Annotated in this window: 48 protein-coding genes, 1 rRNA gene and 3 riboswitches; of the genes, 11 read left to right on the forward strand and 38 right to left on the reverse strand. The window is 38.8% G+C overall.

Annotated features, from left to right (window positions below):
• From ACE38V_RS20980 to ACE38V_RS21015, 8 genes are all read right to left on the reverse strand, one after another.
• Nucleotides 1-97 (reverse strand): 16S ribosomal RNA (locus ACE38V_RS20980); the annotation flags it as partial.
• Between the two features lie 368 nt (nt 98-465).
• The gene (locus tag ACE38V_RS20985) at nt 466-1,170 is read right to left on the reverse strand and encodes an SIS domain-containing protein (protein WP_375844407.1); all 705 of its coding nucleotides are present in this window, start codon (nt 1,168-1,170) and stop codon (nt 466-468) included.
• Nucleotides 1,171-1,223: 53 nt separating this feature from the next.
• Complete coding sequence (locus tag ACE38V_RS20990) at nt 1,224-2,057, reverse strand: PTS system mannose/fructose/sorbose family transporter subunit IID (RefSeq protein ID WP_375844410.1); 834 nt, start codon at nt 2,055-2,057, stop codon at nt 1,224-1,226.
• On the reverse strand, nt 2,032-2,838 hold the full coding sequence (locus ACE38V_RS20995; RefSeq protein ID WP_375844412.1) for a PTS mannose/fructose/sorbose/N-acetylgalactosamine transporter subunit IIC: 807 nt from the start codon (nt 2,836-2,838) through the stop codon (nt 2,032-2,034). Before ACE38V_RS20995 ends, ACE38V_RS20990 begins: the two co-directional genes overlap by 26 nt.
• A 32-nt stretch (nt 2,839-2,870) precedes the next feature.
• Entirely contained in the window at nt 2,871-3,353 is a 483-nt protein-coding gene (locus ACE38V_RS21000; protein WP_375844414.1) for a PTS sugar transporter subunit IIB, read from the reverse strand.
• The gene (locus ACE38V_RS21005; RefSeq protein ID WP_375844416.1) at nt 3,353-3,757 is read right to left on the reverse strand and encodes a PTS sugar transporter subunit IIA; all 405 of its coding nucleotides are present in this window, start codon (nt 3,755-3,757) and stop codon (nt 3,353-3,355) included. Before ACE38V_RS21005 ends, ACE38V_RS21000 begins: the two co-directional genes overlap by 1 nt.
• Nucleotides 3,758-3,770: 13 nt before the next feature.
• The gene (locus tag ACE38V_RS21010; RefSeq protein ID WP_375844418.1) at nt 3,771-4,514 is read right to left on the reverse strand and encodes a GntR family transcriptional regulator; all 744 of its coding nucleotides are present in this window, start codon (nt 4,512-4,514) and stop codon (nt 3,771-3,773) included.
• A 272-nt stretch (nt 4,515-4,786) separates the two neighbouring features.
• Complete coding sequence (locus tag ACE38V_RS21015) at nt 4,787-5,362, reverse strand: DNA-binding protein (protein ID WP_375844421.1); 576 nt, start codon at nt 5,360-5,362, stop codon at nt 4,787-4,789.
• 121 nt (nt 5,363-5,483) lie between these two features.
• Nucleotides 5,484-5,575: riboswitch (cyclic di-GMP riboswitch) on the reverse strand.
• Nucleotides 5,576-5,782: 207 nt separating this feature from the next.
• On the opposite strand from ACE38V_RS21015, the gene ACE38V_RS21020 reads away from it, so the two are divergent.
• A complete protein-coding gene (locus ACE38V_RS21020) occupies nt 5,783-6,202 on the forward strand; it encodes an SRPBCC family protein (protein WP_375844422.1) in 420 nt (139 codons plus the stop codon).
• Nucleotides 6,203-6,526, forward strand: a complete 324-nt coding sequence (locus tag ACE38V_RS21025) for an ArsR/SmtB family transcription factor (protein ID WP_375844424.1) — start codon at nt 6,203-6,205, stop codon at nt 6,524-6,526.
• Nucleotides 6,527-7,194: 668 nt separating this feature from the next.
• Here ACE38V_RS21025 and ACE38V_RS21030 read toward each other — a convergent pair.
• Both ACE38V_RS21030 and ACE38V_RS21035 read right to left on the reverse strand, forming a co-directional pair.
• Complete coding sequence (locus tag ACE38V_RS21030) at nt 7,195-8,505, reverse strand: nucleobase:cation symporter-2 family protein (RefSeq protein WP_375844426.1); 1,311 nt, start codon at nt 8,503-8,505, stop codon at nt 7,195-7,197.
• Nucleotides 8,502-9,098 carry a xanthine phosphoribosyltransferase gene (locus tag ACE38V_RS21035; protein ID WP_375844428.1) on the reverse strand — a complete coding sequence of 199 codons (597 nt, stop codon included), beginning with the start codon at nt 9,096-9,098 and terminating at the stop codon, nt 8,502-8,504. The genes ACE38V_RS21030 and ACE38V_RS21035 overlap by 4 nt, the downstream gene beginning before the upstream one ends.
• 124 nt (nt 9,099-9,222) lie before the next feature.
• A riboswitch (purine riboswitch) is annotated at nt 9,223-9,324 on the reverse strand.
• 172 nt (nt 9,325-9,496) lie between these two features.
• Here ACE38V_RS21035 and ACE38V_RS21040 point away from each other — a divergent pair.
• The gene (locus tag ACE38V_RS21040; protein WP_375844430.1) at nt 9,497-10,339 is read left to right on the forward strand and encodes an aldo/keto reductase; all 843 of its coding nucleotides are present in this window, start codon (nt 9,497-9,499) and stop codon (nt 10,337-10,339) included.
• A gap of 606 nt (nt 10,340-10,945) precedes the next feature.
• Here ACE38V_RS21040 and ACE38V_RS21045 read toward each other — a convergent pair.
• Nucleotides 10,946-11,593, reverse strand: a complete 648-nt coding sequence (locus tag ACE38V_RS21045) for a bifunctional 4-hydroxy-2-oxoglutarate aldolase/2-dehydro-3-deoxy-phosphogluconate aldolase (RefSeq protein ID WP_375844432.1) — start codon at nt 11,591-11,593, stop codon at nt 10,946-10,948.
• Nucleotides 11,594-11,790: 197 nt separating this feature from the next.
• On the opposite strand from ACE38V_RS21045, the gene ACE38V_RS21050 reads away from it, so the two are divergent.
• Nucleotides 11,791-12,555, forward strand: a complete 765-nt coding sequence (locus ACE38V_RS21050) for an IclR family transcriptional regulator (protein ID WP_375844434.1) — start codon at nt 11,791-11,793, stop codon at nt 12,553-12,555.
• Nucleotides 12,556-13,160: 605 nt separating this feature from the next.
• Here the strand turns inward: ACE38V_RS21050 and ACE38V_RS21055 are convergent.
• The 13 genes from ACE38V_RS21055 to phaQ all read right to left on the reverse strand — a co-directional run bounded on the left by ACE38V_RS21055 (nt 13,161) and on the right by phaQ (nt 26,079).
• Nucleotides 13,161-14,117, reverse strand: a complete 957-nt coding sequence (locus ACE38V_RS21055) for a sugar kinase (RefSeq protein ID WP_375844436.1) — start codon at nt 14,115-14,117, stop codon at nt 13,161-13,163.
• Between the two features lie 45 nt (nt 14,118-14,162).
• Nucleotides 14,163-15,158 (reverse strand): 2-keto-3-deoxygluconate transporter, encoded by a 996-nt coding sequence (kdgT, locus tag ACE38V_RS21060; RefSeq protein WP_375844438.1) that lies wholly within the window; start codon nt 15,156-15,158, stop codon nt 14,163-14,165.
• A 170-nt stretch (nt 15,159-15,328) separates the two neighbouring features.
• Nucleotides 15,329-15,793, reverse strand: a complete 465-nt coding sequence (locus tag ACE38V_RS21065) for a NanQ anomerase/TabA/YiaL family protein (RefSeq protein ID WP_375844440.1) — start codon at nt 15,791-15,793, stop codon at nt 15,329-15,331.
• A 45-nt stretch (nt 15,794-15,838) separates the two neighbouring features.
• Nucleotides 15,839-16,615, reverse strand: a complete 777-nt coding sequence (kduD, locus tag ACE38V_RS21070) for a 2-dehydro-3-deoxy-D-gluconate 5-dehydrogenase KduD (RefSeq protein WP_375844441.1) — start codon at nt 16,613-16,615, stop codon at nt 15,839-15,841.
• A 109-nt stretch (nt 16,616-16,724) separates the two neighbouring features.
• Nucleotides 16,725-17,555: a 5-dehydro-4-deoxy-D-glucuronate isomerase gene (kduI, locus tag ACE38V_RS21075; protein ID WP_375844444.1), complete on the reverse strand. Its 831-nt coding sequence runs from the start codon at nt 17,553-17,555 to the stop codon at nt 16,725-16,727.
• Between the two features lie 379 nt (nt 17,556-17,934).
• On the reverse strand, nt 17,935-18,057 hold the full coding sequence (locus tag ACE38V_RS21080; protein WP_375844447.1) for a hypothetical protein: 123 nt from the start codon (nt 18,055-18,057) through the stop codon (nt 17,935-17,937).
• Nucleotides 18,058-18,090: 33 nt separating this feature from the next.
• Complete coding sequence (locus ACE38V_RS21085) at nt 18,091-19,509, reverse strand: sigma-54 interaction domain-containing protein (RefSeq protein ID WP_375844449.1); 1,419 nt, start codon at nt 19,507-19,509, stop codon at nt 18,091-18,093.
• A 433-nt stretch (nt 19,510-19,942) separates the two neighbouring features.
• Entirely contained in the window at nt 19,943-20,728 is a 786-nt protein-coding gene (locus ACE38V_RS21090; RefSeq protein ID WP_375844450.1) for a 3-hydroxybutyrate dehydrogenase, read from the reverse strand.
• A gap of 487 nt (nt 20,729-21,215) precedes the next feature.
• Complete coding sequence (locus ACE38V_RS21095; RefSeq protein WP_375844452.1) at nt 21,216-22,655, reverse strand: GntP family permease; 1,440 nt, start codon at nt 22,653-22,655, stop codon at nt 21,216-21,218.
• 441 nt (nt 22,656-23,096) lie between these two features.
• Entirely contained in the window at nt 23,097-24,314 is a 1,218-nt protein-coding gene (locus ACE38V_RS21100) for a right-handed parallel beta-helix repeat-containing protein (protein ID WP_375844454.1), read from the reverse strand.
• A 78-nt stretch (nt 24,315-24,392) separates the two neighbouring features.
• Complete coding sequence (locus ACE38V_RS21105) at nt 24,393-24,806, reverse strand: MaoC family dehydratase (RefSeq protein ID WP_375844456.1); 414 nt, start codon at nt 24,804-24,806, stop codon at nt 24,393-24,395.
• A gap of 172 nt (nt 24,807-24,978) precedes the next feature.
• Nucleotides 24,979-25,524, reverse strand: a complete 546-nt coding sequence (locus tag ACE38V_RS21110) for a hypothetical protein (RefSeq protein WP_375844458.1) — start codon at nt 25,522-25,524, stop codon at nt 24,979-24,981.
• A gap of 111 nt (nt 25,525-25,635) precedes the next feature.
• Nucleotides 25,636-26,079 (reverse strand): poly-beta-hydroxybutyrate-responsive repressor, encoded by a 444-nt coding sequence (gene phaQ, locus ACE38V_RS21115; protein WP_375844459.1) that lies wholly within the window; start codon nt 26,077-26,079, stop codon nt 25,636-25,638.
• 258 nt (nt 26,080-26,337) lie between these two features.
• Between phaQ and ACE38V_RS21120 the strand changes: the two genes are divergently transcribed.
• The 3 genes from ACE38V_RS21120 (at nt 26,338) to phaC (ending at nt 29,360) form a co-directional block, all read left to right on the forward strand.
• On the forward strand, nt 26,338-26,793 hold the full coding sequence (locus tag ACE38V_RS21120; RefSeq protein ID WP_375844461.1) for a poly(R)-hydroxyalkanoic acid synthase subunit PhaE: 456 nt from the start codon (nt 26,338-26,340) through the stop codon (nt 26,791-26,793).
• An 85-nt stretch (nt 26,794-26,878) separates the two neighbouring features.
• Nucleotides 26,879-27,619 carry a 3-oxoacyl-[acyl-carrier-protein] reductase gene (gene fabG / locus ACE38V_RS21125; RefSeq protein ID WP_375844499.1) on the forward strand — a complete coding sequence of 247 codons (741 nt, stop codon included), beginning with the start codon at nt 26,879-26,881 and terminating at the stop codon, nt 27,617-27,619.
• Nucleotides 27,620-28,271: 652 nt separating this feature from the next.
• Nucleotides 28,272-29,360, forward strand: coding sequence for a class III poly(R)-hydroxyalkanoic acid synthase subunit PhaC (gene phaC, locus ACE38V_RS21130; RefSeq protein WP_375844463.1), 1,089 nt, complete (start codon nt 28,272-28,274; stop codon nt 29,358-29,360).
• A gap of 109 nt (nt 29,361-29,469) precedes the next feature.
• On the opposite strand, the gene ACE38V_RS21135 is transcribed toward phaC, so the two are convergent.
• The 9 genes from ACE38V_RS21135 to ACE38V_RS21175 all read right to left on the reverse strand — a co-directional run bounded on the left by ACE38V_RS21135 (nt 29,470) and on the right by ACE38V_RS21175 (nt 38,997).
• Nucleotides 29,470-30,198: a creatininase family protein gene (locus ACE38V_RS21135; RefSeq protein ID WP_375844464.1), complete on the reverse strand. Its 729-nt coding sequence runs from the start codon at nt 30,196-30,198 to the stop codon at nt 29,470-29,472.
• 6 nt (nt 30,199-30,204) lie between these two features.
• Nucleotides 30,205-30,825, reverse strand: a complete 621-nt coding sequence (locus tag ACE38V_RS21140; RefSeq protein WP_375844466.1) for a bifunctional 4-hydroxy-2-oxoglutarate aldolase/2-dehydro-3-deoxy-phosphogluconate aldolase — start codon at nt 30,823-30,825, stop codon at nt 30,205-30,207.
• 11 nt (nt 30,826-30,836) lie between these two features.
• Nucleotides 30,837-31,751: a phosphotriesterase family protein gene (locus ACE38V_RS21145; RefSeq protein ID WP_375844468.1), complete on the reverse strand. Its 915-nt coding sequence runs from the start codon at nt 31,749-31,751 to the stop codon at nt 30,837-30,839.
• An 81-nt stretch (nt 31,752-31,832) separates the two neighbouring features.
• Entirely contained in the window at nt 31,833-33,095 is a 1,263-nt protein-coding gene (locus ACE38V_RS21150; RefSeq protein ID WP_375844470.1) for a PTS ascorbate transporter subunit IIC, read from the reverse strand.
• Nucleotides 33,096-33,383: a PTS sugar transporter subunit IIB gene (locus ACE38V_RS21155; protein ID WP_375844472.1), complete on the reverse strand. Its 288-nt coding sequence runs from the start codon at nt 33,381-33,383 to the stop codon at nt 33,096-33,098.
• 15 nt (nt 33,384-33,398) lie between these two features.
• Complete coding sequence (locus ACE38V_RS21160; protein ID WP_375844474.1) at nt 33,399-33,827, reverse strand: PTS sugar transporter subunit IIA; 429 nt, start codon at nt 33,825-33,827, stop codon at nt 33,399-33,401.
• Between the two features lie 4 nt (nt 33,828-33,831).
• Complete coding sequence (locus ACE38V_RS21165; protein ID WP_375844475.1) at nt 33,832-34,605, reverse strand: GntR family transcriptional regulator; 774 nt, start codon at nt 34,603-34,605, stop codon at nt 33,832-33,834.
• Nucleotides 34,606-35,441: 836 nt separating this feature from the next.
• Nucleotides 35,442-36,236: an EAL domain-containing protein gene (locus ACE38V_RS21170; RefSeq protein WP_375844477.1), complete on the reverse strand. Its 795-nt coding sequence runs from the start codon at nt 36,234-36,236 to the stop codon at nt 35,442-35,444.
• Between the two features lie 445 nt (nt 36,237-36,681).
• On the reverse strand, nt 36,682-38,997 hold the full coding sequence (locus ACE38V_RS21175) for a bifunctional 2',3'-cyclic-nucleotide 2'-phosphodiesterase/3'-nucleotidase (protein WP_375844479.1): 2,316 nt from the start codon (nt 38,995-38,997) through the stop codon (nt 36,682-36,684).
• 228 nt (nt 38,998-39,225) lie between these two features.
• Between ACE38V_RS21175 and ACE38V_RS21180 the strand changes: the two genes are divergently transcribed.
• On the forward strand, nt 39,226-40,599 hold the full coding sequence (locus ACE38V_RS21180; RefSeq protein WP_375844481.1) for a L,D-transpeptidase family protein: 1,374 nt from the start codon (nt 39,226-39,228) through the stop codon (nt 40,597-40,599).
• 696 nt (nt 40,600-41,295) lie between these two features.
• On the opposite strand, the gene ACE38V_RS21185 is transcribed toward ACE38V_RS21180, so the two are convergent.
• The 5 genes from ACE38V_RS21185 to ACE38V_RS21205 form a co-directional block, all read right to left on the reverse strand.
• The gene (locus ACE38V_RS21185; RefSeq protein ID WP_375844484.1) at nt 41,296-42,702 is read right to left on the reverse strand and encodes an amino acid permease; all 1,407 of its coding nucleotides are present in this window, start codon (nt 42,700-42,702) and stop codon (nt 41,296-41,298) included.
• Between the two features lie 880 nt (nt 42,703-43,582).
• A complete protein-coding gene (locus ACE38V_RS21190; protein WP_375844487.1) occupies nt 43,583-44,542 on the reverse strand; it encodes a 2-hydroxyacid dehydrogenase in 960 nt (319 codons plus the stop codon).
• 253 nt (nt 44,543-44,795) lie between these two features.
• Nucleotides 44,796-48,968 carry a S8 family serine peptidase gene (locus ACE38V_RS21195; protein ID WP_375844489.1) on the reverse strand — a complete coding sequence of 1,391 codons (4,173 nt, stop codon included), beginning with the start codon at nt 48,966-48,968 and terminating at the stop codon, nt 44,796-44,798.
• A gap of 433 nt (nt 48,969-49,401) precedes the next feature.
• Nucleotides 49,402-52,320, reverse strand: a complete 2,919-nt coding sequence (locus tag ACE38V_RS21200; protein ID WP_375844492.1) for an EAL domain-containing protein — start codon at nt 52,318-52,320, stop codon at nt 49,402-49,404.
• A 200-nt stretch (nt 52,321-52,520) separates the two neighbouring features.
• Nucleotides 52,521-52,606, reverse strand: a riboswitch (cyclic di-GMP riboswitch).
• A 581-nt stretch (nt 52,607-53,187) separates the two neighbouring features.
• Nucleotides 53,188-53,535, reverse strand: a complete 348-nt coding sequence (locus tag ACE38V_RS21205; RefSeq protein WP_375844495.1) for a helix-turn-helix domain-containing protein — start codon at nt 53,533-53,535, stop codon at nt 53,188-53,190.
• 1,183 nt (nt 53,536-54,718) lie between these two features.
• Here ACE38V_RS21205 and sda point away from each other — a divergent pair.
• From sda to ACE38V_RS21220, 3 genes are read left to right on the forward strand one after another with little or no spacing between them, the layout of a single operon-like run.
• Nucleotides 54,719-54,856, forward strand: a complete 138-nt coding sequence (gene sda, locus ACE38V_RS21210; protein ID WP_375844501.1) for a sporulation histidine kinase inhibitor Sda — start codon at nt 54,719-54,721, stop codon at nt 54,854-54,856.
• A 48-nt stretch (nt 54,857-54,904) separates the two neighbouring features.
• Nucleotides 54,905-55,612, forward strand: a complete 708-nt coding sequence (locus tag ACE38V_RS21215) for an EAL domain-containing protein (protein WP_375844496.1) — start codon at nt 54,905-54,907, stop codon at nt 55,610-55,612.
• Between the two features lie 59 nt (nt 55,613-55,671).
• Nucleotides 55,672-57,645, forward strand: coding sequence for a methyl-accepting chemotaxis protein (locus ACE38V_RS21220; RefSeq protein ID WP_375844503.1), 1,974 nt, complete (start codon nt 55,672-55,674; stop codon nt 57,643-57,645).
• Nucleotides 57,646-57,671 lie beyond the last annotated feature (26 nt).

Raw genomic sequence — 57,671 nt, forward strand, 5'->3', positions numbered from 1 at the left:
TAACTTTTGGGAGCAAGCTCCCGCAAGTTCGCTCGACTTGCATGTATTAGGCACGCCGCCAGCGTTCGTCCTGAGCCAGGATCAAACTCTCCAAAAAAGAGTAAGATTAGCTCTTAATTTTAAAAATTGAATTAACGTTGACGTTTCTGCATTTGTTTAGTTTTCAAAGAACTATTTTTGAGACGTTTATTATCTTAACATCTCGCTCTGATGCTTGTCAATATTATTTTTTAGAAATAATATTTTTAATCAGCGACAGAATTTAATTCTAACAAGAAAATTCATACTTGTCAATGATCTTTTTTATTTTATCGTTGATTTATCTTTACCCTTCATCAGCGACGTTTATTATCTTACTATCATTTTTAATAAAAGTCAACACATTTTATTATAGTTAATAACAAATAAACCAACCAAAACATAAGAACCCTCCAATTGCTTGGAAGGTCCCTACTAGTTTCTACATTAAATATGGAAAATTCGATCCGCATATAACTCTTCTAGTTTAAAATTGTACTCCGTTCCTCCATCAATATTAGCACTTTGATATACAGGTGGTTTATAACCGTTCTTTATCATTATTTCGATTGCTTCATAAATAGTTTGTTGAAGTAGTAATGTTGCTGAGAATGAAGATGTTCCACATACTTTTGTTTCTAATCCATCTATGTTTAATGCCGCATCTCCAAATTCTGAACAATTATCAAGGATGACGTCCGCAAATTCATATAGTAATTTTCCACTTGAATGACGGGATGTTGATTTTTTTGAAGCTTCCAGTGCAGTTACAACAATTAATTTATTCCCATGGTCTTTTATCCATTTCGCTAATTCAATTCCCATCGGATTACGACCGGAGTTTGAAATTAGAAAGAAAACATCATTAGGTTTAATTTGAAGACGATGAGTTAAAAGTGTTCCAACTCCTTCTACAGATTCATACATACCACCTGCAGGATCCATAATTACCTTTGATGAAATTAACCCTCCCGCTCTTCCACTTACTTCAATTGCTGCTGCATAGGAATGTCCGCTGCCAAAAGCTTGCGTGATTCCTCCATTCATAATTCCCTCTGCAACAATCTGTGCCGCCTTATGAATATTTTCTGCTTGAGTTCTCTCTAATTTATCTGTTAATTCTCGTGCTTTGTCGAAAAATTCTAGTCCCATGATTTTGCCCTCCATACATTTTGTAGTTTCTTACTAGATGATTGACTAACCTTTTATCCTAAAATCTTTAGATTATATAAAACGATACCTAATACCATTACAAATAGGATTGCCTTTGTTGAATTCATCTTTTTCCTACCAAGCAACATATAAATCAAGCCGACTAACAAAATCGGTACAAGTGATGGCATGATTTGATCCAACATGTCTTGAATTTTCAAAGAGACTTCCCCAGATTTATAGACTAAAGGTACCTTTGCGTTAACCACTGTTGGGATCAGAGCACCTACGACTGTAATTCCGAGCAACACAGCTGCTTCTGTTAATGCATTTAACCGATTGGCAAATTCATTAACTAATTTAGCGCCTTGTTTATATCCAATAGGAAGCAGCGTAAAGCGAAGACCTACAATCAAGATATTAACAAGGACCCAAATTAATACTCCTGTCCCATTTCCTTTTAGAGCCATATAAGAAGCAATAGAACCAAAAATGGTTGGAATAATTACTCCGAAAATAGTATCTCCTACTCCTGCAAATGGTCCCATTAATCCGGTTTTTAACCCCGCAACCACTTCTTTAGATGCTTTTTGTTCTCGTTCCTCAATCGCCATATCCATCCCAAGAATAAGTCCACCCACCATAGGGTTTGTATTAAAGAATTGATTGTGCATGTCCATCATTTCTTTAAGATCCTCATCTTTTTTGTATAGCTTCTTCAAGGTTGGCAAAATACTATAAAGATAACCAGTAGACATCATACGTTCATAATTCCAACAGATTTGACTGCATAAGAGCCAGCGAATATTTGCTGCAAGTAAATCTCGTTTACTTAGGATGCCGGGATTCATGTTTTCAGTTTCAGTCTTCATATTCTCCATCCTCATTTTCCACTCCCATCATATTTGTAGTAGAGTTTCCAGCTAATACCACTTGTTTGTTGAAGTTTTGTTTAAAGAAAATAATGGCAAGAGCTAAACCGATTAATGCAACACCAAGCATCGGAACTTTCAAATAAGCTGCTGCTACAAAACCAATAATGAGATACGCAACAAATTTGTTGGTTGGTAAATATCTTAGTAAAATGGCAATCCCGACTACCGGTAAAATTCCGCCTGATACTTTTAAACCTCCCATAAGCCAATCAGGCATTTCGTTTACGATAAAATCCACAATTTTTTTACCAAAAACGAGCATAATGAAAACCGGAATCGCACGGGAAAGCCCCCAAGGCAGTGCACCTAACAGGACATTTCGTCTTACACCTGCGATATTATTCATAGCTATATTTTTATCGACACGATGGAGAAAGAATGTATTTGTAAAACGAGCCAAAACATCTAATTGAACCATAAGTAGTCCTACTGGAACAGCAATTCCGATGGCGAATTCTGCATTTTGATGTGACATTGCCGCAAATGCAGTACCCACGATGGCCCCGGTAGTGAAATCCGGTATGGAAGCGCCTCCATAAGTACCTACACCAAGAACCATCAATTGCAATGTCGCACCAATGGCTAATCCAAGAGTAATGTCGCCCATTATTAGACCAGTGAATGTGCCAATTATAACGGGATATTGACACCCAATATTTAGTGTTAGAGAATCAAGGATGGAGAAAAAAGCTAAAATCACTAATATTATAATTTGCCAAACTGCTAAATCCATTATTATTCCCCCAGTCTAGGTTTCTTTCCATCTTAGATAAGCTTCATAAAATCCATTGAGTCTTCGGATGGGACCATTTGTGCGGTGATTTTAATACCCTTCTCTGCCAAAAATTTAAAGTCTTCAATATCTTTATCCGTTACACTTACTGACTTTTTGACTTTCTTTGATCCTGATTTTGTAGACATATTTCCAACATTAATTTGAGGTAATTCAACTCCGCCTTCCACTAATGCGCGTAAAGCTGCAGGGGATTTAACGATCAAAAATACTCTTTGATCTGTGTATTTCTCCGCTAAAATATTTCTAATAGCTCCTGCTGCAGTTAAGATACTTAACTTTACACCTGAGGGAACAGCAGTCTTTAGAGCCATTTTCTCCATATCATTTTTGACTACTGCATCATCAACGATCATAATGCGTGTTGCCTTTATTGAATTAGTCCACATCGTAGCAACCTGCCCATGAATCATTCTTTCATCAACCCTAACGTGAACGATTCCGCTCTTCGCCATCAATCCTCTTCCTCTCCATCTTCATTTTGTAAAAGACTTTTTTCAGTGGTTACTATTTTCGTATTTTCTTTCATACTCAAAATCGTCTCTTCAAGACTTTCGCCTAGACTAAGAGGTATTAGTATAGCTAATGATAATCCTGCTACAATCGTGATGTTTTCATATTTGTTTGCAACAATAATTGCAGCATTACATGGGGTGCCGCCTAAAATGTCAACAATTATGGTTATGCTGTCATCGGTGTACTTTTTAATAAGTTCTTCATATTGACATACAACATCCTCCAAGCCCATGCTCTCAGTAAAAGCAATAGGATGGATTTTTTCCGTTAGACCAGTAATCATTTGACAGCTATTTCTTGCTTCAATCGCATACCGGCCATGGGAGGCTATAATAAACTGCATATTTTTGCTCCTTTTATTGCTTTTTCTTTTCGATTTCAATGAAGTAGTAATTATGACGAACATAACTATCAACATATTCAAAAGGGGTATGATCAGCAACAAACGTGATGCGTTCAATTCGGTAGACTGGACTATTTTCAAGTTGTAATTTTCCACTGATATTCTCTGACACAGGGAATTTGACCTTAATTGTCTCTTTCATAGCTTCATTTAGAATATTGACCCCACAAATTTCATTGATTCTTTCTGATAGCGATGAAAATTTTTCATAATTTGAAAGGTCTACATTCATTAACCAATCCTTTGAAATGTAGTTATTTTGGATTGCCCAAGGTATGTCATCAACATAACGAATCCTTTCAAAGTGAATAATTTCCTGATCCGATGAAATTTGGAGCTTTTTAGCAATTCGCTCATCTCTTATTTCATTAATAGAAATAACCTCGGTCCTCTCATCACATAGCTTATCCTTAGAATTAAAACTCCTCGATTCATTATTAGGGAAATGGGAATACTCGTTAAAAATCACTTCTTTATTCAGGATTGATTTACTAACATAGGTGCCCTTCCCTTGAATCCGGTTTACCATACCATCTCTCACTAATTCCTGTAATGCACGGACAACTGTCGTATTACTGACATTGTACTTTTGCTTCAACTCCCCTTCCGAATAAATTTTTTCTCCTGGTTTAAAAACACCTTTGTTGATTTGTTCCTTTATATCGTTGATGATTATGAGGTATTTGGGAACACTCATTTTTTCACTCCTTAACGAATTTATTAGCCTTTTTATGTTATAACTATAACGTCATAACCGGTTAACACGTTAAGTTATAGCTTTAAGATAACTAATTTTTTTGACTATTGCAAGCGCTTTTTTTCTAAAAATATTGACATAAAAGTGACAGACACCATTCAATAAATTAGATCGGTGCCTGCCACTTTTTTTCATATGTTTTTTTTATTTCCGAAATATGTATCTTATTTATAAATCATAATTTTTATCTTCTCGTTCCCTAGTATTAAGAATTAATTTGAAATTCTTTTGATTCTACGCGCAATACTAATTGCGCTTCGATTCATTGCTTCTCCAATTTCAGCATAAGTTAAGCCCCTATTCCGCAAACATATAATCTGCTTTTCATCTTTAAGGGTCCAAGTCTTATAAGGCCGCTTTTTAACAATTTGATTCTGTATTTCTTTTTCCCTTTCAACTGCAACCCAATCAGGCTCAGGCAGTAAGGTGTATGATTCAATTTTCGAAAACTGGACTTTATCTTTATGCTGTTCAGCCCAATCCCAAAAATATGCTGTTTCGATAAAATAAAAACACTTTGACTTTCTAGTCACTTTTTTCACACATAGCAACCCATGCCGTTCAATCCATCCTTTGATAATCGTCCTATCTATATTCAAACAGGTAGCTAACTCTCCAATTGTTAGCAATCCTGTTTGTGCTTTCGTATTAGATATTCCTAAACGATTCATCTTAATCCTTACTGACTCATAGGAACGATTCATATTTTTAGCGATTGTTGTTAGTTTATGCATTCCTATGTATTCCTTTAAATAATCAATTTCCTCACTGTTCCACGCCTTTTTCAATCTAGCCAATCCTTTCGTTAATAAAATTCAAAAGAAATGATTTGTCACAACATGGGCACAATAAAAAAGGCCATTCTAATAGAATAGAATAGCCAAATTGAAGTATAATCGATTTACTCATCATGGTAACCTGGCGATCATAGTTTCAAGTAAATACCTTAGACCCACGAGCTTTGCGTCCTATCCTTTCGGAATAGTTTGCCTTTATCATTTATTCAATCTTTAAACATAAGTAATGTTAACCTTTTTTTTTACAAAATTCAACAAATTACAGCAAAATTAGGACATATCGACCATTTTTTTACAAAATAATGGTTCTATTTAACGGGATTTTATTTGACATATAAACAAATGGTGTTATATGATACCAAAAGTAACACCAAATAGTTTCATTTTACCTCACAATAAAGGAGATTATCTATGGAAACTGTACAAGATATTAAACAAACAATCGTCTTAGAAGCACCCATTCAAAAAGTATGGAACACGGTTTCCACTTCTAAGGCAATCGAGTCATGGTTCATGCCGAATGATTTTGTGGCAACGGAAGGATACGAATTTCATATTCAATCCCCTTTTGGTCCATCTCCATGTAAGGTATTAGAAATCGATGAACCAAACAAGCTTTCCTTTTCATGGGATACAGATGGCTGGGTTGTTTCATTCTTATTAAAAGATCTAGGAGATAAAACGGAATTTACCGTAATTCATGGTGGCTGGAAAGAACCAGATGCCATGATTCCAAAGGCTAACCTCAAAACGATTGATGTTCGCAATAATATGAATGGCGGTTGGGAGAAGATTGTTCATGTTGCACTGCGAAAGGTTGTGGAAGGATAAGTGTCAGCCATCAAGCATGATGTGTTTCAAGCGATTGCTGACCCCACTCGCAGGGAAGTTCTCCAGCTGCTTTCTCAAAAAGCATTACCGATATCCGAAATCACTTCTCATTTTTCTATGAGCCGTACCGCCATTGTCAAGCATCTGCAAATTCTTTCAGAGGCTGAATTGGTAAAAGGCCAAAAAGTAGGGCGGGAAAAGATTTATCTACTTCATCCCGAACCGTTAACGGAACTGAAGCAATGGCTTTCCTACTACGAGCAATTTTGGAATAATAAATTGTCCATGCTTAAACATATTGTGGAGAATGATGATGGAAAATGAGTGTAGTGAAATTGGATAGGTTAGAGGAGTGATGAATCATCACTCCTCTTTTTTTAAGCTCTTTTCGTATACTTTGTTGCTCTTGAATAAATTAGGTTAGAGTCTCCTTCAGACACCGCTGGATAAATTGACAGATTCGGGAGCCTATTCATCTGAGCATAGATATGGGAATTGTAAGCTAATTGAGCTTAGGATTGGTGACCTGAAAAATAATGTTGCCTCCTTTTCGCGAGTAAATTCGATTTTTCGCAAACAGCCTAAATTTTTCGCGAGCATTTCATGAATATCGCGAGCATTTTTTCGAAATCGCGAATAAACTTTGGATTTCGCGAATAAAATTCGATTTTCGCGAATAATCAGATCCACGCCTTCTATTTAGATAAATAGCAACACCATTGAATCCGAAAGTGCTGCCAAAGCAGTCCAGTCTAAGTTAGATGCTTCAAAAGAGTTTGAAATATTGTTTCAAAAAACAACAATCTTTAAGAAAACAGCGTTTTTTTAAATTGCATAATTGTGGAGAAAACGGTTTTATCAATCGTAACTTTTCCGCTCTCAACTTTTTCAAAAAACATACACATTTCCCCACTAAAACCTTTCCTAACAAAAAAAGAGACCCTCCTAGATTAGGAGAGTCCCCAACGTGCGCGTACCCTTTATTCAACTGATCAAGAAACCCGCTGTCCCTTTACCGCAACGGAATTTCCTTGTTTATTGGTTTTAAAAACATTGAAAATAACATTTAAAACGATAGCGGTTAGGCTGCCGGCAACGATTCCGTTATCTGTTAGGATGCGGATGCTTGCAGGCATTCCGTGGAATAAGTCAGGGACGACGGTGACGCCAAGGCCCATGCCGACGGAGCAAGCAATGATTAATAGATTTTCTTGTGATGAGAAATCAACTTGACTAAGCATTTTGATTCCGTAGGCGACAACCATGCCGAACATGGCGACCATCGCTCCACCCAGAACAGAGGATGGAATAACAGTTGTGAGAGCGCCAATTTTTGGAATAAATCCTAGTAAAATGAGGATTCCACCCATCGTGTAGATGACGCTCTTTGCTTTAACGCCCGTCAATTGCAGAAGTCCGACGTTTTGTGAATAGGTTGTGTACGGAAAGGAATTAAAGAGTGCTCCGAAAATGCTAGCAAGACCCTCTGCACGATAGCCGTTTGCTAAGTCCTTCTCATTGACTTCTTTTTCACAAATATCTCCTAAGGCAAAATACACACCGGTAGATTCTACTAAGCTAACTAATGCCACAAGAACCATTGTGATAATGGGGGTGATTTCGAATGTTGGTGTCCCGAAATAGAATGGTCTTACCATATGGAACCATGACGCATCGAGAACAGATGAAAAATCCACTTTCCCCATGAAAAAGGCGATGAGGGTTCCTGCTAAAAGTCCAAGCAAGATGGAAATGGAACGAATAAAACCATCAAAAAAGCGATAAAGCACAATAATAATAAATAAAGTTCCAAATGCTAAAGCAATATTGCTCATGGAGCCGAAATCCGGGGCTCCTTGACCGCCAGCCATATCATTCATAGCGACAGGGATTAAGGTAATTCCGATAATCGTTACCACGGATCCTGTTACGATTGGTGGGAAAAATTTTACGAGCTTAGAAAAGTATTTCGCAATTAAGACAACAAATATTCCTGAAATTAAAATCGAGCCGTAGATAGCAGAAAGACCGTATTTACCGCCAATGGCAATCATTGGACCAACAGCTGTGAAAGTACATCCTAAAACGACCGGAAGTCCAATGCCGAAAAATTTATTGCGCCATACTTGTAAAATCGTGGCGATTCCACACATTAAAATATCAATGGACACTAAATAAGTAAGCTGTTCACCCTTCATTCCGAGCGAGCCGCCAACAATAAGCGGAACAATGACTGCACCTGCATACATTGCCAGTACGTGTTGAATTCCCAGTGATGCGATTTTCCATGTATTTGGTTTCATATTGCCATACCCTCCGCTCTGTGATTCACAAATCTTACTTTCCCGTTTGCCAATGATGCGATTTCTGCAAGTGATTCAACCTTGAAGCCGAGTTTCCTTAGTTTCTCTCCGCCTTCTTGGAAAGACTTTTCAATCACGATCCCAATCCCAACCATTTGGGCTCCCGCTTTTTCCACAAGGTTCGCTAAGCCTAATGCAGCCTGTCCATTGGCTAAGAAGTCATCAATGACAAGGATACGATCACTTTTTTGCAAAAATTTATTGGATACAGAAATTTCATTGGATTCCTGTTTAGTAAATGAATAGACAGTGGTCGTCAGTAAATCGTCTGTTAAGGTTAACGACTTTCTTTTTCGAGCAAAAACAACAGGAACACCTAGTTCCAACGCTGTCATGACGGATGGGGCAATTCCGGATGATTCAAGTGTTAATACCTTGGTCACTCCGTCCATTTTGAAAAGCCGTGCAAATTCTTTTCCGATTTCCTGCATGAGCACCGGATCAATTTGGTGGTTTAAGAAGGAATCCACCTTTAACACCGCATCGGATAGAACCCGTCCTTCTGCTTCAATTTTTTTCTTCAATAACTCCATTTACTGTCTCCCTTTCTAGTTGTCTAGTAATAAAAAAAGCTTAAAATCATTGCATTCACATCATAAAAATGAGTGAAGCAATGACCTTAAGCTAGAAAGGTTAAAGGAATTAAATGCGACTAGCGCTTTCCCATTGCTCACTCATAGTCGAATTATTTACGGCAATTCGGTAGAAACTTGCGAGCCATATTCCCGCGATTATATGAGTGAATCATATGAATTCGATTTTTATTATAACATGATTTTGGACACAAAACACAATCCATTTTATTGTAAAACAGCAAGCGGCTTCCCATAATCTGAAACACTGTTCCATTTTTGTAAAACTATTTTCCAACGAAATATGCGATAATAAAAATAGGCTTTTCTAATCTTTTATTTTAAAGGAGGAATGGCGAATGCCAACTGGTTTAAAAGATACAACAACACTACATAATGGTGTGAAAATGCCATGGATGGGATTAGGTGTTTTTAAGGTGCAAGACGGAGAAGAAGTCATTCAATCCGTTAAAGCTGCTATTAAAAACGGCTACATCAGCATTGATACCGCTTCTTTTTATAAAAATGAAGAAGGCGTTGGTCAAGCGATAAGAGAATCTGGTGTGGCTCGAGAAGATTTATTCATCACCACCAAGCTTTGGAACTCTGATCAAGGCTATGAAAGCACATTGAAAGCATTCGAAACAAGTCTTAATAAGCTTGGATTAGATTACCTAGATTTATATTTAATCCACTGGCCAGGCAAGGATAAATACAAAGAAACTTGGAGAGCCTTCGAAAAGCTTTATAAAGAAGGGCGCGTTCGTGCAATCGGTGTGAGCAACTTCCAAATCCACCATTTAGAAGATTTAATGAGCACTGCTGAAATTAAACCGATGGTCAACCAAGTGGAATGCCATCCTCATCTTACTCAAAAAGAACTTCTTGCTTATTGTCAAAAACACGGCATTCAAATGGAAGCATGGTCTCCATTGAAACAAGGTCAGCTCTTAAATGAACCAACTCTCGTGGAAATCGCGCAAAAATATCAAAAGTCCGTAGCCCAAGTAATTTTACGCTGGGATTTACAAAACGGCGTGGTGATCATTCCAAAATCCATTAAAGAACATCGCATTATCGAAAATGCTGACATTTTTGACTTTGAATTATCCATAGAAGATATGGAAAGAATCGATAGCTTAAATCAAGATAGTCGTGCAGGATCTCATCCTGATACGATGAAATTTGGCTTTGAAGATTAATCTATGAAAAAAGTCTTCCAACTTTTGAACGTTGGAAGACTTTTTTGTGATTCGTTTTTTTGCTTAAGTTGTTGTAATAGGACTTCTGATTGGGGACTTTGGAATACTCTACGGATGAGCGAATGAGGCCTGTGTGATTTGGACTCAAATGCTCTGGAATTCTTCTAAACTGTCCGAATTTGGCTTAGTTTCGGACTCATACTCTCTAGATTAGAAATCTCCTTGTCTGTCCAATTAGGACCTGGTTTCGGACTCAATTGCTCTAGAATCCTTCGATCCTGTCCAATTCAACCCCGGTTTCGGACTCGATTACTCTAGAATCCTTCGATCCTGTCCAATTCAACCCCGGTTTCGGACTCGATTACTCTAGAATCCTTCGATCCTGTCCAATTCAACCCCGATTTCGGACTCAATTGCTCTAGAATCCTTCGATCCTGTCCAATTCAACCCCGGTTTCGGACTCGATTACTCTAGAATCCTTCGATCCTGTCCGAATCAACCTGTGCTCGGGCACTATTACCATTGTTTCCATCCAGAACGCTCCAAAGGATTCTCTAATAAATTGATAACCCAAAATAACAAAGTCTACAACAAGTGCCTAAAAGATTACAATCCTCTTGCTTCTTGAACATTTTGAACATATTGCTTGGCGTATTCCGTAATTAAATGGAAGTCTCCAGTTTTCGCAGGGGCAACAAGGTTTCCGCCAACGCCAACAGCGACACAGCCATTCTTAATCCATTGATCAACATTCTCTAGGCTTACTCCACCAGTTGGCATAATGTTGACTTGTGGAAGAGGTCCTTTGACTGCTTTTACAAAGTCCGGGCCAAAAGCACTGCCTGGGAATAATTTCACGATATCAACGCCTGCTTCTAAAGCGCGTTTCATTTCTGTAATGGTCATACATCCTGGCATATAAGGGATTTGGTAGAGATTACATAATTTTGCTGTTTCTTCATCGAATGCAGGGCTCACTACAAATTGAGCTCCTGCTAAAATTGCAATTCTTGCCGTTGTCGCATCTAAAACTGTTCCTGCCCCAATCACAACATCTGGGTTATTTTTATAAATTGATGTTAATTTTTGAATGACTTCATCGGCGCCTTCCACGGTAAAAGTAACTTCAATGCCATAAAGGCCACCCTTCACACAAGATTCGGAAATACGCACTGCTTCCTCCTTTGAATCTGCTCGAACAACAGCTACAACACCACAATCAGTCAATTTCTTTAAAACGTTTAACTTTTCCATTTTAATCCTCCATCAAAACTTATTTTTTCATAATCGGCTCTCTTTGATTAAATTTACAATGGGTCGAAAATACCTTATCATATAAGGAGAATCATGTTTTTCCACTCCTAATTAGGCTATCAATTTGTCACCAGCATTCATATTTACGAGTGCCGGAAATTCTTTTTTCATACTTTTAAAAAAAGAGGTAGAATCCCATGTCTAATGTTCAATCACTCGAACGAGCACTAAATATACTAAATAAACTTTCCGAGTTTCCAGATGGCTTGCAGATTGCGCGCTTATCTGAATATGTCGGTTTGACAAAAAGTACCGTCCATCGCTTGCTAGCAACGTTGGTCAATATGAACTACGTCGAAAAAAATCCTGAAACAGATAAATACAAGATTGGTTTACAGGTTCTTTTTCTTTCTAGGAATATATTAAATAACAATGATATCGTAAATACCGCAAAGCCATTCCTAGAAAAAATATCGAAGGATGTGAACGAAACCGTCCATCTCTGCATCCAAGATCACGAAGACATCGTCTACATCGATAAAATTGAATGCACGCAGGCGATTCGCATGTATTCCCGAATTGGCAGCCGCGCCCCGATGTACAGCACTGCCGTTGGCAAGGTGCTATTATCAGGGATGGATCAAGCAACGATTGAAGAAATGGTTGCTAACATTGAATTCATTCCGAAAACGCCAAATACCATTACTTCAAAAGTGGCCTTTCTCGAAGAAATCGAGCAGGTTCGAAACCAAGGTTATGCCCTAGATAACGCCGAAAACCAAGAAGGACTTCAATGCATCGCTGCTCCGATTTTCGACCACAAGGGAAAAATCATCGCGAGCTTCAGTATCTCAGGTCCAAGCAACCGGGTGACCATGGAACTTATCCAAGAATCCCTGATTGATAAGATGAGGGACTATAGCTTACAGATTTCCAGAAACCTTGGGTACACAGGAGCGTAGACTGCGAATTGTGCAAGTGTTTAGTCAAGCATTATAATGATATTCGATATCAAACCAGATTCCCTAGAGGTATTCCTTTAGGGGATTTTTTTGCGGTTTGCTCATTTGGAACGAGTCTTTCCTTCGATTTTATCCCCGTTATCGGGATTGTTTCTTTTGAGCAAGGTATCCCCCTTAGGTTTGATTCTCATTTTTCGAAGGTTGTTCCTTTGGTGCAGGCATTTCCCTTCTGCAATGATTCCCGTATATCGGATTTGTCTCCTAAAACGGGCTTTCCCCTCTAGTTTTGAGTTCCATTTTTCCATGGGTATCTCTTATAACAGGCTCTCCCTCTAATTTCTCATGACCATTTCCTAACTTTTCCCCGCACTTTCGGGCACTTTTCTTTCTCTTTGTGCCCGTTACTCGGCCTTTTTTCTCTTACTCGGGTACATTTCGTTACAAGTTTCAATCCATCCCTTTCCACACAGGCGTGTTTCCAACCCACACTGTCCACACCCAACATATTCATCCCCACCCACCACACCACATCAAAAACCAAAAAAACAAAAGTAAAGAATCCCCCAAAAAACTTGGTCTCTTTACTTTTGTCTAGACCCAACCCCTTAAACAGATAGAGGATCGAATTTATCGATAAACGCTTTCAATTCGTCACGATTAGGTAATCCGTCATTGTCTCCGGGGGACATGACTGCGAGTGCGCCAATCGCTGTTGCTCTTTGTACAGCTTCTTTTAAAGGCAGACCTTCAAGAATTCCGCTGACTACACCTACGGCAAATCCATCTCCGGCTCCAACTGTATCGACTACTTTTTTCACTGGGAAACCAGGTGTATAGAACTGTTTGCCATCCGCTGTGCTGGTGAAGGCTCCTTTTGAACCGAGCTTGATGACAACGGTTTGAACGCCAGCTTCATGATAGAATTCAGCGATTTCTTTTTCGCTCTCTTTGCCAATTAAGATTTTTCCTTCTGCAATCCCTGGAAGAACAATATCTGCACGAGTGGATAAATCATTAATGACTTGCACCATTTCTTCCTTATCTGGCCATAGACCAGGGCGAAGGTTTGGATCATAGGAAATTTGAATTCCACGTGTGCGTGCTTCTGCTAATAATTTATAGACCATTTCCCGGCAGCTCATAGATAAGGCAGGGAGGATGCCAGTTAAATGAATATGGTGGGCGCCATCCAGGTTAAGTGATTCGATAGTATCGAGACTCATATGGGATGCGGCTGAATTTTTTCGAGCTGAAAAAACCTCTGGGTCTCCGACTTCGACCTTTTGTTTCCACATCATTCCTGTGAGATAGTTTGCATCATATTTGACATATGAAGTATCAATTTTATTGTCCTGAAGGAACCTATCAATTCTTTTTCCAAATGGATCTGTTCCTAATTGGGTAATATAGGTCACCTCATGGCCTAAGCGGCTCATGCCAATGGAGAGATTCACCTCAGCGCCTGCAACAAATCGGCTAAAACTATCTACCTCTTCTAAAGAACCGGTTTGATCCGCTACAAAAAGAACCATTGGTTCACCTAAAGTTATAATTCTACTCATGCTCTCCTCCTATTATCTAAAGAGAAAGGTCTTAACGTTTTACAATTAGCCCGCGACCTTCTCTTCTTTTGGTTTCAGCCTTCCACCGTTCTCTTTCTTTTTCATATATTGAGACCAGTAGGCTGTTAAGATTGGCACTAAGATCGATGTTACAATGACGGATGCCGCTACTAGAGCTGTAGCAGATTGAGCCATTGAAAGAAATTCTGGTTTCATATCAGCAATGATCATAGGGTTTGCTACGGCTGCACCTGCTGTACTTGAAGCAGCAAGACCTGCCGTACCATTTCCTCCACCAATGAATTTATCAGCTAACATCAATGGAATACCTGTGATGATGATGACAAGGATGCCTATTATAATTCCGGCAAGACCTGTTTTTGCAATGACCGTTAAGTCAATAGAGTTTCCTAAAGCAAAACCAAAGAAAGGAATCATAGTATTTGTTGCTTTACTAAAGAAATCACGTAATTCTGGGTCAAGATTACCAAGAGCAAAACCGACTAAGAATGGTAATACAGCTCCAACAAATGTATGTGGTTCGAAAGCAGCAAGACCAGTACTGCCAAGAACAAGCATTGTTACAAGGGGACCTGATTCAAGTGACATTAGAACGAATGCGCCAGCTTCTTCTTTTGAACCATATTGTTGCATGATAGAGGCATAAAGACCTCCGTTAGTCATATCCATACATGAGATAAGTGCAAGAACAGAAAATCCGGCAAATAGTCCAGTTTGAACTCCGTTATGCGGTAAGAATAAAGATGCTACAATGACAACAATCCATGCAACCGCTATCTTTGTTAAAACAAGTGTGCCTGATTTACGTAAAACAGTACCTGTTGATTTAATGTTGATTCCTGCACCCATACAGAAGAACCAAACTGCTAAGATGGGAACCGTTCCTGTCATTAATCCGTTAGTAAATGAACCGAAATATTCTCCTGATTTTGGTGCAAGTGTATGAACGATCGCTCCTAAGAATAATGGAACTAGCATTAATCCGCCTGGAATCTTTTCAACCGACTTCATAATTTTCATATTGTCTACCTAACCTTTCAGTATTTTTATAGGGAACATTAGGTAAAAAAATTGAGATAGTTGATGATTTTTAAATGATTCGATATAATATATGAATTAAGTCTATAGGTAAGGTGTTAATGGCGGCTTTCAACCGTTCGCCAAAACGTAGCCACCACTAACGTCTTATCTCAATTTTTTTCGTTTATTTGTACTTTGAAAACTACTTTTCTAATCTCTTGTTTTTGTTCTGCGATGATTCCTGTCATATGGGAATCCTCAGGGAAGCAAATCATACAATCGCCCGGATTCATCATGATGATTGAATCGATATCTCCTTCAAAGAAGGTTGCATCACTATCTGTGTTATACGCTTCTTTCACCTGTTGATTTTCAATATGATCAACGGCAATTTTTTCATGACCTTCGAGAATATAGTGAATGTCCAGATATTTTTGGTGCGCTTCCCAAAAGCATTGTTCGGCATCCTTGGTTTCGTATTCATTAAGGAAAAAGAAGGTTTCTTCATCCACTTCATGACGTCCTGCCGCATACTTAGAGAAATCGAGCTCCTGTAATACTTGCAAATTTTTTCGTAATTCTTCCGTAAAATAATCACAGTTATCCACTAAATCTACTAATCTTCCATAAATCAATCACATCACTCCTTTCTATCATTCGATTCATATTTTATTTACCTATTAACGGGCTAACCAACCACCGTCAACAGCTAAAATATGTCCATTCATGTAATCAGAGGCCTTGCTTGCTAAGAAGACGACGATGCCCATGTAATCTTGTGGCGATGCCCAACGAGCTGCCGGAATACGACCTAAGATTTCATCGCTGCGCTCTTCATCGGCACGAATTGGTGCTGTGTTTGCTGTTTCTACATAGCCTGGGGCAATCGCATTAATTTGCACATTATATTGAGCTAATTCATTCGCAAAAGCTTTTGTCAATCCAGCCACCGCATGCTTACTTGCTGTATATGGGGGAACAAATTTACCACCTTGGAATGAAAGCATAGAGCAGATATTAATGATTTTTCCGCTTTTTTGTGCAACCATGATTCTAGCAACCTCTTGGCTTAGAAGATAGACGGAATTAAGATTTATTTCCATTACGGCATTCCAATCCTCGACTTTATAGTCTAGTAAAGGGGCACGGCGAATGGTTCCAGCATTATTGACAAGAACATCAATTCTTCCATAAACCTCCACGCATTTTTCTACCAATGGTTTAATCGCTGTGCGATCAGATAAATCGGCTTGATAGAAATACACTTTTCGTCCTGTTTCTTCAATTAGCTCTCTTGTTGAATCCCAATCGTTGTTATAAGTCACAATAAATAGATCTGCACCTGCTTTTGCTAAAGCGACGGCATATCCTTGACCAAGACCGGTATTCCCACCTGTCACAATTGCAACCTTATCAGTTAAATTAAAATAATCGAGTGAAAAATCTCGCAAACTCACTATATAGCTCCCCTTTTCTTTTTTTATTTTTTTATATCAATAAGACTTTCAAATATTTGGATAGACACCTATTCAGTTCATCTTGAAAGTCTTATCGAAAGCATTTTTCTTAACGTAATTCATCCATGGTTACTTGATCCATGTCATCATACGTTTTATTTTCACCGGCCATTGCCCAAATAAAGGTGTAGTTGCTTGTTGCTGTACCGCAGTGGATGGACCATGGTGGAGAAATAACAGCTTCTTCATTTTTCATGACGATGTGACGAGTTTCGTTTGGTTCCCCCATTAAGTGGAACATTCTTGCATTCTCATCTAAATCGATGTAAAGATACACTTCTGTACGGCGGTCATGGGTATGGGTTGGCATGGAGTTCCATACGCTACCTGTATTTAATTTTGTCATCCCCATAACAACCTGACAGCTTTGGATTCCGTTTTTGTGAATCATACGACGGATAACGCGGTCATTTGCATTTTCAAGGGATCCTAAGTGATCGCCTTCGATATCTTTAAATGCGACATGCTGCGTTGGATACTCTTTATGGGCTGGTGCAGAGAACAAATAGAATTTTGCTGGTGTTTCAGAAGATTCACTGCTGAAAAGCAATTCTTTCTTTCCTAGTCCAACATAAAGGCAATCTTTGTTTTCCATTGCATAGGTTTCCCCATCAACGGTAATGGAACCAGTACCACCAATATTGAAGATTCCCACTTCTCTGCGCTCTAAGAAATAATCGGCTTTGATCTCATCATAGCCGCCAAGAGAAATCGTTTCAGCTGCTGGAGTAATCCCGCCAACAATCGAACGATCTTCCATGGTGTAAACCAATTTAATTTCTCCTGGTACAAATAATTCTTGTACGAGATAATGTTTTCGAATTTCTTCGGTTGTAAATGTTTTGGCATGTTCCGGATGTGTTGAGTATCTTGTTTCCAAAATCTACATCTCCTTTTATTCCAAAAAATAATTTGATGCCATTTGAGAGTCTATCATGCTCAAACTTTCACATGATAGACTACTATTATGGAAAAACGTCCACCACTTGTATCTATGAAGGTTGGCCATTAACGTCAAACTTTCAAAAAGCATCACCACTCCTATTTATCTCAGGCTATCTTTTTGAAATTTTGACATTGATGATTTTAAGAACGTTCCACATCGTGGTACGACGTTTCATAATCATATTATAACGTTTTCAAATCGAATTGTGCGTATAAGATTTTGACAAATAGGTGACAGGCGTCAATTTGATAAATTAGGGGCTGCTTTGGGCTTTGTGATGCTGCCTTAGTCTATTAAGTTGAAGTTGCTTTCATTAAATGCTCTTGGTTGAAAAATGGGGTGCAATCACCTTTGAATGTTCCATCCCATTAAAATCAGGACCTGTCAGCTTAGCAATCTGCTCATAAAATTCTTGTCCCATTAGATTTGAATACAACAAAGGCACCTCCCTCAAAATGGGAGATACCTGCTACCGTATCTGATAGATTTTGCATTTTTCATAGAATGCCGTTTTTCCGATCTGTAGAAGCTTGGAGGCTTGTTGCTTGTTTCCATTAGTGGTTTTTAAGGCTTCAATGATCGCTTCCTTTTCAGTTTGCGCTAAAGCCTCTTTTAAGGGTCTGATTTGTGCAGGAATTGAATGGAGATTGCTTGGATTCACACTTCCTTCTGGCGTGTAGGTAGCATCTAATACTGGATCCCGAAGGTAAAGTGGAAGATGCATTTGATTGATAACATTTCCATCCAATACATTGATGGCTCTCTCTAAAACATTTTCTAACTCACGGATATTTCCTGGCCAGGAGTGGAGCTGCAATCTGTCGATCACTTCCTGTGATAATTGGATATTGGTGCGATGAAATTTTTTCTGAAGTTTTTTGAGCAATTGTGCTACTATTTCAGGAATATCTTCCTTTCTTTTTCTAAGTGGCGGAATATCTATTTTTATGACATTCAGGCGATAAAATAGATCCTGACGAAACCTGCCTTCTGCGACCATCTTCTCTAGATCGCGATGGGTAGCTGCAATCACTCGCACATCAACGGGAATGGAGGATTGCCCACCGATCTTTTGAATTTCTTTTTCCTGTAATACCCGTAAGAGCTTACTTTGCATCGATAGCGGCATATCACCGATTTCATCTAAAAATAAAGTCCCGAAATTCGCGGCTTGGAACTTTCCCTTCTTTCCACCCTTCGTTGCTCCGGTGAACGCTCCTGCTTCATACCCAAATAATTCCGATTCCAATAAGTTTTCTGGAATTGAAGCACAGTTAATAGGGACAAAGGGAAAAGATGCTCGGGTGCTGTTGCCATGGATGGCGTGGGCAAATAGCTCCTTTCCCGTCCCCGACTCCCCAGATAAAAGAACAGCTGACTGACTTCCTGAAATTCTCTCTGCTAATCTTTTTACAGCTTGAAAAGCAGGGGAGCTGCCGATCAAATCTTTAAAGCTGTATTTACTCTTTAATTCCTTCTCATATTTTGTTTTATAAAACTTGAGCTCTTCTAATAGGGACTGCATTTTCCGCTGGTAGTCGAGCCATTCCTCCGGGTTGCGAAACATAACCGTTCCGAGTGCCCCTACCAGCTTTCCTTCTATTATGAGTGGAAACCGATTGGCGATCATTTCACTTCCGTTGATGGATTGCACAGCTGCCAGCTCGGTTTGTCCTGTTTTTGCAACAATATGCATACGTGTGTTTTCAATGACTTCCTGAACTTTTTTACCAATCGCCTCTTCCGTTGTCGTCCCTAGAAACTCACAATAGGCGGCATTGATATACAAAACCCATCCATCCACATCCACGACAACGATTCGTTCTGCTGCTAGATTAATAATCTCCTCCAGCCAGGCATATGGGATATTTTTTATTCCATTCTTCATTAAAATCTCACCCTTATTTCAGCTTGCCATCATTATAACCTAGTTTTTCCCTATTTTTTGTAAAAAAGCAAAGAATCCTACCAAGGTCATAGGATTCTTTGCATCTCTCATTTATCCCACTCTTAACGGACATTTTGACTCCCACTTCAAGATTCTGAGAATACGAAGAAGATAAGTGGGAGATCAACTGTCCGTAAAGGTCCGACGAGGGATTAAGGTCCTAGTCAGGCGAAGCCACAGGATGTGGCGTTATGAGCGTGATAAGTGAAATAAGATTTTTCTTTGGGCTTCAGCCCTTAGAAAAATCAATCAGGCTCTGCGTGACTAACCATCAGTGGGGAATGAATGGCAGACTAAAAGCGCGACGTCAACACATAAGTCTGCACGCTTCACGTCCTGTGCGTCGAAAACCCCCACTGATGGAAGTTTCACTTTATTGAACGGTGTAGCCACCATCGAGAACAACCGCCTGCCCAGTGACACCGAGAGCCTTTTCACCTGCTAAAAAAAGTGCATAATGAGCGATTTCTGCCGTGGATAATAGACGTTTCTGCGGAACGAGAGGATAGATGACCTCTTCTAATACCTTTTCAAGCTCAACACTTCTTGTTTTCGCTAGATCCTTTAATTGATTTTTCACTAATGGTGTTTCCACGTAGCCAGGGCAGAGCGCATTAACAGTGATTCCATGCTCAGCTCCTTCGAGGGCGGCGACCTTTGTAAGACCGATAACTCCATGCTTCGCACTATTATAGGCAACCTTTCCGGCGAATCCGATTAAGCCGTTGATCGATGCCATATTGATGATGCGCCCATAGCCCTGCTGTCTCATCATGGGAAATACATGCTTGATTGCCATAAAGGGTGCCGTGAGCATCACCTTAATTAACTGCTCAAATTTCTCCGTCGGAAACTCTTCGATTGGCGATACATGCTGCAGCCCTGCGTTATTGACGAGAATATCTATTTTTCCATAATGATTAACTGCGAGATTGAGACTAAAATGAAGAGCCTCTTCATTCGTCACATCGCATGGTGCGGAAATCGCTTCAAAGCCTTGTGTACGCAAATTTTCTACAACCTGCTTACCTTTTTCAATATTTAGATCAGAAATGACAACCTTTGCGCCTTCATGTGCGAAGGTTTTTGCAATTTCAAGACCAATTCCGCTTGCTGATCCGGTAATATAGGCGACCTTTTCCTTTAGTTGTAGTTCCATTTTTTATCTCCTCCAAGGTGTTTTTTTGAAGATATGTGAACTATTTTGGCTTTTGGTTTTACATGATGAATGGATTGTGTTGAATGTGAGTTTCTCATTGCTGTCTGCTGAGGTTTTTAATAAAAGTACCCAAATGGAAAATACAGATTAAGCTGTAAATTCAGGCATATATTTGAAATTGACCAATAGATGAGTTTGGTAAGATTTGCGATTATGAGTTGGGTTTCTTAAGTATTTTTGGATTTTTGCGAATTAACGTTGGTTGTCGCAAGCATTTTTGGATTTTCGCGAATTAAGGCTGCTGTTCGCGAGTATTTTGTGATTTTCGCGAATAAAAGTTGCGTTTCGCGAGTAAATTTGGGATTCGCGAATAAACGTGCTCAAGTCCACTATTTTCATAGATTACCCTCCATATAAAGGTGGTTTAATGCCATTTTCCACAACTACAACCATTTTTTTCTCTTTCTTAACCTACCTACCAGATTCCTTAATAAATGCCAAAAATCGAATAAATCGCAATGACAAAGAATACAGCGAGTGTTTTGAGGATAGTTATGGCAAAAATGTCTTTATACGATTGCCTATGGGTAAGCCCTGTTACTGCTAGCAGAGTGATGACAGCTCCATTGTGCGGAAGAGTGTCCATTCCGCCTGATGCCATGGAAATAACGCGGTGCATGACCTCTGGTGAAATATTAGCGGCTGTAATGGCTTGATTATATTTTTCGGCCATAGCGCTTAAGGCGATTCCCATTCCGCCAGACGCTGAGCCGGTCACTCCTGCCAATGTGGTGGTAGTGATAGCACCATTCACTAATGGGTTTGTAAATGTACCAGAAATGCCATTACTAATGACCGTGAATCCAGGGAGGGCTGCGATTACTCCCCCAAAGCCATATTCTGCAGCCGTATTCATCGTCGCTAATAGCGAGCCGCCAATGCTAGTATTAAGCCCTTCCTTGAAGTTTGTCTTAACACGATTCCAGTCAAAGAGAAGGGTCGTGACAATCCCAACGATGAGTGCCATTTCAACCGCCCAGATAGCCGCAACGGCAGAAATATCAACAACTCCGAGGGCCTTCATTCCAATTTTTGAAAAATCAAAGCCTTCTGGATACCATTTTGGAATAAACGTGACGAAGACCTTGTTCATAACTCCGACTAGTACTAATGGAACAAAGGCAAAAATTTGTTTGAATAGCGGCTGACTCGTTGTTAAATCAGGGATTGATTCTCCTTTTTCTGTGTTCAATCCTTCAGCAGCCGCTGCGGTTTCGGTATCAAATCCTAAATAGCCCTCCCCTGCTTTAGCTGCCTTCTTGCGACGGGATTCCAAGTATAACAACCCGATAGCTAACACGAAAAGACCGCCTAGAATTCCTAAAATAGGAGCTGCATAAATATCGGTTTTAAAGAAGGACACGGGGATGACGTTTTGAATTTGTGGTGTCCCTGGCAAAGCGTCCATTGTAAAGGTGAAGGCACCGAGGGCAATTGTTCCAGGAATTAAGCGTTTCGGTATATTCGCTTCTCGGAATAGCTGAGCGGCGAATGGATAAATGGCAAAAACGGCGACAAAGAGACTGACACCACTATAGGTAAGGACTGCTCCTAACAGAACAATGGCCAAAATCGCGCGTTTTGCCCCAATCAGCTTCACGATTGTTATGGCAATGGATTCAGCAAGACCGGACATCTCCACAACCTTTCCAAAAATTGCTCCCAGGAGGAAAACGGCAAAATAGCTTTTAATAAAACCAACCATTTTATCCATAAAGATGCTTGAAAAGAATGGCAATACATAGCTTGGTTCAGTGAGTAAGACGGCAAAGAGCGCACATATTGGAGCAAATAAAATAACGGAAAATCCTCTGTAGGCAACAAACATGAGAAAGCTTAATGCTAATAAGATAATGATTAAGTCCATAAAAATCCCCCTTATCCAAAGTTGAAGCCTGTTCCTAAGCGAGCATTTTGATAGCGTTTACATTTTTCTTATAAAGAAAACTCGCCGATTGGCTAGCCCCTAAGGGCGAAGACAGAGGCGTAGTTGACCTTATACTAAATTCCTAAAATTGGCCACTACGTCGAGTTTCTTCTTTGTTGCCAATTTATGCTTTCTTTACGTATAAACTAAATCACTCCCCCTTTCTTTATGAGGAATCATGTTGCAAAAACCGTGCCAATAAATTGAATATTTGGATTATTTAACAAAACGTTCATAGATTAAGAGATTAGTTGTTCTTGATATCAAAATTATTTTTCCGTATTAACGGAAAATTCCGCAAAAGCGGAAGGAAGAGAAATTATTTTTCCGTATAAACGAAAAAAGGTGCCAGGCACCCTCCGTGAAGCTGGAGAGTATCTGTCACCCTAGTTTTATTTTTTCGGTGCTTTTCACAAATTCATTGTAAATGCTGCTGATTTTGATGAATGGATCTGCGACATTAATTTGTTTATTGGTTAGTAGCGCCGCCTTATTTCCGTCTGTTAACTGGTTATAGGTCACCGGATATTGTGAACCGGGGCCGCTGTTTTTCCAAGCAATGAATTGAAAGGTCTTGCCGGCGTTTTTAATAATATTGTGTTGAAAAGTTGGATGGATGGCGCCGCTGACAAGAGCCCCTCTTTTCCCATTTTCCACATTTTCAATCGTATTGTCCTCAATTACTGCATTGGACCAGTTCATTACACGAATGGCATCGGAGCGTGTATTGTTGATTTTGTTATTACTAATGACGACATTTTCATGATATTTGCCACCTGAATATTTGTGGGTGCCGACTGCACGATCCAGATTGCTAAAGGTATTATACTCAATGAATACATCTTGGTTCGGTGTTTTATCGAACTTGCTCCATTTTGAGCTCCAGCCGTTGGTTGTTTTATCGGGTGTATCGATATTGATGGCTTCTTTATTAACATTTGGTGACACCTTTGATTCGGCAAATGAGTTAGAGAAAACTTCGACGTTTTTGCAAGCATCCATTTCGATAAAGTGGCCGGAATTCATATGACGAAATTGGATGTTCTCCACGAGCACGTTTTGATTATGCCCCATGATAATCGCAATTCCATCTTGGACATATTTCATATCGATTGTGACGGTGCCATTTCCTTGAAAAGTAATATTCTTTTCACCATTATGTCCCCCATACACTCCAGATTTTGCTGATTTTGAGGGGCGAATCAATTGAAAAAGTGATTTCGATGCACTAAATGCTTTGGTTCCTGTTTTGGTTCCTTTAACGATCTTCACCCCATCTTGCATTTGAATCGTCACATTGGATGGGACATAGAGTACATTTGTGATGGTATAGGTTCCTTTTTTTAAAATTATCTTGCCTCCGCCAGTTTTTTCGAGTTTTTCCAAATAGGAGCGGATTAAGTAGTACTGCTTGGTGTTATTATTATATGTACTGTACTTCAGCATTCTCTTATCCAATGGTTTGGATGTTGGTGAGATGGTGTAGGTTGGTTTTTTGGCTGCCGCCGCGGGTTGTGCATGCCATTCTAGTGCGGTGAGGTTAAGGAGAAGAATGACAATAACTAGTAAGACTCCCCTGTTTTTCCCTCTTTTTTTCATTTTGTTTTCCTCCTTCCAAATAGAGAGGGTGACAATTTCTTACCAGAAATTGTCACCCCATCTAAAGGCGCGGAAATCCTATACCTTCATTACGGTTGCTTCACCATCAATGACCACTTCGCCGCGTTGATTTCTCACGACGGTTTCCATACGGATGATTTTGTGCTTGTCTTTTTTTTCAATAACAGTGACTTCTGCTTCAACCGTATCACCAATTTTGACTGGTGCTTTGAAGTTTAAGGTTTGACCTAGGTAAACGGTATTTGCTCCAGGTAGCTTCATTCCAATTACGGCAGAAATAAGACCTGAAGTTAATATGCCATGGACAACTCTTTCCTTGAAAAGAGATTTTTCCGCGAATTCCTTATTGATATGAATCGGATTGAAATCTCCGGTAATTCCTGCAAATTGGTAAACATCTGATTCAGAGATTGTTTTGGAGACACTGGCTTTATCTCCAATGGCAATTTCCTCATATGTAAGCTCGTGCATGTCAGCCTCCTCAAGATGGGCAACAATCATCTTTCAAAAGAATGATTGATTACATTATATCATAGATTCAAAGAATTGGGACAAGTTTCCACTTGTCCCAATCCCTAACTCTTCATTATCGGATTAATCAGTCGCCTTTTTCCATACAGAATGCGGCATCCTCACCGACCTATTATTGGAAAGTACCTGTTACTTTTGACAAAAAGCTGTTTTGGATTTGTTTGATTTGGTCAACGTAGCTATCTAAAGCAGTTAAAACTTCTACGCGATTTTTTTGTTGTTGCTCGATTGCATCTTTAATGGTCTTTTCAACTTGTGCATGAGTTTTTGAAAGCAAATCAAGTGAAGATTTACCTGGGCTGAAGAATAAAGCTTGTGCTTTATCGCCGATTTCTTCGACTTTTTCTGTCCATTCTGCGTAATCTGGAGTGCTAATTGGCTTTGGAGTTTTGCTTAATGCTTCTTTGAAGTTAGACTTCCATTCTGTTGCCCATTTCTTAGATTCATCTTGTGCTTTTTCAAATTGTTCACTAGTTGATTGAATCCATTCCTTTTGATTCGTAAAGGTTTGTAATGCTTTTTCTTCTACCCCATCTTGAATCGATTGGAAAAGCTTAAAGCTATTAAACCAACCATCCCAAAAAACATCTACTGCACTAACAGAACTTGAAGCTGCACTTGAAGTAGCGCCATTTGCTTCTTTTTTGTTTGCCACCATTAAAAAAACCTCCCATAATTAAAATTCTTTGATTGAACTATTTTATATAAAACCTACTCGATTTTAGAACTATGGCAATCGAATAAGTTTTTAAAAAAAGATGGACATGTGTTACTGATTGTCTGTTTTCTCTTCGCTATCATCCTGATCCTCATCCGCCTCATCCTCACTTCCTAAGGAAAATCCTGGCGGAACGAAGAATTGACTGTACATATTGAAAAATTGATTGAGCATCTTTTGATATTGCCCTAAGGAGTCTGCCCATACCTGCAAATAGTCAACCCCTGCATTCGTAATCGAATATATTCGTTTGGCTGGACCATCTGTTGATGTATTCCATTCGGATGTAACGAGCTGATCCTTTTCCAGCTGCCGTAAAATGCGGTATACATTTCCTTGATCAATGGAAGAAAATCCAAATTGGATAAGCTTTTGCATTAATTCATATCCATGTGCATTCCAATCTTTCAGCATGAGTAGAAGGACAGGAACGACAAAATTTTTCGGAGTACCCATGATGTTCTTTTTCTCGTCTTTTGTATTCTTTGATACCATCGTTATCACCTACAAGTGTTAAATTGACTATATGTGTAATTTACACCTATGTGTTTAAGATGTCAACATTTTGTTTTTTTAAATAATTCGACATTTCGAATAATTATTGTTTAAACCTGTCGAATTAAGGGTGATTAGGGGCCTTTTTGTAAAAAGTTTAGTCCTAATACTACTGTTCAAATGGGGGCACTTTGCCTTATGCTTGTAACTGAGGTTATTTTTTAAAAATTTTAATTATTATGTAAAGGAGGAAAAATTGTGGCAGATCAAAAAGTTTTAGACCCATTTAAGGTCTGGAAAGACATTTACCAACAAACAGAAGCTAAATGGAATGAGGCCATCCATGAAACAATGCAAAAGGAAGCTTTTGCTGAATGGATGGGACAGGTTCAAAGCGCCTATTTGCAGTACCAGGAATTGGTACAAAAAACGACAGAAAACTATTTGAAGCAAATCAGCGTGCCAACTCGTGATGAAATTTCCAGTGTGGCTTCACTGATTATCAATTTGGAGGAAAAGGTGGATAACTTGGACCAAAAAATTGATGATGAGCTAGATAGCCTATCTGCAAATGAAGAAATCACAAAGCTAAAATCCAGCATTTCAAAGTTAGATAAAAAACTTGATAACATCTTAAAAGTTGTGCAACAGTTGGAGACTGCACCATCAGCTCAACCTGTTGTTGAAGAAAGCAAAGGGGAAAATGTGAAATAATCTTTGGTACCATCTTCTATAATTACGCTAAGGGGTGAAAGTAATGGCTGTTATTGAAAAAGATACCGTATTGAATAATGGGAATATTTTGAGTTTAAAGGGTAAAGTAGTGATTGTAACAGGTGGCTCTCGGGGGATAGGCTCCACAATCGCGAAAGAAGTAGCGAAAAGGGGCGCTACTGTTGTGATCAATTATAATACAAGTCTTAATCTAGCAGAAAAGGTCGTCGAAGAAATCGAAGAATCTGGCGGAAAGGCTTTTGCTTATAAAGCCAATGTTGCCCTTTCTAATGATGCAAAAAATTTAATTGAAACAACGAAAAATAAATTTGGTCGCATTGATATCCTAATCAATAATGCTGGTATCACCAGAGACCGTACTTTCCGTAATTTAAGTGAAGAGGAATGGAATGAGGTCATTAACGTCAACCTCAATAGTGTATACAATACGACCTCCGCTGTTATTAATACGATGCTCGAACAAAAATATGGCCGCATCATTAATATTAGTTCCATTATTGGACAAGCTGGCGGCTTTGGGCAAACAAACTATTCTGCCTCAAAGGCTGGAATGATTGGCTTTACGAAATCATTAGCCCTTGAAACGGCAAAATATGGCGTTACCGTAAACTCGATTTGCCCTGGCTATATTGAAACAGAAATGACCGGACAAATTCCGGACAAAATTTTGGATCAAATTGTTGCTAAAATTCCGATGAAACGCTTAGGCAAAACTAACGAAGTGGCAGAAGCGGTACTATTCCTTGCCAATAGCGATTATATTACCGGGCAAACGCTCAATGTTAACGGCGGCGTGTACATGTAATTCATTTTTGCATTAAAGATGTTTTTATTTAATCCATGTATATTTTAGAATGGTGATTGATATATTCTACTTGAGGGTGTTTATGGATTGTTTTCTATAAAAGAATGATTGTTAAGGTGTTACTATTTTTGTTATGAACCGTAAAAGAGACACAGTCTGACACATAAGTTTTGTCGTTTTGCTCTATCGTGCTGCTTGAATACAGTTTGGGAGGACTGTAGATCGCGACCCCTTTGTTTTGTGTTATTTATTGTTTTCTTATGGGGATGGGAAGACGATTTCAAAGGGTCATTTGGATTCGGATAGTTTCATGTAATCTGGGATGGAAGAGGCTTTCTTTTTGGATAGGAATGGTGGAATTAGTTGGATTGGTTGTTAGCGTTTTTCAAGTTAGAAAGAATTGTGCGAGTAACTCCTGTATAAACTTGATGCCCTCATTTTTCCGTTGGAATTCTCCTTTAATCATCTGATCCAGTTTATCGAACTATTTTTCGAATTCTCGAAGAAAATGGCAAAAATTTTTAATGTGTCCTTACAAAAATTACCTTTATTACATTTGACCGCATATTGATGAACAGACCTTTTCATTATTTTTTCAAAAAATGGGAGTTTGTTTAAGCGAATTTTGTGTGTTTAAAAAGGGGGAGAAAAATTGGTTTATTCCACAACGAAGGAAATTGAATCTTGGGTAAACACCATGCCTGAAGAATTACAAAACAGCTATTATCGTTTTAAACGCGTATCTGAGGTTCTCACCAAAGACCCTGAGCCGCAAGTAGGCTTAACTCCAAAGGAAGTCATTTGGACAAAGAACAAGACCAAGCTTTATCGTTATCAGCCAGCGCTAAAGAAAACAAATAAAGTTCCGCTTTTAATGATTTACGCACTTATTAATAAACCTTATATTCTTGATTTAACTCCAGGGAACAGCCTGATCGAATACTTAACCAATCAAGGCCATGATGTCTATTTATTGGATTGGGGTACTCCAGGCTATGAAGACCGCAATATGAAGTTAGATGATTATATCTTAGATTACATTCCTCGTGCAGTTAAGAAGGTTCTTCGGACTTCAGGGGCAGATGAAATTAGTTTGCTCGGCTATTGCATGGGGGGAACGATGACTTCAATCTTTGCTGCCCTTCACCCTGATTTACCAATTCGCAATATTATCTTTTTAACCAGTCCGTTTGATTTTTCCGATACCGGCCTGTTTTCCAATTGGCTTGATGAACGGTACTTTAATTTAGATAAATTAGTCGATGTGTTTGGAAATATTCCACCAGAAACTATCGATCTTGGAAATAAATTATTAAAACCGCTTGTTAACTATATTGGCCCGTACATGACACTTGCCGAGCGCGTGGAAAATGAAGACTTTGTGAAAAACTGGACTCTTATGCAAAAATGGGTCAACGACGGCGTCCCATTCCCTGGTGAAGCTTACCGCCAGTGGATTGGCGAATTTTATCAAAAGAATAAGCTAGTGAAGGACGAATTAGTGATTCGCGGACATCAGGTTCACTTGAGCAATATTAAGGCGAATATCTTGAACATCGCCGCCCAGCGTGACCATATTGCTGCTCCTGAGCAAGTCCAACCATTAATGGATAAGGTTTCAAGCAAGGACAAAACTTTCCACGTTCTCCCTACCGGCCACGTTTCCGTAGTCGTAGGTGGAACCGCTTCCCGCAAAACCTATCCATTGATTGATAAATGGTTGATTGAGCATTCGAAGTAGGGTAACAGGCATTATCTGAGATTTGTCGAAAACATTTCGGATAGTGGCAAGCACCATCCGAAATGTATCACTAGGGTGGCAGGATCATTTCAAGAAGGTTCCTGCCGCCCTATTTATATGCTTCTAAAATAATTTGTTCCATTTCGTCGAGAAAACGATTGAGCATTTTCTCACCTTTTTCGGCTGTTGCTTTTGTTGCGTCACCGTAGACTCCACTTTTGCTTAAATCTCCTAGAGAAATAGAGGATTTCCCATATAGTTTTGGCCTTTCCGGATATTCCCTTGTTGCCTTTGATACATTGACAAGTTCTGGTTTCAGTGCGAGCATTAACGAAGTTTCAAATTCACAAGCATGAATCATTCCATGCCAAGTTTCCGACTCACAAAATTCAGCCATAATTTCCTCCATATTCGGATAGAAAAGGTAAATGACTGGCATATCCAATTCATCTGCAAGTTCTCTTGTAGCATATTTCATACTTGTATTATTAGCATCATGCCCATTAACCAAGACCAGCATTTTCACCCCATACCTTACAACACTATGTGCAACATCTTTAATGACTGCTTCAACATGATGCTGTTGCAATGATACTGTACCGGGAATATCCCTCCAAACCCAAGAGTAACCAAAAGGAAGGGTCGGCAGCAAAACAGCTCCTGTTCTTTCCGCTAATTTTCTCGCGATTCCTTCCGCCAAGAATATATCTACACCCAGCGGTAAATGATGTCCGTGCTGTTCCGTTGCCCCAATTGGCAAAATCGCTACAGGGAATTCAGCAACCGCCTGTGCTGCTTCATCTCTTGTCATATGGATAAATTCTTTGGCCTTCTGCATGTAACATCATCCCTTAGTCGTTAATATCGAAATATATTTCTTCGCATTCTCTCTAATTCGTTCTTTATCAGCTTTGGTTGCACCCCTTGGAACAAGCTCACTTCCAATTCCAAAAGACGTACATCCTGATTCATGATAGTTCTGAATATTTTCCAAAGAAATTCCTCCAACCCCCATGAAGTTCATTCTAGGAAAAGGCCCTTTTATATTATTAAGATAATTCGTCCCAAGATTATTTGCGGGGAAAAGCTTAACAGTTTCAATGTTTAAAGCAGCTGCTTGCATAATTTCTCCAGGAGAAAACACACCGGGAAGAACATCGACATTTAAATCTAAAATTTCTTCAGTCAATTCCTTATCCCAACCTGGAGTAATAATATATGTCGCCCCTGCTTCCAAAGCCTTTTTCGCCTGATCCAATGTGGTTACAGTTCCTACTCCTAGATGAATGGAATCCCCAAAGGTCTGGTGAAGAATTTGAATACATTTTAACCCTTTCTCTTCTTCGCTTAAAGAAACTTCAACCCAGTTGATTCCTCCTTCAAGCAGAGCTGATTGAATCTCCACGATTTCTTTCGGCTCGACTCCGCGAATAATAGCCACGATCGTTCCGTTATCGATTTTCATTTCAACACCTTCTAAAATTGAGCCAACCAGCGGCTTGGATTTTTGATAAAAATCGTATCGATATCTTGTTGACTAATTCCCTCATCTAACAACCTAGGAATATATTTTTTGATAATGTATTCAAATCCAGGGCCTCCGCCATATGCGTGTAGATAACATTGTCGACCCATATCGGCTGAGATTAATAATTGTTCTCCATACCCGTTTTCAATTAGATTTTTAATCAAATCAACCCTAACACTATCAGGATAATATTTAATTTTACTTGTCCCATCGAATTGGACATACACACCTCTTTTCGCTAGAGAAAGATGGTAATAGGGGTCAGCATTCCGATCACTATGCCCAACAGCCACCTTTGTTAGATCAACACCTTCTTCTTCAAGGATATCTAGCATTTCATTCCCCATTGTTCCAGCCTCAGTATGAAGCCAAATCGGTGCACCCGTTTCTAGTTGCGCTCTTGCAACTGCACGTGTGACTTTTTCTTCTAATGGGTGAATGAGCTGATTCCAGGAGCCGGATTTTAAGAATCCTGCTTTTGCTTTTGTACCGTCCATACCCAAGGTCACATCGCGCACCAATTTCTGTTTAATTTCATCAACTGTTAAGGAAGTTACCCATTTAGGAAAATAAATATATTTATTGAATCCAGAGGTCATGATAACATGAACCCCAGTTTCTTCTGCCATTCTCACCAGCTGTTTCGCATCTCTTCCATAGTCAAGTGTAGTAGCATCAACTAGAGCATTCCCACCTGCATGTTTAAAACGCCATAGTTCGCTAACACTTGCTTCATAATCCGTTAGTTCTAAATCGCGATCTTTTTGACTTATTGGGGGGTTCGTCCATAAATGTTCATGACTATATGTAAAACCAAGTTCATTGGATTCTATATCCCCTAAAACAGTACGTACTTTTGCCATTTTTATTCACTCCTATATATAATATTGAAATCGTGAAGATAGGAATTTATGTTTTTATCATTAACTTTTTTTAGTAAAAAATTAGATACCAAACAACATCCCGACCAAGCGAATAAGGATAACGACGATAATAGCATCTGGAGAAGCAAACCATAGCCCTTTCACTCCATATGAGGTAACATCAACAAGCGGATATGCTAATGCGACGAGCAGAGTCCACGTAAATCCCAAGAAGAATCCCGCAAAAATAGCCCCTCTTCTTCCTCCAGTTGCATTTCCAAATACTCCTGCTGCCCCACCCATAAAGAACAAGCCAATCACAGAAGGAAGAACAACTACAGGTAGAATACTAGAAATAAGCGTGACCAATAGTCCCCCAACTAGAGCTGCTAAAAATCCAATTGTAACAGCAATGGGAGCAAATGAATAAAAGATAGGAACATCTAATGCCGGTTTTGCTCCAGGAACAATTTTTTCTCCTATTCCTTTAAAAGCAGGTACGAGTTCCCCAAGAAACATCCGAACACCTTGAAGCAAGACGAGAATTCCAACTACAAAAGTTAAAGCAGTCATAATAGCAAATTGAATGGAATTTTGCCCACCGGAAATTTCTTTCATTTTTGATGGGTCAACAAAGAAGGAGGTAATCACATAGATAACAATCATAACAATTCCCATTAACACACTCATATCTTTCAAGAAATCTAAAGACTTTGGAACCTTTACATCCTCTGAAGATTTACTTTTGTTCCCTATTTTCCCACTAATCCAACCGGATAGGCTGATCCAGGAACTTCCGAAGAAACCAAAAGCGACGTTATCATTACCTGTGACTTTACGAACAAAGGGTTGTGAGATAGCTGGAAAAAATACCATTGAAATACCTTGAATAATCGAACCTAAAATCACAGTGGCAATGAAGGATAGGCCCATTTGGTCGAAAACAATGGCCATTGTTCCAGCAAAAGAGAACATCATATGACCAGTTAAAAAGATATATTTCCATTTTGTGAATCTAGCAATGAATAAGTTTATGAGGAAAGCAAAAACAAGAATAAGCGCTGTTTCTTTCCCTAATACTGCCTGGACGGCTGCTACAAGTGAATTATCCTCGGCAACAATTCCATTTAATCCGAATGCTTCGGTAAACATAGTACTGAATGGGACTAACGCATTTACGATGATGTTTGAACCTTGTTGAAGAATTAAAAATCCGAATATCGTTTTTAATGTTCCTTTGATCACATCTGAGGTGGTTTTTCTGAGAGAGATTAAACCTACTGCTGCAATGATAGCCAAAATAATTGCAGGGTTACTTAAAATAGATACAAGAAAATTCAGCATCTATTTCACCCCTTTTGCGAGTTTTTCCACTACAGGCATCACTTTACGTTCGATCTCTTCCTTATCTAGCAAATTATGAATAGCAATAACTTCTACGGTTTCATCATTTAATACTAAAGCGATTTCACTAGAAGCAACCATGAAATCACAAGTCTTTCCCTTAGCTGAACCGAGGTCTACTGCTTCCCCTTCAATGGTATAACCATACTTTTTCCCAATTGCTTGAATGTCCATTAATAGCATTAACGAGGTACCAAAGCCCATTCCACATACTGTTACAATCTTCATTTTTGCCACTCCTTATTATAAAATTGAAATAATTTCATCTTTTGCATTTGCATTTAAAATAATTTCTAATTTTTCTTTGCTGCCAAGAATGGCGGACAAAGATTGTAACATTCCGATATGACTGGTACTATCAGTACCACAAATGGCACAAACCAATTGAACAGGATCATTGGTAGGATGTCCAAAGACAACTGGTTCTTTTAAGCGAATGAGCGAAACACTTTGTTCAATAACCCCATGCTCTGGTCTTGCATGGGGTACAGCAATAAAGGGGGCAAGAACAATATAGGGGCCCACTTCCTTATATCCTTGGACCATGGCATCAATATACCGTTCTTCTACTTTTTTTTCTTTAACTAACAAGGAACCAGCTTTCCGAATCGCTTCTTCAGCATTATTTGCTTCAACTTCTAAACAAATTAAATTCTCATTGAGGGCAAGCATTTAATCACTCACTTTCAGCATTAAAGGATTTTAGTTTGTTTCGGCCAAGTAACTCAATATCATATTGATATCTATCAGAACGATTCGCCATTTCAACTAGTTCAAATGGTGTTCCATCTGCTAAATAGGAAACCCTGGTAATATGTAGAATGGCGGAGTCTGGGGATACCCCCAGTTCAAGAGCTTCGAGATCAGTTGCAATTCTTGCTTGAATTCTTTCATGAGCCTTTTCTAATTGAATTCCGTAATCCTCTTCTAAGAGGGCATACAAAGATTCCTTAGTCAGACCTTTTTCCATGAATCCAGGAACAAATTTTGATCGGAAGTAATTGATCAGAATGGCAATCGGCTCACCATCTGCGCACTGTAATCTTTTTAGGCAAATAATTTTCTCGCCTCTAGACAGATTTAGTTCACTTGTTAGTTTTCGAGATGGTTCTATTTCGTTAATGATCATATTCCTTGTTTCTGTTTTTTTGCCTTTTATACGCATTTCTTCTGACCAGCTTGTAATGGTTCCCGCCTTTTGAATAATTTTTCGAGATTGAACAAAAGTTCCGCGGCCTTGAGTCTTGGTCACAATTCCATCCTTGACAAGCTCGTCAATCGTTTTTCTTACCGTAATGCGGCTGACACTAAACTGCTTTTCAATCTCTGATTCGATTGGAAGGGCATCCCCTTCTTTTAGATGCTCCTCAATATACTCCAGTAAAGCGGCTTTTAATTGCATATATAGAGGAGTTTTGGAGTGTTTATCTAACTGAATAATTTTCTTCACCTTCTTTCAAAACATTATAATGTTTGTGCTATTATTTTGACATTTACATCATAACATCATAATGAATTTTATGTCAATGTGATTTTATTTATAAAAGGTTATGATGTTTTTCGTGTGACTTTCTCCTTTTTTGACTTGTCGAGAAGGATGAACGCATTTTACAATGACGGAGATTCATTTTTGGGGAGAAAGATAAAATAGCAGCCCAAATGAATGGACTGCTATTTTTACTAATGTTATCGAATGATTTTCTGTCCTAATTTCGAGTTTATTCAGTCAACTTGGAAGAGTTTTTTCTTTTTGAAAAAATCAGCCCCCTTTTCGCGAACATTTTCTGTTTTTCGCAAATTTTCGCGAACAAGCTAGACTTTTTGCGAGCATATAATAAATTTCGTGAGCATTTTTATCATGATTTAGAGGATTATTCGTTCGCTTTATATTTTCAAAGTAGTTTAATTGCATTGCACTTTGACAGGCTCTATAATCGTTGCAATCATGAAAGACGTTACAATGTTGCTATCATCCGGAGTAAGAATTTTAGATGCTTATTGAAGAGGAACAGCTCATGCCTACGTTAGAAATAGAAATCACTGAAGCATCGATTTCACCGCTAATGCCATAATAGATGGATTAACAATCAAAGAAATTGCATAAATGGAAAAAGCCACCCTTCCAACAGTGAAGGGGTGATGAAGGGGGGCTTTAAAGCGACCTCGGGTAAGTGCCTGGTAAGTGCCTGCTACCAACCTGAAGTCGCCCTCAAATAACAAATAAAGGATGATGCTGCCAACACTCCTCAGCTGGATCTCATGTGGAACATCTGCTATGAAGCGAGATCATTCGGGGAGTGAGAGGCATCTTCTCCAGGAATATAGGTTGGGAATTTTCTCGGGATGTCCTAATAAATATCCTTGGGCGGCTGGGACCCGTAGTAATTTGGCACTTGCTAAATCAATTGCTTCCTCGATTCCTTCAAGTATGAGGAGAATGCCTTGCTTTTCAAATTCGATTAAGTACGAAACCATATGCTGTTTCTCTCTTGAGGTCGATAGATCTCTCGCAAAATATCGGTCTAGCTTAATGATATCTGGTGAAAACTCATTGATTTTTTCGAAAGTAGCGGCCTCTTTTCCAATATCATTAAGAGCGATTTGAAACTGATTTTCTTTTAAAAAGGAGATTTTCTCCTTCAGTTCATGGAACCTCCAGATATGATGTTCATGTCTTGTTTCACTTAATTCAAAAACAATCTTGCCCTTTGCTTGCGGATAGCGTTGAAGTGTTTGATTAATGAACGATTCAAAGTTGTCATGTAACAAGGTGGATGGAAAAACATTAATAAACAAACGGACCGATTTTAATTGATGAAAAGGAAAACATTGAATTGCCCAAAAGATAGACATAGTGTCAAGCTCATATAACGAGTCATCTACTCGAGCTTGTTCTAAAACGGATTCGATATTGTGGTTCATAGCTGTGTCTGGTAGCCTTAGTAACGCTTCATACCCAAATACATCCCAAGTGTCTAATTTCCAAATTGGTTGATAGACGTGCTCGATACTCTGAATTTGCTGTCGATTCATTGGTTTAACCACCATGCTTAACACTCCACCTTTCGAGTCATTATTCAATGTCTTCCTCTTACCTCTATTATCCTGAATAGAACTGGAAAATGTTATCAGTCAGCATTCTTATTCTTACTCTTATCTTATATCTTTTACTAAAAACACGATTAGGACTGTGGCACTAATCTCTCCTATACAGAGGAGTTTGGTCCTAATTTAGGGACAAAGAAAAGTTATCTTCTTTCAATATCCCGGATCTTTCAGGTCTCCTTACCCAAAAGTCAAAGAAGATGAATTTCATATCTATCCAAAAAATTTTCCTGTCTACTTTTTATGGGCCTAAGCCAAAACAAAACCTATCGTTCTTTCAAAAAAGAATGATAGGTTTTGTTTGATCTTCTTATCTGTATAATTTAAGGAGTGACAGGCATTTAAAAAGCAGGATTCATTCGAATCCTGCTCGTTGTATTCATGCTGAGACATCTAGTAAAACGGTGATGACAAGCACTTCCTAAAATCCGAAGCGATAGATTCCGAAGCCTTTGTCATCTGTTTCTCCTGTGTAAGTGATGTTGCTGCTTGGTTGTAGGTAGTCAGCTCCTTTTGGTGAGGAGGTGAAGGTGACGTTGACGTTGCCGCTGATTGGTGCAATCGACCAGTTGTTGTCGGCTGTTGGATTGATTTCTTTTTGCTCTGAGATATAGTCCATGAGAATTTGACGATTTTCATCAGCGGAATCGACCACGTACTCGCTACCTTTTACTCCCGGAAAGTTTCCGCCACCGGATGCGCGATAGTTATTGGTTACCACTATGAAGTCTTGGTTCGGATCAACTGGCTTGCCATCATATTGCAGGTTCATCACTCTGCTAGAATCAGAGATTTTCATACCCGTTTCGTCATATCTTGCCGGCTTTGTGACATCAATTTGATAGGAAACTCCATCAATGACATCAAAGTTATATACTTGGAAATTTGGATTTAATAAAGCTTGCTCCTCTGTTTTGCTCGTGTCAATTTGATTAAATTTTCCGGCAGACATTTCAAGCCACTCCTTAATCACGGAGCCCTTTACTTTAATTGCCTTTAGCGTATTATCATATAAATATAGATCTCCAGCACTGCGGATTGTTAAATCCCCTTGCTTGATTTCGGTAAATTCCTCTACTCCATTGCGTCCTGCTTTAAATGGAGCCCCCACTGATACGATTGGCAAATCCTTATATTCCGGCTTATTATTTTTTATATAATTTTCCACATACCATGTTTGTGCTTTGGTGACAATTTGAACTGATGGGTCATCCTGGACAAGCGCGAAATAGCTATGAATCGGCGCAGTGGTTTTACCAATTGGTGTATTTACATATTTAATCGTAGCCTCATGATCCGCTTTTACCACATCTAAAATGGACTGATCTGCCGGCACCTTTGTTCCGGTAGCTTTATCATAAATAGCCCGGGTGCTTGATTGTGATTGATACACCTTCCATTTTCCATTCACCTTTTGAATCTCTAAATCTATGATTCCAAGATTGCTTCCGCCGTAGCCTGCTTGAACAGCAGGTACGCCATTGATTGTCCCTTTTGCATTGTTTACGCCGGGCAATACATGGCCGTTTGCATCTTTAAATAAGGAATCTAAAGATTTTTCGTCAACGGCCGGGAACACCTTATGCGTATGAGAGAAGGTTATCGCATCAATGCCAGATACCTTGCTTAGTGAATAAACAACATCTTCTGTATTTTTTGTATTTCCATTAAAACCAGAGTGGGTAAGTGCAATAACGATATCTGCACCTTTCTTCTTCATTTCCGGTATAAACTTTTTCGCCGTCGCCACGATATCCTTCGTGATGACCTTGCCTTCAAGATTTCCTTTATCCCAATCCATAATTTGCGGTGGAACAAAGCCAATAAAACCTATTTTTACGACCTTCTGCTTCCCATTTAAGTCGTAAACTTTCTTTTCCATGATTTTATAAGGGGTAAATTGATTTTTATCATTATTCGGATTTTCATCCCTATCCTTTTGATAGACATTCGCATTAACATATGGGAATTTAGCATCATTAACTGCTTCATTTAAAAAGTCTAAACCATAATTGAATTCGTGGTTCCCATAAGTGGCAATGTCATAGCCAAGCTTGTTCATAGCCTTGTAGACAGGATGAACCTCTCCCTTTTGCAGCGGATCGACCTTCGCCTTATAAGTACCGAGCGGTGTTCCTTGAAGGGTATCCCCATTATCTACGAGGAGATGATTCGAGACTTCCTTTTTTGCCTGCTTGATTAATGTTGATGTCTTGGCAAGACCGACAACATCGGACGGAGCATCTTTATAATAATCATAATCAACTAGGTTGGTATGTACATCTGTGGTCTCCATAATTCGCAGTTTAAAAGGTGATGTGGAAGCAGGTGTTGCCAAGCTTTTTCCAGGCTTTCCTGTTTTCTTATTGACTTCATCGACAACCAATACTTGAATCCAGAAGTTCGTATTATTGGAGTTAAAATGAGCAGTAAAAGTGGAAGCTTTTTTAATATCCCTCACAATTGCCTGCTGAGAAACTACTTTTTTTCCATTCATTAATTGGAATACAATGGTCTCTTTGCCGGAATGGCCTTTTTTCGGTGTGACTTTAACAGATGCATTTGTGCTTTTTGTGTAATTCACAATGGGTGTTGAAATGGTAAACGATGGTACTTGGGAGGTGGATTTTGCTTGTGCTGTTGGTGCATGCAAGCTTGGAAAAGCAAATTGGGCTGAAACAACTCCTGCTGTCACTGTAGCGGCGACAATACTTGTTAACTTGCGTTTTGGCATCATTTTCACAGCTCCTTTAATATGGGTAAAATCAAATTCAGTTTAGCATCGCAAAAAGCCAAATAATATAGGGAAGTGAAAAAATTTACAATAATCATACTTTTGTAATGCTATTTTTACAAAAAATCAGTCGAATGACTCATTCTGCTAATTAAATTTTTCCCGATTTAAAGATAAGAGAAAATAGTATAATAGAGGGAGAATTTATATTTTTATTGAGGTGAAAGTTTCATGCGGAAAGGCATATTCATTGCCATTGGTAGTATACTCATCATTGCGCTCGTCATCACAGGAATTGAGGTCCATCAGGCAAAACAATTTAATCGAAACATCACGATTAATCACATCAAAGTAGGTGGACTAACTTCCAATCAGGCAATGGAAAAATTAAAAAAAGCAAAATTAAAAAACGAAGTCTATATTGGGCAAAAACAAATTTTAAATGAAAAGGATACAACGATGGGAATATCCAAAAAAGATCTTCCACAGATTGACAAAATATTAAAAGAACAAAGAACCTTTTTCCCTTCCTCTAAAACAAAAGACTATACGTTGCAGACAAAAAATGGTGCGCAATTACAGAGCCAAAAGAAGAGTTTAGAAGATAAACTTAAGCTCATGAATAAAAATTTAACGGCACCTAAGGACGCGCAGGCTCATTGGGATCATGAAAAAATCATTATTTCTAAAAGTCAAAAAGGAAAACAATATGATATTACGAAACTATTAAAGCTTTACGGGGAGCAAAAATATAATAGTGAAATCCATCTGGAACCAGCATATATTTTACCCATTGAGGCCAATAGTCCAATTGTAAAAAAAGAAAAAGAGATGCTGCAAAAACTAATGAAGCAAACCGTGCAATATAAGCTGCAGGAACATGATTATGCATTTAAAGCAAGCGAGCTTATTACAGAGGCAACGGTATCAAGAGACTTGAAGTATCATATTAATCCCGCCGGCATCAAACAAAAACTCTCTGACCTTAATGATGAGAAATCCACCTTACATAAGAATTACACATTCAAGACCCACTCCGGTAAGGTGATAACGGTAAAAGGAGAATCCTATGGTTGGGCCATTGATATCGATGGTGAGGCAACGGGAATTGAAAAGGCGTTTGCGAAGGGGCAAAAATCCATTAAAGCCTACAATATTTATGGAATTGGATATAGCACTTATGGCATCGGCTACCATGTAACTACAAACCATGGCATAGGAAATACTTATGCAGAGGTATCCATTCAGGATCAAAAGATTTGGATTTATAAGGATGGGCAATTAAAGGTCACCACTCATGTCGTAACAGGGCGGCATGATACTCATGAGGATACCCCGACAGGCGTCTGGTATATCATGTATAAGGAATCTCCATCTATCCTGGAAGGGAGTGAAGTCGGCAATCCACATTATTCCATCAAGGTACAATATTGGGCCCCTTTTACGAATAGTGGCTGCGGCTTTCATGATGCCAGCTGGAGAACCAATTGGTCGAACAAGGCTTATCTTACACAGGGATCAGGGGGATGTGTCAATACGCCGCCTAGTGTGATGAAGAAGGTTTATGATAATCTCAGTCAGAATGAACCTGTTATTATTTATTAAGATGAGATTTTGTTATCAAAACACTGTTTTTTTGTAAAGATTGCTGTTTTTGTGGACGGATTTGATTTTTAAGTTGCCATTGCGGGGTTGTGATTCGGACTTGGTTGTTTTGAGGGTCTGGCATGCTGTGGGAGTAGACTCTTGATTCGGACTTGTTTTCTTTGAAATTCGTGCTTGCTGTCCGAATCAGCCCTGCTTTTGGACTCGTTTTCCTTCAAACTCTGCTTTTCTGTCCATAAACGACCCGCTTTTGGACTCATTTTCTTTCAAACCCCGCTTTTCTGTCCATAAACACCTCGCTTTTCTGTCCATAAACATCTCGCTTTTGGACCCATTTCCCTCCTATCTCCCCTTTTCTGTCCATAAACACCTCGCTTTTGGACTCGTCTTCTTTCAAACTCCGCTTTCCTGTCCATATAAAGTACAATTTTTCCAACATAAAAACATTCAGAAGCTATCTCAATAAATCTCGAACTAATACAACAAAGCCTACGAAAAGAACTTATAAAAAAAACTTGCCTGCCAGCAACTCCAGATAAAGCTCGTGAAAATGCAAAAAAGAGGAGACTCATAAATATGTATAACAACAGCAGAATCATCGTCCTTCACCGAATCATAAGCGTATTCAAGCTACGTTTTTAAATACAGCCATCTACGAAAAAAAGCAGGAAACCAGAGGTTCCCTGCCTTTTTTCTCTATTTTATCTGACTTACGATTGTGCTTTCATTTTTCGCTTGGGCTTTCACCGAAGCGGGCGATCCGCTTAGGCCTAGAATGTAATAGCTTGCTGTGACCATTCCTAAAAAAACAATTCCTACGATCAAGGAAATACGAGTATCCTCATTAAATCCCATTCCGACTAAAACCAACAATAAAAAGAGAATCGTTAAATAGTTGGTTACTGGAGCGAATGGCATTTTGAATGGATGACTAGCCATTTTTGCTGCATTGATTTTTCGAAAACGAATTTGGCTGATGAGAATAACAAACCATGGGACCATCCCAGGCAGAACACTGGCACTATAAACATAGACAAATAAGTTTTTCGGTGCAATATAGCTTAATATTACGCCAATCGATAACCCGATTAATACCCCAATCGTACCAAGCAATGGAACTCCGTTTGGAGATAGCTTTGTGAAAAATTTTGGCGCTTGTCCATTTATTCCTAAAGTATAAAGCATGCGGCCTGCACTATAAATCCCGCTATTACAGCCAGACATCGCAGAAGTAATGACCACAAAATTAATCAACCCTGCTGCTGCAGTAATTCCAATTTTAGCGAATGTTGCCACAAACGGACTGCCAAGGGTACTTAATTGATCCCAAGGATAAACCGTGACAATCACGAAAATTGCTCCGATATAGAAGATTAAGATTCTCCAAGTTAAATTTTGAATTGCCTTGGTTAACGTTTTTTGCGGATCCTTTGATTCTCCCGCTGTGATTCCTATGAGCTCCACTCCTTGATAAGCCGCAACTACTAAGGATAAAGCAAAGAAAAATCCGGACCAACCACCTGTAAAGAACCCGCCATGTTCCCAAAGGTTTGAAAAACCAACGGCACTGCCCCCGTTGCCAAAACCGAAGAAAATAAGACCCAATCCAGCCGCAATCATTAAAATAATCGTGACAATTTTAATCATGGCAAACCAAAATTCAAACTCACCAAAGGATTTCACTGATACTAAATTGGCTGCGCCCAGTATAGCCATGGCAATAAAACCCGGAATCCATGTAGGTAAATCTGGGAACCAATATTGCATGTATGTACCCACTGCAATAATCTCCGACATCCCGACGATAACCCACTGAAACCAGTTACTCCAAGCTGTCAAGTATCCCGCTAATGGATGAATATATTTATGTCCAAAGGTCGCAAATGAACCCGTACTTGGTTCTACATACAGCATTTCCCCCATGGCACGCATAATAAGAAAGATAAAGATACCTGAGATCGCATAAGCCAGTAAAACCGATGGACCTGTCCACTTAATGGTGCTTGAGGACCCCATAAATAACCCCACACCAATCGTACCGCCTAACGCAATCATTTGAATATGTCTTGATTCTAAGCCTCTCTGCAATTCTTTGTTAGCCACGTTGCTCCTCCTCTTTTGTTTCGTAGTCTTGAAAACTACTATTCTCTGTTTTGTTATTGTAAAAATTAGAACCCGCTTTGAAGCATGGCTCATTTTCGCTCTTGTAAAATCGGAAGATTCCATCTGTTTCCTAAATTCATAACTTAATAACTTTTTCATTATAATATGTTTTCTCGAAAAGGACAATTGTATTTTTAGGAAACACATTAGAAATTCAGTGTTTTTTCGAAAATGTTTAAAGATGAATAGATGATTTTATTTATATCAGAATAGTTTTATTATTCTGTTTTTTTAAGATAATTTTTAAGTGCTTGATAAAGAGAAATGTCCTTACTTGGAGAGGTCGGATTTTTTCATAAGTCCTTGTTTGAGAAATTAGTCATTCTTTACCCTTGGATTCTCGTATTCTTATTGAAGACGAGCGCTCCCTTTTTTCCTCCTTCCATCTAAACACAGATTCCCCCTTTCCCTCTTAATCCCACACTTATTCACTTCAATCTCACCTTAGAATATAAGTCCAAACAAAAAAAGCAGATCAATCCAATTTAATAGGACTAATCTGCTCTTTGAGCGAAACGAATCAGAACCTTATGTATCAAGGCTTGCCTTGAATTTAATCAAACGTTTGATTAAAATTATTTGATAAAGTGAAACTTCCATCAGTGGGGGTTTTCGACGCACAGGACGTGCTAGTGCAGACGTAGCGATTGACGTCGCGCTTTTAGTCTGCCATTCATCCCCCACTGATGGTTAGTTGAACTTATCGGACCTTTACGGACAGTTGATCTCCCACTTATCTTCTTCGCATTCTCAGAATCTTGAAGTGGGAGTCTTACTGTCCGTTAAGAGTGGGATAAAAACCAAGTATTGCAGTCACCTCTTATCCCAACAAATTAGGAGGAGTTTCCCCGCGAAGTCCAGCAACCAGGTTTTCGGCTGCGAGCATGGCCATTTTGATTCTTGTTTCGTTGGTTGCTGAGCCGATGTGCGGGAGGGTGACGACGTTGTTCATGTTTAGTAACGGATTGTCCTTTTGAACCGGTTCTTGAACAAAAACATCGAGTCCGGCAGCAAGGATTTCTCCTGTTTGTAAGGCTTGAATCAATGCCTGTTCATCGACAGTTTTGCCCCTTGAGCCATTAATAAAAATAGCTGTTTTTTTCATTAATGCAAATTCTCTTTTTCCAAACATTTTTTCCGTTTCTGGTGTTAGCGGAGTCATTAAACACACAAAATCAGATTGCTGTAATAATTCTTCAAGGGAGCAATATGTAGCCTGATACTTTTGTTCCGCCTCTTTATTATGTGAACGGTTATGATATAAAATTTTCATATCAAAACCATAATGAGCTCTTTTGGCAATGTCAGCTCCGATGCCACCCATGCCAACGATTCCTAATACTTTATGGTGCACATCCACACCATACCATTCTTCATCAGGAATGGTGCCCCATTGCCCTATTTTAACCTGATGATCTAATTCAGGGATTCTTCTCGCAGTCGATAACAGTAAACCAAAAATCGCGTCCGCTACAGTATCATTTAATACACCGGGCGTGTTGGTTGCCATCACTTTTCGCTCTGTCATCGCAGCTAAATCAAGATTGTCATAACCGACAGAGGTGTTGCACACGATTTTTAAATGGGGGGCTTGATCTAACAATCCCTTATCTACCTTCAAGCCTGCTCCGAGTATTCCTTCAGCTGTTTTTAATTTTTCTCGGAAAATCGGATAAGTTTGTGGGTCTAAATCTTCAAAATAGGTTACATCTAAAGTGTTTTGCAGAAATTCTAATACCTTTTTATCCACCTTTTTGTAGACAACTACTTTTGGTTTCATCATCAATGCCTCTTTTCTTAAGCTGAATGTAGTCCTTCTATAAAACATAGATTTTACAAAATATACTATTTATTTTACAACTTTCCTTAACACGAGTACATTTATTTACCCTATTTCGAGTGCAAAAAAACTGAAGTTTAAACATTATTCTAGCGCTGCTAAGGACCAAAAAAACCCTGCAGAGAGGGATTCTCACGCAGGGCCTTGAATTCTTTTATTGTGAAACAGTATTTATCGAGAAGTGAGAGGCAACTTACTTAACCTTTATCACTCCCGCTGCACTTTTATTCCCTGCTTTATCGTAGGCATAGATGGTGAGGGTGGTGCCTTTTTTCTGGGCTTTGATTTTGATTTTGTAGGTTCCTTTTGCGTTGACAGTTCCTTTTGCCAGTAAGATTTTGCCTTTGTAAATATAGACTTTGGCTCCTTCTTCTGCTTTTCCAGTTACATAAGTTGTTTTCGAGGTGATGGAGTTGACGGTTGGTTTTGCTGGAGCCGTCTTATCGGCAACCAATACATTCGCTGCTGGGCTAACATTGCCTGCTAAGTCCGTTGCTGTAAGAGTGAGTTTTGTGCCTGCCTTTTGCCTTGAAATGGTTAAACTAAAGTTGCCCTTCGAATTCGCTACAACACTCTTAATGTACTTACCAGAGTGATAGAGTTTGACGATTGTTTTTGCTTCAGCGGTGCCTGTCACCTTTGTGGATTTATCTGAAATTGCATTGACTTTTGGTGCTTTCGGAGCGGTTTTATCAATATTGATGGTTACAGACTTGAGTGCCTCCAGATTTTCTGCTTTGTCTTCACTTCGATATTCCACTTTGAACTGACCATTAGAGGAAAGCGTAATGGCTCCGTTAACATTCTTCCATTCTGATCGATTGACTCTGTATTGAGTGGATTTCACACCAGATCCTTCATCTGTTGCAGTGAGCTTGACAACAACATTAGAGGTGTACCATCCATTTTGACCAAGTTTGCCAGTGATTGTCGCCTCGGTAACAGGGGCGGTTTTATCTGGTCCAGGATTCGAATGGGATTTTACCCTCACTGCCACCTTGGTTTCCTTGCCGCCGTATACCACGGTCAACTCTGTATTTCCCGATTTAACAGCTGTTACTTTTCCTTTATCCACAGATATGATTTGATCATTAAAGCCGCTGTAGGTTGCCTCTGCAGTTGCGTCATAGGTAACTTCTTTTTCCCCAAAATATTTAGCCGTGACCGCTAGTTGTGCACTTTCGCCCACATCTAGAGTTAACTGCTTCGGTTCAACCACGACTTCATCCGGTGCTTTTCGTGTAATTTTCACTTCTTTCTCTGCATGGTTTTGCCCTTCATCGTCCACGATTATTTTCAAGGTATTTTCGCCAAAAACTAGATGCTCCAACGTCAAATCAAATTTGCCATCTTGTTTTAAAACAATTGGCTTTTGCTCAAGCAGCTCGCCCTTGCTGTTGGTTAATTCAAATTTTGCATGAAGATTGGCATTAACATCATAGTCCTCACCAAAAACCTCCTGGATAATCGGACCGAAATCGACGTAGGAATCCTCGATAGCACCGGATAATTGTGCGCTTGCTTCAGTCGTAGCAACGGTTTCTTCTAGATGAATTGTTGGTGCTGTGGTTTTGATAAAAACAGGTCCCAGCCATTCCTGCGTTAAGATGGCCGTATTTGTACTATTTAAGGTCGTTAAATCCACCGTATAGATACCATCAGGAGCTGTCTTCTTTTCCCCAGAACCCCATTCAGTATATCCACCATCAAAAATTACTTCCTTTGGTCCTGGAGCTGTTGATGAAGAGTTCACAAGATACCCAAGATAGCCATCCTCATAATATCCTGCATTTTGATGAATCGCATCCCATAATTCCATGTAAGTAGTTCCCTGTCTATCATAAAATTCATAATGAATCGTCGTACTATCCTGTTTCTTATCATTGTTTGGAGAAATATGATAGTTATCGATCGTGTAGGTCTTGAGTCCCGTTAATGGAGCGAAGTTTGCAGCGAATGGTAAATTTAAGTTTGTCTTGCCATTTGAAATGTGAACATAACCGAGTAATTCGTTTCCGGCTGTTCCAAGTCCTTTTGGCACATTTAGCGTGACTTTTAGCGTTTTCTCATCTGTTAGGGTAAAGTCCTCTTGATCAACCATAACACTAGCGTCTGCTAATGCACCGGTCGCGGATTTCGTCACCTCTACTGACACATGATAATCGCTCGGGTCACCAGTTAAATTTTTTACTAAAACATCCTTCGTGAGTGTGGACGGGGTATTGGCATCGGTTGGCACGTTGCCAAAGGTGATGGTTCCTTTACGATTTTCGTAGGTGTTGTTGGAAAAAGACGTTGTATCCACTACATAGACCAGAGCTTCAGTTGTTGCAGCCTTCAACGGTTGAACGCGGCCAGCCCCTTGAGTAAAGACATCATATTTCGTGGTATCCAGCTGTTTCGCCGTGTTGGTAATCGCAACTTTCAGATCAAATGGCGACCAATCGGGGTGCTCCGATTTTAATAGAGCAGCGATCCCTGTTACATGTGGTGTTGCCATACTGGTTCCAGTGAAGCGATCGTAAGCTTGAGAATAGTCTGCATCCGGATAATCCTTCTTATAAACTGGAATGGAGGACATGATGTTCGTTCCTGGTGCCGTCACGTCTGGTTTCAAATCAAAATTAGGATTGGCCGGTCCTCTTGAACTAGAGCTATTGACCTCATCCCCAGCTGTCTTATCTGTTGAAAAATTACTAAAGGTAACCGTCGCTGATTTCGTTTCTAACTCCTTCCGTAATGCATTCCCATCCGTTGTGGACATATCAAAGGTTGGAATAAAGGAGAAGGTATCGCCTAAAAAGACATTTGCTGGTCCAGTACCCGTGTTGTTATGGATGATCGCTGCAATAGCTCCCGCTTTCTTCGCAGCAGCGATTTTTTCAACGAAAGGAATCGAACCGCGCGAGATTAGGGCCACTTTTCCCTGAACATCAAGCCCATCGTAATCTTTCTCTTCCCCCAGCCCTGGAATCGCCACTACATCATAAGTCCCTGATAAGGTATCCCCAGGATTTGTTTTAAATTTCCATCCCATCAGGTTTAAATGATAGGCGACGGGATCTTTTCCCTCTACGGTTACAGTTGCATCCCCAGCCATCGTTGTTTCAGGTACCGTGGAGTTACCGACAGAGATAGCAAAAGCTGCCGTCCCCGGATTTCCAATCGTTCCCCGATTCGGACCGCTGTTTCCTGTAGCAATCACCGCTGCCGTCCCAGCAAGCGCGGCGTTATTAATAGCAATAGAATCTGAGGAGGTTTGATTATTGCTCGTATCCCCAAGTGATAGATTAATAATATCTATATCTTCTTGCACGGCTTTATCAATCCCAGCAATTACTCCTGAATTCGAGCCGGACCCATATGCCCCTAATACCCGATAGGCATAGAGTTCTACTTTCGGAGCAAGACCTTTAATTCCATATGGATTTTTCCCTTGTGCTGCAATCGTACCAGCGACATGGGTTCCATGCTGAGTATAGAAGGATTCCCCGTCTGCATTAAACTCAGGCCGATTCGCTGGACGATCAAGTGGAGAAGTCTCATAAGGATCATCATCTGCCCTCGGACGATCATAACCCGTATTTTGGTTGATAAAATTATATCCGCCCTTATATACCCCTTCAAATTCCGGATGATCATAATCAATGCCCGTATCGAGAACTGCAACCTTTACATTCTGCCCTTCATAGCCTAATTTCCAAACGGATGGGACCTCTAAATGAGGGCCACTTACATTCATCGTCGGAGAATATGTATCATCCTTAGATGATTTTCCTAAGGCATGCACCTCTGAATCCGGTTCGACTCTTACTACTCCATCAACAGCTAAAAGCTTATCTAAATCACCGACCTTCACAGTCATGGCCATACCATTAAAGGCATAGTTATACCGGAAACCATCCTTCGCTTTAATTCCTTTGGCACTTAAATTCTTTTTAAACGTATTCTGCTGCAAATTAACTTTATCTGCGACACTCTTTTCCATGTTTTTTGTAAAAGCTTTCCCTTTTACAAGATTAATTCCCTTCGCCAATGCCACAGGCTTTTCAGATAATTCCACAATGACGTTAACCTCTTCGTCTCCCTTCATGTTATGGAGATCCGGGTGTAGGATTGGCCCAGCCTTTAAAGCAGCTGTCTGCTCGGCAATCGCCCTTTTCATCTGTGTAAGTGCTTCTCTACTTAGCTGATTTTTTGGCGTTTCATCCTTTGTCTGAGCTTGAATGGCCAATGTGTCAGAAAGCAATTGTTCATGATTTTGTGCCTTCGCCTCTGCAATTCCCGTCGTTGGCAGCAATAATGAAAAAATAATCGCGGCAATAAGGAAACTACTTAAATACTTACGGATCCCTTTAGATTTCATGCCCTTCCTCCTCTTCTTATGCCTTTATGGAATAAATAGATGCACCTGATTTTGCTGATTTTTGAAATAAGCTCATATTGTTTTCCCCCTTTGTTATTCCGAAATCTTTTTAAGATGCTTGAGAAAGTGAATCCATTCAGTTCAGGAACAATTCAAGATATTCTATTGGGGGATGATTTTATGCTGAGGCGAAAGTCACTTCTCTACCTCAGGGCTTTTCAATAATTCTTCTATTCAAAATAAATTGCGTTTGGAATATTGATAGAGAAATAAGAGAGGGCACAAACACTAACAAATGATTTGAAGGATAGAAAAGAAAAAACTGGAAAAATTCTTTGCAGAGAATAAAGACTTTTCCCCTACAAGAGACTTTTCCAGTATTCATTAAAAGAATAACCTTGTGAAACAAGATTATCCGGCTAGGGGTAGGAACCTAAAAATACTCTTTTTTAGAACCTTGGAAGAAGCTGCAGCTTGGTAAGATTGAGTTGGATCTTAGTTGAAGGGTTAATTGATTTAATATAGCTGCGAATTGGTTTTTCTCACTTACGCTCATACTGAATTTAAAACCATATTGGAATAGTCCATCGACTTCTTCCTTCCACACATTTCTCCCTATAAAACTCATTTCTTTATCTAAAATAGTGGTGGTAAATTGCAATATAAGATCATGTTGGATAGGCAAATTGATACTTGAGAGATATTTCAAGCCTCCGAGACTAATATCTTCAATAAGAGACTTAGACTTCCCTAATTGAAGATTCTTGTTTTTGAATTTAATGACGATCATATCCGCGCTTAATGGGAAAACAAACCCTAAGCGATAATATTTCCGCCGATTTTCTACTGAATGTGTGGATCTTTTCGTTGGCAGCGCCTGGATGATTCCTTTTCGCAGGAATTTCTTAAATTGATCTGCCTTTACCGGTTTGCTAAAAATATACCCTTGAATCTGCGCACATTCCTGTTGAAGAAGAAAGTTTAGCTGTTGCTGATTCTCAACCCCTTCCGCAACAACCTTCATATTCAATTCCTTCGATAAAAATAATGCGCTTTTAATGATGCCTTCATTCTTAGTATTTAGCCCAATCCCATCAATAAATGATTTATCTATTTTCAGCGTATCAATATCAAGCTTCATTAAATACGATAAGGAAGAATAGCCCGTTCCGAAATCATCCAAAGCAAATTTCACCCCAAACTCCTTTAATCTTGAAATAATTGACTTCGTAGACTCTAAGTTTTTTATAAACGCATACTCCGTCAATTCGAATTCTATTAAACTTGGATCAATGCCAGCCGATTTTATGATTTCTTGAACGTCCTCAACAAAATTTACTTTCAATAGGCGTTTCGGTGATAGATTAACAGAGATAGGAACAACTGGAACCCCTTCTTCCTTCCAGGCTTTTAGCAGGAGGCATACCTTCTGCAGCACTAAATCGCCCATTTTAAAAACCATCCCATTTTCTTCAGCTAATGGAATAAATTCATTCGGCGAAACAATCCCCCAATCTGGGTGCTCCCAACGAATAAGAGCCTCTGCCCCTTCAATCCTTCCTGATCTCGTATCGACCTTTGGCTGATATTCAATATAAAATTCATGGTTGAAAATAGCCTTGCGCATATCCCTTTCCAATTGAAATAACCGGAAGGATTCAATGCTCATAGAAGAGGAGAAGACTTGCCAATCATTGCGGCCCAATTCTTTCACCTTCTTTAAAGCTTGGATTGCCTTTTTTAAAAGAGTATAGGAATCCGTTCCATCAATTGGATAGGAGCTAATTCCAATACTTACTGTAGTAAACAGCTCATACTCATCGACAAAAAATGGGAGTTCCATCTCTTTGATAATCTTTCTCGCCACCTCGAGTGTTTCCTCCACCTGGTGATTGGCTTCGATGCAAATCACAAACTCATCTCCTGCAATTCGCGCAAGGAAGCTTCTTTTGTCTAAAAGCTGATTTAAACGCTTCGAAAAAGATATAAGCAATCGATCCCCAATTTCCCCGCCAAGTGTGTCATTAATATAATTGAACCGATCTAAATCTAAATAAAATACCGCAAAAGATTTATGGTCTTTTTTTGATTGATTAATTCGTTGATCTAAAATCTGATAAAAATAATTTCTATTTGGTAGCCTTGTTAAATAATCATAATCAACTAAATTCGTGTAGACTTCAACACTCTCTTTTTCTCTTGTAATATCCTGAACGATTCCATCCATGCGGATAAGATTTCTGTCATCATCAAGATATGGTATCGTTTGTAAAGAAATCCATTTTGTCCTTCCATTCTTATCGATGATCCGTAATTGTTGATTGATCTCTTCCCCATCCTTTAATTTCTTTCTCCCCTCCTCAATAATTGACCGATCCTTGGGGTGAACCATCTCAATCAATTGAGCAGGATTTTCATTTAGAATACTGGGAGAAACACCAATAATCTCTTGAACTCCTTTAGAATAAAAAGTAAAGTGAGAATCCCTGCGATCAATAGACCAAATGCCTGCATGAAGATGATTAGCAACGGACAAAAACTGCTCCCTGCTTTCAGCTAATCGGTTCTCCATTTCTTTCTTTTCAGTGATATCCTGAATCACTCCGATCACTTTAGCCACTTGTCCCACTTCGTCAAACAGAGCATCAAAGCATATTAAAATCATCCTCTCTTCTCCATCCATACGAATTATTCGGTGCTCCAAATGATAATTATGATGGGATTCAACCAATTGTTTCAATCCCATGTCATACTTCTCTACATCTTGAGGATGGACAAAGCTCCGGACCGTATCAAGCTTGGGAACAAAATTTGAATCATTAATTCCAAAAATGTCGTAAACCTGCTTGGACCAAATTGCCTGCTGACTCGCCACATCGTATTCAAAGCTGCCAATGCTTGAAATTCTTTCTGCCTGTTCTAAGCTGTTAAACACCCTTCCAAGCTTATTCTCATAATCTTTTAAAGTTGTTTGATCTTGACATACAGCAAAAACAACCTCCGTTTCATCCTCTTTCATGCTAGGAATGAGTGATAGTTCAACAGGAAATGACTGGCCATTTTTGTGTAAAAGGGTAGATTCAAACACGGTGGGAATTCCGTTTAGCGCATTATGAAAATGATACTGAAAAAGATCGGAATCTCCATCCGGGAACCATTTGTTTTTTAAACGCACTACGTCATTCAAACTGTATCCAAGCAGCTCCTTCAGCTTTTGATTAATTGAAATAATCTGCTTGTCTAAATTAAATACAAAAATAGGCTGAGGATTACGAATAAATAATGCTCTGAAGATACCTGAATCATTGGCTTGCAGAGACTGATTTTTAAAAAACTTGTCTAAGAATTCCATACTTTCTTCCTTCCCATAAAAATTTGATTAAATATGAAAAAGGTTTCCAGCACATCTGTGTTTTTAATACGAGATGTTTCTTATCAAATTGTCTCTAATAGATTCATCGCAAATCCGCCATTTCCCCAAAGAAATTAAAAAAGCACTCTTTTCTGAGAGTGCCAAGAATCATAACATATTATTCGATCCTCATGTTTGAATATGGCGGCCCGACTATCATCGTCATAAAGACATTAGACTCGAAGCTTTGCGTCCTTACGTTTCCATAAGTTTGCCTTTTTCATTTTCCTAGTCAAATTTTACTATATTTCAATATTATTTAAAAGAAAATGACGGTCCCCTTTGATAAAAATTATTATTTGAAAAGACGAACCATAGAGCTGAACAAGCTACATATATACGTCAGGATTAAATAACATTATTAACATCCCCTGTAACAGCAGGAAAGGCCGGAACAGCTCACATAAACGATAATAATGGAGATTATTCGGTAAGCGAAGTCGTTTCCATTGCTAAAAGCTTAATTGGTATCCCCTACCTCTATGGTGAAACAACCAAAAATGGGTTCGACTGCAGTGGCTTTGTCTAGCCCATGCCATTCTTCCTCGCAAAAAAATAGGAGAGAGGCTGGTAACCTCTCCCCTACTATTAAAATGACAACATTATTCAACCCAATCGAACCACATTTCCCATACTATTTTACGAAATCAAAGAATGTACTCTTAAAACGATTGAAAATAATATGTAAAATCGAAACGAAATTCATCAATTTAATGTTATGCAATTGGTTGTTTCCAAAATTCGATTTCATGTTCGAGAAAATAGGCCTCCATTTTCGCTTTCTTGCCTCTTATAAGTTATTATCCATTAATTTTTTCTTGCAATACTAAAATTTACATACTCCAAAATAAATTCTTTTTCACTCTGGCTTAATTTAAGATTTAATTCCGTTAGATCCCAACTAGAATGAAATAATTTTTGTTCCTGTTTGAAAGCTTCATTTGTATCACCTTTAACAATCCAATCGACTGTTACATGAAGAGATTCACTTAAGGATAATAGAATCTCAGCTGAGGGGTTCGTCTCTCCGTTCACAATTTTACTGACTGTACTTTTAGATAAGCCGCTTATTGAAACCAAGTCCTTCTGCTTTAACCCCAGTTCATTCATTCTTTCTTTCACTCTATCTCCAATATCTTTCCGAATATGTCTCATAGGCAACAACATTTCCTTACACATTTTTCTATTAAGCCGAAGTTTCTTATTTTAAACAAAAACCATTGACTGGTTTCCAATAATGGATTATTATGGAGTAGGAATACGGGACTATTTCAAAAACAAAAAATATTAAAATAAATAGATGCATTTGTTTTTCTTTCAAAATAAATGGTTAAGATGGAGGCCTAATACACCAAATTAATTTATGCTGTTCATGAAATGTCGAATTTTGTTATATCCCTTGTTTAAGAGACTATTAAGGATAGAACAAAATAGCTTGGCGTTTTTTTGCTTTCAAAAAGAACTGAATAAATATTTATGCATTTTTACGAATATTTATGCATAGCAAGATTTTATCAAAGAACGACCTAAACGAATAGAAAAACCATGATATCTAACAAAAATGAGGTCAAGAATTTCGAAGATAGCGATATCACTTATTTTGAAGAAAACAGACGCCCTCATATTCGTACTCCTTTCAATTATATTAGGAAATACAGAGTCTAAGGATTTTTTTGATTAAAAAAAATATGTGAAGGATATCGACATATTTTATCTAAAAAATGGGTTAAATATTGTTTTTTCATTTATACAAGACACCATCTTCAGTGACATAACTTGTTTTCTAGATCTATCTAGAGGATTTCAGCATGATTTCAATTTATAAAAAACGCACGCTATGATAAAGAAACTCTTTTCAGAAGTGCAGCATAAAGAGAAACAGCAGAGAATACCATCCACTAACCTCCTCTTAGGTTTATATTGAATTCGCATGTTCCTCTATTTTCCAACAAGCTATTTTGAAGATATTTCATACTCTTTTCAACATAATTTTCGATTGTTACACCACTATAATATGGTGAATCCTATTAACTTTTAGTACTAAATGAATAACAGGAAATTAACATAGTTTCAATTGTAATTATATACTAAAATGCCCAATAATATAACAATTTAACGGTCATATTATACTATTTCCTTTAAAAATATTATTTCAAAATATTGTCCCTTATGTGATTATTTTCATCACATTTAATTGTCTTTTAGTATTTTTCTATATCTTTTTATCTATTATTCGATTTTCTTGATTATGGAATTTAATTGATTGTTTAAAACAACCTAGAAGCTAATCATTATTTTAATCTAATGTTTGAGTAAGGTGATTGTATTGTCTAGTTTAATGATTCTTTCTGATGAGGAACTAGTGGAAGTATACCATAAAGGGATATCCCTAAAATTAGATCCTCTATTCATTAAGTTGATTGAAAAGGAATTAATAAAAAGAGGAATCAAACTAAAAGTAAAAGTCAAGTTATGATCATGCTCACCCTATTATTTTCCTAGCATAGAAAGGAGAAAAGTTGATTTGCTGAAACAGGCTCACTATCTAGAAGACAAAATATTGTTTAATGAATATCAACCTCTCATTAATTCAAGTAATGATTCCATTTTTGCATTTGAGGCACTGATACGCTCCTCTCCCCCCGTCAATCCACTTATCATGTTTGAGATTGCTCGGAATGAAGGGTTTTTATACGAATTAGATACCTTTTGTATTGAGAATGCCATTAATCAATATCCACAATCCTATATCAAAAAGTATTTTTTATTTATCAATATTTTTCCATCGACGATTATACACCAGCATTTTGAAAAATTTATCCATCATCTCATCGAGAATTATCCCAATATTAATCAACATGTCATTTTTGAAATTAATGAAATTTCTCTTGAGGAATCCATTTGGGAAAAAGAAATCTTCTTAGAGCGGATGTCGATATTAAGATCACTTGGATTCAGAATTGCCCTTGATGATTTACAAATTGCCAGATCTTCTTTGCATAAGCTGGAAACCCTCTCTCCAGAGTATATTAAATTGGATCACACCCGCGCAAAAGATTTATCATTTTCGATTATTAGACAGGAGGTGGTTTCGTTTTTTCTTGAATTTACACATTCCAATATGAAATTAGTATTAGAAGGAATAGAAACAAAAGATGATTTAATAATGGCAAAACGTTTGGGAGTCCCTTTACTGCAAGGCTATTACATCTCTAAACCAAAGCGTCTGTAGTTTTGCCTCTTGAATTATTTACTATCACTTAATGGTTTTTAAAAGGGGTCCTTTTGGTGATGAATTTCACAGCTATTTTCAGAAATTTGAAAACGAAACTAATTTTCTCATTTTCCTTAGTCTTAATTATCCCATCCTTATCGATTGGAATACTAGCTTTCATTACCGCAAAAGATTCCGTGGAGAAAGAGATGATTTTTGGGTTTGAAAAAAATATAACCTTTTTAAACTCATCCATTGATGACACCTTAGAAAAGAAAATCCATGATACCACTTACTTTGCAAACATAATTCAGGCAAACGATTTGCTTGAAAAGCGCCAATTCAATCTGAAAGATCGATTGGACGAATACATACGATTGCACCCAGAGGCTCAAAGTATATCTGTTGGAACGAACAAGGGAACATATGCAGAAATGCCGCAAAAAAAGATGGAAGCCAACTATGATCCACGTGAGCGATTTTGGTATAAAGATGCCATGAATCAAAAAGGGAAAGCGGTGGTTTCGGAGCCTGAGGTTTCAGCTATCACAGGAGAATTAGTGATCACCATTTCTCGTGCTTTCGAGGACGGATCAGGCGTTGTTGCCATTTCACTTCCCTTAAGCTACATTCAAAAACAGGCTCAGCAAATTAAGATAGGAAAAAAAGGCTATGCCGTAATTTTAGACAGGAATAAAAAATACATTTCCCACCCTACCATTAAGGGAGGGACCGTTCCAAAGGAGGATTTTTACAACAAGCTATATGCGCATGATAAAGGAAAGTTTTCTTACACTTATCATGAGAAAGAGAAATTATTAAGCTATACGACGAATGAGTTAACGGGCTGGAAGCTTGGCGGAACCGTGGAAAAGACAGAAATCAAACAAAGCGCCTATCCTATTCTCAAAACTACCATCATCATTATTGTCTCTGCCATTATGCTGGGTGCGGCAGTAATTTATTTAATTATTAAATCCATCATAAAACCAATAAAAGAAATTAAAGAAAAAGCGATTACCGTTAGCAAAGGAGATTTGACCGAGCATATTGAGGTGAAATCGAAGGATGAAATCGGCCAATTGGCTTATGCTTTTAATGAGATGCAGCATAGTCTAAAGGGGCTTGTTCAAGAAGTGGAACAAAGTGCAGAGCAGGTTGCCTCCTCAGCGGAGGAATTATCGGCTAGTGCCGAGCAGACAAATGCAGCGACGGAACAAGTAGCTGCGTCTATTCAAGAAGTAGCAAACAGTGCCGAAAAGCAGACAAGCAGTGTAGAGAAAAGCGCCCAAACATTAGGCGAGGTTTCTAATGGAGTGATAGAAATTGCCGAAAGCTCCATGATGATTTCCAAACTAGCCAATAACACAACAACACAAGCAGAAGAAGGAGAAAAGGCTGTTGCAAATACGGTTCATCAAATGAATTCGATTCAAAAATCCGTTCAGGAATCAAATAGAATGATCTATTCACTTTATGAGCGTTCAAAAGAAGTGAATTCAATTCTGGATGTCATTACCCAAATCGCCGATCAAACAAATCTTCTCGCTTTAAACGCAGCAATTGAAGCGGCGAGAGCAGGCGAACAAGGCAAAGGATTTGCTGTTGTTGCAGATGAAGTCAGAAAACTGGCTGAGCAGTCTCAACACTCTGCTAAAGAAATTCATATGATCCTTCAAGGAATTCTCCAAGACACGGAAAATTCCGTTCAAATTATGGGGCATGTTAATGAGGCTGTTGAAGAAGGAGTCATTGTATCAAATAAAGCGATTGAAAAGTTTAGTCTAATCTCTCAAAGCGCCAAAGAAGTCCCTATTCAAATGCAAGAGGTTTCCAATCATTCCAAACAAATCTCAGCAGCCGTTCAAGAAATCACTTTAACGGCAAATGAAATAGCTGAATTAGCACAAGGAAACGCCTCTACCTCAGAGGAAGTGGCGGCATCTGCAGAGGAACAGCTGGCCGCAATGGAGGAAATTTCCGCATCGTCGCAATCCTTGTCTTCAAGAGCAGAAGAACTTAGGGGTTTGATCGCTAAATTTAAGTATTGAGGAGCCTTCTATAAATTTCTTGCTAA

Origin of the sequence: Cytobacillus sp. Hz8, from assembly GCF_042263505.1 — a bacterium.
Taxonomy (GTDB): Bacteria; Bacillota; Bacilli; order Bacillales; family Cytobacillaceae; genus Bacillus_BE.

Coding starts and splice junctions, on each gene's coding strand:
- ACE38V_RS20995 (WP_375844412.1), bottom strand. CDS start 2,838: ATGGATTTAGCAGTTTGGCAAATTATAATATTAGTGATTTTAGCTTTT.
- ACE38V_RS21140 (WP_375844466.1), bottom strand. CDS start 30,825: ATGAAAATCGATAACGGAACGATCGTGGCTATTATTCGCGGAGTCGAG.
- ACE38V_RS21175 (WP_375844479.1), bottom strand. CDS start 38,997: ATGATGCCAAAACGCAAGTTAACAAGTATTGTCGCCGCTACAGTGACA.
- ACE38V_RS21050 (WP_375844434.1), top strand. CDS start 11,791: ATGTCTAATGTTCAATCACTCGAACGAGCACTAAATATACTAAATAAA.
- ACE38V_RS21100 (WP_375844454.1), bottom strand. CDS start 24,314: ATGAAAAAAAGAGGGAAAAACAGGGGAGTCTTACTAGTTATTGTCATT.
- ACE38V_RS21000 (WP_375844414.1), bottom strand. CDS start 3,353: ATGGCGAAGAGCGGAATCGTTCACGTTAGGGTTGATGAAAGAATGATT.
- ACE38V_RS21195 (WP_375844489.1), bottom strand. CDS start 48,968: ATGAAATCTAAAGGGATCCGTAAGTATTTAAGTAGTTTCCTTATTGCC.
- ACE38V_RS21145 (WP_375844468.1), bottom strand. CDS start 31,751: ATGGCAAAAGTACGTACTGTTTTAGGGGATATAGAATCCAATGAACTT.
- ACE38V_RS20990 (WP_375844410.1), bottom strand. CDS start 2,057: ATGAGGATGGAGAATATGAAGACTGAAACTGAAAACATGAATCCCGGC.
- ACE38V_RS21055 (WP_375844436.1), bottom strand. CDS start 14,117: ATGAGTAGAATTATAACTTTAGGTGAACCAATGGTTCTTTTTGTAGCG.
- ACE38V_RS21150 (WP_375844470.1), bottom strand. CDS start 33,095: ATGCTGAATTTTCTTGTATCTATTTTAAGTAACCCTGCAATTATTTTG.
- ACE38V_RS21200 (WP_375844492.1), bottom strand. CDS start 52,320: ATGGAATTCTTAGACAAGTTTTTTAAAAATCAGTCTCTGCAAGCCAAT.
- ACE38V_RS21090 (WP_375844450.1), bottom strand. CDS start 20,728: ATGGAACTACAACTAAAGGAAAAGGTCGCCTATATTACCGGATCAGCA.
- ACE38V_RS21110 (WP_375844458.1), bottom strand. CDS start 25,524: ATGGTGGCAAACAAAAAAGAAGCAAATGGCGCTACTTCAAGTGCAGCT.
- ACE38V_RS21180 (WP_375844481.1), top strand. CDS start 39,226: ATGCGGAAAGGCATATTCATTGCCATTGGTAGTATACTCATCATTGCG.
- ACE38V_RS20985 (WP_375844407.1), bottom strand. CDS start 1,170: ATGGGACTAGAATTTTTCGACAAAGCACGAGAATTAACAGATAAATTA.
- ACE38V_RS21190 (WP_375844487.1), bottom strand. CDS start 44,542: ATGAAACCAAAAGTAGTTGTCTACAAAAAGGTGGATAAAAAGGTATTA.
- ACE38V_RS21155 (WP_375844472.1), bottom strand. CDS start 33,383: ATGAAGATTGTAACAGTATGTGGAATGGGCTTTGGTACCTCGTTAATG.
- ACE38V_RS21160 (WP_375844474.1), bottom strand. CDS start 33,827: ATGCTTGCCCTCAATGAGAATTTAATTTGTTTAGAAGTTGAAGCAAAT.
- ACE38V_RS21135 (WP_375844464.1), bottom strand. CDS start 30,198: ATGCAGAAGGCCAAAGAATTTATCCATATGACAAGAGATGAAGCAGCA.
- ACE38V_RS21085 (WP_375844449.1), bottom strand. CDS start 19,509: ATGAAGAATGGAATAAAAAATATCCCATATGCCTGGCTGGAGGAGATT.
- ACE38V_RS21105 (WP_375844456.1), bottom strand. CDS start 24,806: ATGCACGAGCTTACATATGAGGAAATTGCCATTGGAGATAAAGCCAGT.
- sda (WP_375844501.1), top strand. CDS start 54,719: ATGATTCTTTCTGATGAGGAACTAGTGGAAGTATACCATAAAGGGATA.
- ACE38V_RS21030 (WP_375844426.1), bottom strand. CDS start 8,505: ATGAAACCAAATACATGGAAAATCGCATCACTGGGAATTCAACACGTA.
- ACE38V_RS21205 (WP_375844495.1), bottom strand. CDS start 53,535: ATGAGACATATTCGGAAAGATATTGGAGATAGAGTGAAAGAAAGAATG.
- ACE38V_RS21045 (WP_375844432.1), bottom strand. CDS start 11,593: ATGGAAAAGTTAAACGTTTTAAAGAAATTGACTGATTGTGGTGTTGTA.
- ACE38V_RS21020 (WP_375844422.1), top strand. CDS start 5,783: ATGGAAACTGTACAAGATATTAAACAAACAATCGTCTTAGAAGCACCC.
- ACE38V_RS21035 (WP_375844428.1), bottom strand. CDS start 9,098: ATGGAGTTATTGAAGAAAAAAATTGAAGCAGAAGGACGGGTTCTATCC.
- ACE38V_RS21005 (WP_375844416.1), bottom strand. CDS start 3,757: ATGCAGTTTATTATAGCCTCCCATGGCCGGTATGCGATTGAAGCAAGA.
- kdgT (WP_375844438.1), bottom strand. CDS start 15,158: ATGAAAATTATGAAGTCGGTTGAAAAGATTCCAGGCGGATTAATGCTA.
- ACE38V_RS21040 (WP_375844430.1), top strand. CDS start 9,497: ATGCCAACTGGTTTAAAAGATACAACAACACTACATAATGGTGTGAAA.
- ACE38V_RS21220 (WP_375844503.1), top strand. CDS start 55,672: ATGAATTTCACAGCTATTTTCAGAAATTTGAAAACGAAACTAATTTTC.
- ACE38V_RS21095 (WP_375844452.1), bottom strand. CDS start 22,655: ATGGACTTAATCATTATCTTATTAGCATTAAGCTTTCTCATGTTTGTT.
- ACE38V_RS21010 (WP_375844418.1), bottom strand. CDS start 4,514: ATGAGTGTTCCCAAATACCTCATAATCATCAACGATATAAAGGAACAA.
- phaQ (WP_375844459.1), bottom strand. CDS start 26,079: ATGGTATCAAAGAATACAAAAGACGAGAAAAAGAACATCATGGGTACT.